47 protein-coding genes (1 of these 47 only partly in view) are annotated in these 57,671 nt (G+C 73.6%); 22 read left to right on the plus strand and 25 right to left on the minus strand.

The annotated features are described in order from the left end of the window. The first annotated feature begins 550 nt into the window (after positions 1-550). Positions 551-1,225: an SPFH domain-containing protein gene (locus tag AW271_RS05125; protein ID WP_062332432.1), complete on the plus strand. Its 675-nt coding sequence runs from the start codon at positions 551-553 to the stop codon at positions 1,223-1,225. Positions 1,226-1,322: 97 nt separating this feature from the next. Further along, the gene (locus AW271_RS05130; RefSeq protein ID WP_157553902.1) at positions 1,323-2,204 is read left to right on the plus strand and encodes a hypothetical protein; all 882 of its coding nucleotides are present in this window, start codon (positions 1,323-1,325) and stop codon (positions 2,202-2,204) included. Here the strand turns inward: AW271_RS05130 and AW271_RS05135 are convergent. From AW271_RS05135 to AW271_RS05145, 3 genes are read right to left on the minus strand one after another with little or no spacing between them, the layout of a single operon-like run. Next, entirely contained in the window at positions 2,194-2,976 is a 783-nt protein-coding gene (locus tag AW271_RS05135; protein ID WP_062332436.1) for a TIGR02452 family protein, read from the minus strand. The two genes, AW271_RS05130 and AW271_RS05135, sit on opposite strands and share 11 nt — an antisense overlap. Before the next feature lie 29 nt (positions 2,977-3,005). Further along, positions 3,006-3,863, minus strand: a complete 858-nt coding sequence (locus AW271_RS05140; protein ID WP_062333129.1) for a serine hydrolase — start codon at positions 3,861-3,863, stop codon at positions 3,006-3,008. 17 nt (positions 3,864-3,880) lie between these two features. Continuing rightward, positions 3,881-4,750: a LysR family transcriptional regulator gene (locus AW271_RS05145; protein ID WP_062332439.1), complete on the minus strand. Its 870-nt coding sequence runs from the start codon at positions 4,748-4,750 to the stop codon at positions 3,881-3,883. 83 nt (positions 4,751-4,833) lie between these two features. Between AW271_RS05145 and bla the strand changes: the two genes are divergently transcribed. Further along, positions 4,834-5,682 carry a class A beta-lactamase gene (bla, locus tag AW271_RS05150; protein ID WP_062332442.1) on the plus strand — a complete coding sequence of 283 codons (849 nt, stop codon included), beginning with the start codon at positions 4,834-4,836 and terminating at the stop codon, positions 5,680-5,682. Continuing rightward, a complete protein-coding gene (locus AW271_RS05155; RefSeq protein ID WP_169806280.1) occupies positions 5,682-7,994 on the plus strand; it encodes a transglycosylase domain-containing protein in 2,313 nt (770 codons plus the stop codon). Before bla ends, AW271_RS05155 begins: the two co-directional genes overlap by 1 nt. A gap of 78 nt (positions 7,995-8,072) precedes the next feature. On the opposite strand, the gene AW271_RS05160 is transcribed toward AW271_RS05155, so the two are convergent. Both AW271_RS05160 and AW271_RS05165 read right to left on the minus strand, forming a co-directional pair. Continuing rightward, positions 8,073-10,307: an NACHT domain-containing protein gene (locus tag AW271_RS05160; RefSeq protein WP_062332444.1), complete on the minus strand. Its 2,235-nt coding sequence runs from the start codon at positions 10,305-10,307 to the stop codon at positions 8,073-8,075. Positions 10,308-10,406: 99 nt separating this feature from the next. Further along, positions 10,407-10,769 (minus strand): winged helix-turn-helix transcriptional regulator, encoded by a 363-nt coding sequence (locus AW271_RS05165; protein WP_245652928.1) that lies wholly within the window; start codon positions 10,767-10,769, stop codon positions 10,407-10,409. A 63-nt stretch (positions 10,770-10,832) separates the two neighbouring features. Between AW271_RS05165 and AW271_RS05170 the strand changes: the two genes are divergently transcribed. After that, the gene (locus AW271_RS05170) at positions 10,833-11,426 is read left to right on the plus strand and encodes an NAD(P)-dependent oxidoreductase (protein WP_062332448.1); all 594 of its coding nucleotides are present in this window, start codon (positions 10,833-10,835) and stop codon (positions 11,424-11,426) included. Here the strand turns inward: AW271_RS05170 and AW271_RS05175 are convergent. Next, on the minus strand, positions 11,423-21,970 hold the full coding sequence (locus AW271_RS05175) for a type I polyketide synthase (protein WP_062332451.1): 10,548 nt from the start codon (positions 21,968-21,970) through the stop codon (positions 11,423-11,425). The two genes, AW271_RS05170 and AW271_RS05175, sit on opposite strands and share 4 nt — an antisense overlap. Before the next feature lie 98 nt (positions 21,971-22,068). Here AW271_RS05175 and AW271_RS05180 point away from each other — a divergent pair, with 98 nt between their 5' ends. The 3 genes from AW271_RS05180 to AW271_RS05190 all read left to right on the plus strand — a co-directional run bounded on the left by AW271_RS05180 (position 22,069) and on the right by AW271_RS05190 (position 26,119). Continuing rightward, positions 22,069-23,064, plus strand: a complete 996-nt coding sequence (locus tag AW271_RS05180) for a glycoside hydrolase family 113 protein (RefSeq protein WP_062332453.1) — start codon at positions 22,069-22,071, stop codon at positions 23,062-23,064. A gap of 13 nt (positions 23,065-23,077) precedes the next feature. Then, positions 23,078-23,659, plus strand: a complete 582-nt coding sequence (locus AW271_RS05185) for a TetR/AcrR family transcriptional regulator (protein ID WP_062332455.1) — start codon at positions 23,078-23,080, stop codon at positions 23,657-23,659. Positions 23,660-23,779: 120 nt separating this feature from the next. Continuing rightward, positions 23,780-26,119, plus strand: a complete 2,340-nt coding sequence (locus AW271_RS05190; protein ID WP_157553903.1) for an alpha/beta hydrolase — start codon at positions 23,780-23,782, stop codon at positions 26,117-26,119. Between the two features lie 91 nt (positions 26,120-26,210). Here AW271_RS05190 and AW271_RS05195 read toward each other — a convergent pair whose 3' ends face one another. The 6 genes from AW271_RS05195 to AW271_RS05220 all read right to left on the minus strand — a co-directional run bounded on the left by AW271_RS05195 (position 26,211) and on the right by AW271_RS05220 (position 31,555). Then, a complete protein-coding gene (locus AW271_RS05195) occupies positions 26,211-26,804 on the minus strand; it encodes a response regulator transcription factor (RefSeq protein WP_062332461.1) in 594 nt (197 codons plus the stop codon). Continuing rightward, positions 26,801-27,859 carry a sensor histidine kinase gene (locus AW271_RS05200; protein WP_083976079.1) on the minus strand — a complete coding sequence of 353 codons (1,059 nt, stop codon included), beginning with the start codon at positions 27,857-27,859 and terminating at the stop codon, positions 26,801-26,803. The genes AW271_RS05195 and AW271_RS05200 overlap by 4 nt, the downstream gene beginning before the upstream one ends. Beyond that, on the minus strand, positions 27,850-28,557 hold the full coding sequence (locus AW271_RS05205) for an ABC transporter permease (protein WP_062332463.1): 708 nt from the start codon (positions 28,555-28,557) through the stop codon (positions 27,850-27,852). Before AW271_RS05205 ends, AW271_RS05200 begins: the two co-directional genes overlap by 10 nt. After that, on the minus strand, positions 28,557-29,408 hold the full coding sequence (locus tag AW271_RS05210) for an ABC transporter ATP-binding protein (protein WP_062332466.1): 852 nt from the start codon (positions 29,406-29,408) through the stop codon (positions 28,557-28,559). The genes AW271_RS05205 and AW271_RS05210 overlap by 1 nt, the downstream gene beginning before the upstream one ends. A 122-nt stretch (positions 29,409-29,530) precedes the next feature. Then, positions 29,531-30,397 (minus strand): fumarylacetoacetate hydrolase family protein, encoded by an 867-nt coding sequence (locus tag AW271_RS05215; RefSeq protein WP_218007942.1) that lies wholly within the window; start codon positions 30,395-30,397, stop codon positions 29,531-29,533. A 30-nt stretch (positions 30,398-30,427) separates the two neighbouring features. Then, complete coding sequence (locus AW271_RS05220; protein ID WP_062332472.1) at positions 30,428-31,555, minus strand: erythromycin esterase family protein; 1,128 nt, start codon at positions 31,553-31,555, stop codon at positions 30,428-30,430. A 79-nt stretch (positions 31,556-31,634) separates the two neighbouring features. On the opposite strand from AW271_RS05220, the gene AW271_RS05225 reads away from it, so the two are divergent. Then, positions 31,635-32,393, plus strand: coding sequence for a TioE family transcriptional regulator (locus tag AW271_RS05225; protein ID WP_062332475.1), 759 nt, complete (start codon positions 31,635-31,637; stop codon positions 32,391-32,393). Here AW271_RS05225 and AW271_RS05230 read toward each other — a convergent pair. The 3 genes from AW271_RS05230 to AW271_RS05240 are packed head-to-tail and all read right to left on the minus strand — an operon-like array spanning position 32,301 to position 34,899. After that, complete coding sequence (locus AW271_RS05230; protein WP_083976084.1) at positions 32,301-33,107, minus strand: ABC transporter permease; 807 nt, start codon at positions 33,105-33,107, stop codon at positions 32,301-32,303. The genes AW271_RS05225 and AW271_RS05230 overlap by 93 nt on opposite strands. Then, positions 33,104-34,117, minus strand: coding sequence for an aliphatic sulfonate ABC transporter substrate-binding protein (locus tag AW271_RS05235; RefSeq protein WP_062332478.1), 1,014 nt, complete (start codon positions 34,115-34,117; stop codon positions 33,104-33,106). Before AW271_RS05235 ends, AW271_RS05230 begins: the two co-directional genes overlap by 4 nt. Beyond that, entirely contained in the window at positions 34,114-34,899 is a 786-nt protein-coding gene (locus AW271_RS05240; RefSeq protein ID WP_062332481.1) for an ABC transporter ATP-binding protein, read from the minus strand. The genes AW271_RS05235 and AW271_RS05240 overlap by 4 nt, the downstream gene beginning before the upstream one ends. 64 nt (positions 34,900-34,963) lie before the next feature. On the opposite strand from AW271_RS05240, the gene AW271_RS39470 reads away from it, so the two are divergent. From AW271_RS39470 to AW271_RS05260, 5 genes are all read left to right on the plus strand, one after another. Further along, positions 34,964-35,419: a hypothetical protein gene (locus AW271_RS39470; RefSeq protein WP_062332484.1), complete on the plus strand. Its 456-nt coding sequence runs from the start codon at positions 34,964-34,966 to the stop codon at positions 35,417-35,419. 31 nt (positions 35,420-35,450) lie between these two features. Beyond that, positions 35,451-36,041 carry a TetR/AcrR family transcriptional regulator gene (locus AW271_RS40570; protein WP_169806281.1) on the plus strand — a complete coding sequence of 197 codons (591 nt, stop codon included), beginning with the start codon at positions 35,451-35,453 and terminating at the stop codon, positions 36,039-36,041. Continuing rightward, positions 36,038-36,367 (plus strand): ketopantoate reductase family protein, encoded by a 330-nt coding sequence (locus tag AW271_RS42205; protein WP_245652929.1) that lies wholly within the window; start codon positions 36,038-36,040, stop codon positions 36,365-36,367. The genes AW271_RS40570 and AW271_RS42205 overlap by 4 nt, the downstream gene beginning before the upstream one ends. Further along, positions 36,283-36,909, plus strand: a complete 627-nt coding sequence (locus AW271_RS05255; RefSeq protein WP_245652930.1) for a ketopantoate reductase family protein — start codon at positions 36,283-36,285, stop codon at positions 36,907-36,909. The genes AW271_RS42205 and AW271_RS05255 overlap by 85 nt, the downstream gene beginning before the upstream one ends. Positions 36,910-36,987: 78 nt before the next feature. Further along, positions 36,988-38,061: a DUF5685 family protein gene (locus AW271_RS05260; RefSeq protein ID WP_063817853.1), complete on the plus strand. Its 1,074-nt coding sequence runs from the start codon at positions 36,988-36,990 to the stop codon at positions 38,059-38,061. Here the strand turns inward: AW271_RS05260 and AW271_RS05265 are convergent. The 5 genes from AW271_RS05265 to AW271_RS05285 form a co-directional block, all read right to left on the minus strand. Next, complete coding sequence (locus tag AW271_RS05265; RefSeq protein ID WP_063817886.1) at positions 38,058-38,399, minus strand: peptidase inhibitor family I36 protein; 342 nt, start codon at positions 38,397-38,399, stop codon at positions 38,058-38,060. The two genes, AW271_RS05260 and AW271_RS05265, sit on opposite strands and share 4 nt — an antisense overlap. A 107-nt stretch (positions 38,400-38,506) precedes the next feature. Further along, positions 38,507-41,302 carry a M14 family zinc carboxypeptidase gene (locus AW271_RS05270; protein WP_218007943.1) on the minus strand — a complete coding sequence of 932 codons (2,796 nt, stop codon included), beginning with the start codon at positions 41,300-41,302 and terminating at the stop codon, positions 38,507-38,509. Between the two features lie 288 nt (positions 41,303-41,590). Further along, positions 41,591-41,980: a hypothetical protein gene (locus AW271_RS05275; RefSeq protein WP_157553905.1), complete on the minus strand. Its 390-nt coding sequence runs from the start codon at positions 41,978-41,980 to the stop codon at positions 41,591-41,593. 53 nt (positions 41,981-42,033) lie between these two features. After that, positions 42,034-42,600 (minus strand): YdeI/OmpD-associated family protein, encoded by a 567-nt coding sequence (locus tag AW271_RS05280; RefSeq protein ID WP_062332499.1) that lies wholly within the window; start codon positions 42,598-42,600, stop codon positions 42,034-42,036. After that, on the minus strand, positions 42,597-42,986 hold the full coding sequence (locus AW271_RS05285) for a VOC family protein (RefSeq protein WP_062332501.1): 390 nt from the start codon (positions 42,984-42,986) through the stop codon (positions 42,597-42,599). Before AW271_RS05285 ends, AW271_RS05280 begins: the two co-directional genes overlap by 4 nt. Before the next feature lie 75 nt (positions 42,987-43,061). On the opposite strand from AW271_RS05285, the gene AW271_RS05290 reads away from it, so the two are divergent. Together AW271_RS05290 and AW271_RS05295 are read left to right on the plus strand one after the other, a co-directional pair. Continuing rightward, complete coding sequence (locus tag AW271_RS05290) at positions 43,062-43,994, plus strand: helix-turn-helix transcriptional regulator (RefSeq protein WP_062332504.1); 933 nt, start codon at positions 43,062-43,064, stop codon at positions 43,992-43,994. A 48-nt stretch (positions 43,995-44,042) separates the two neighbouring features. Further along, a complete protein-coding gene (locus AW271_RS05295) occupies positions 44,043-47,156 on the plus strand; it encodes an ATP-binding protein (RefSeq protein WP_218007944.1) in 3,114 nt (1,037 codons plus the stop codon). Here AW271_RS05295 and AW271_RS05300 read toward each other — a convergent pair. Then, positions 47,111-48,007, minus strand: a complete 897-nt coding sequence (locus AW271_RS05300; RefSeq protein WP_062332507.1) for a bile acid:sodium symporter family protein — start codon at positions 48,005-48,007, stop codon at positions 47,111-47,113. The genes AW271_RS05295 and AW271_RS05300 overlap by 46 nt on opposite strands. 116 nt (positions 48,008-48,123) lie before the next feature. Here AW271_RS05300 and AW271_RS05305 point away from each other — a divergent pair, with 116 nt between their 5' ends. Then, on the plus strand, positions 48,124-49,362 hold the full coding sequence (locus AW271_RS05305; RefSeq protein WP_218007945.1) for an MFS transporter: 1,239 nt from the start codon (positions 48,124-48,126) through the stop codon (positions 49,360-49,362). A gap of 31 nt (positions 49,363-49,393) precedes the next feature. Here the strand turns inward: AW271_RS05305 and AW271_RS05310 are convergent, their stop codons facing one another. Next, entirely contained in the window at positions 49,394-49,783 is a 390-nt protein-coding gene (locus AW271_RS05310; RefSeq protein ID WP_062332509.1) for a VOC family protein, read from the minus strand. After that, the gene (locus tag AW271_RS05315; protein WP_062332512.1) at positions 49,773-51,335 is read right to left on the minus strand and encodes an FAD-dependent monooxygenase; all 1,563 of its coding nucleotides are present in this window, start codon (positions 51,333-51,335) and stop codon (positions 49,773-49,775) included. Before AW271_RS05315 ends, AW271_RS05310 begins: the two co-directional genes overlap by 11 nt. Before the next feature lie 661 nt (positions 51,336-51,996). On the opposite strand from AW271_RS05315, the gene AW271_RS05320 reads away from it, so the two are divergent. After that, the gene (locus AW271_RS05320; RefSeq protein ID WP_062332514.1) at positions 51,997-52,896 is read left to right on the plus strand and encodes a LysR family transcriptional regulator; all 900 of its coding nucleotides are present in this window, start codon (positions 51,997-51,999) and stop codon (positions 52,894-52,896) included. Between the two features lie 57 nt (positions 52,897-52,953). On the opposite strand, the gene AW271_RS05325 is transcribed toward AW271_RS05320, so the two are convergent. Beyond that, positions 52,954-53,559, minus strand: coding sequence for a response regulator transcription factor (locus tag AW271_RS05325; RefSeq protein WP_062332517.1), 606 nt, complete (start codon positions 53,557-53,559; stop codon positions 52,954-52,956). Further along, a complete protein-coding gene (locus tag AW271_RS05330; RefSeq protein WP_062332520.1) occupies positions 53,556-54,737 on the minus strand; it encodes a sensor histidine kinase in 1,182 nt (393 codons plus the stop codon). The genes AW271_RS05325 and AW271_RS05330 overlap by 4 nt, the downstream gene beginning before the upstream one ends. A 133-nt stretch (positions 54,738-54,870) precedes the next feature. On the opposite strand from AW271_RS05330, the gene AW271_RS05335 reads away from it, so the two are divergent. The 4 genes from AW271_RS05335 to AW271_RS05350 all read left to right on the plus strand — a co-directional run. Then, the gene (locus AW271_RS05335) at positions 54,871-55,440 is read left to right on the plus strand and encodes a hypothetical protein (RefSeq protein WP_157553906.1); all 570 of its coding nucleotides are present in this window, start codon (positions 54,871-54,873) and stop codon (positions 55,438-55,440) included. A 135-nt stretch (positions 55,441-55,575) separates the two neighbouring features. Further along, positions 55,576-56,478, plus strand: coding sequence for an ABC transporter ATP-binding protein (locus tag AW271_RS05340; protein WP_062332523.1), 903 nt, complete (start codon positions 55,576-55,578; stop codon positions 56,476-56,478). Then, positions 56,475-57,212: an ABC transporter permease gene (locus AW271_RS05345; RefSeq protein WP_062332526.1), complete on the plus strand. Its 738-nt coding sequence runs from the start codon at positions 56,475-56,477 to the stop codon at positions 57,210-57,212. The genes AW271_RS05340 and AW271_RS05345 overlap by 4 nt, the downstream gene beginning before the upstream one ends. Positions 57,213-57,214: 2 nt before the next feature. After that, a protein-coding gene (locus tag AW271_RS05350) for a sensor histidine kinase (RefSeq protein ID WP_245652931.1) crosses the window boundary here: on the plus strand, positions 57,215-57,671 show its 5' portion. It continues 662 nt past the right edge of the window; 457 of the gene's 1,119 nt are visible here — the first part of the coding sequence; the start codon lies at positions 57,215-57,217; its stop codon lies beyond the right edge, outside the window.

Below are 57,671 nucleotides of genomic sequence, written 5' to 3' on the forward strand. Positions count from 1 at the left end.
TCGGCTCCTGGGTCACGGTTGACAGTGGTGTCGGATCGTATCCAGGCGCCACGCATGGCCGCGGGCCGGCCCAGGACACAAGGCCGACCGCCACGACGAACGCGGCTCCATCACGGCTTTGCTCACCTGGCTCCGCGCCTGGTTTGAGAAACAGGCGTCGCCGGGCGGCGCGTGCTGGTCGCCCTCGGATTCGAGCACGTGCCGGTGGTCGTTCCAGAGGACCGTTATTCACGCGGCGGGGCGGGCTCTGTGTTTCCCCGGCCTGCCCGCTGCCGCTGCCGGGGCCCGTGGAATCGGCTGTGGCGATGTCGCGAAACAGGCTCCTTCGTGGGAGCCGGCCTGCGTGTTCGCCGGGTGCCCTGCCTTGACCGTCGCACGTCTGTGGGATGTGGAACGCGCCGCATCAGCCGGATCGTTTGGTTTGGGTCACCCGGCGGTTCGTTAGCGATATTTCCCCATATTTGTCTATCCGCGAAGTTACCCCCACTGTCCGCAAGCGGACGGTTACCTGTTCCCACTGGGGTGTGTGAGTTCACGAAGGCGGGAGCACATGGGCCTGATCCGTGGCGAACTGATCGACATCGTCGAGTGGAAGGGCGGGCGGCCGGGGGTCGTCGCCTGGCGGTATGACCGGCCGTTCGACGAGCTGAAGAACGGCAGCAAGCTGATCGTGCGGGAATGGCAGGTCGCGCTGTTCGTCCGGGGCGGGCAGATCGTCCGGGAGTGTCATGCCGGGACGCAGACCCTGCGGACGGGCAACGTCCCCGTCACGAGCAGGCTGCGGGGGTTCCGGTACGGGTTCCGGTCGCCGGACAAGGCCGAGGTGCACTTCGTCAGCACCCGCAGGTTCAGCAATCTCAAGTGGGGGACCCGGCGGCCCGTGCAGGTGCGCGATCCCGAGAACGGGCCGCTGCTGCTCGCGGCGCACGGGAGCTTCTCGTTCCGGGTGGCCGATCCGACCGCGTTCCTCAACCAGCTCGTCGCCGGGCAGGCGCTCGTCGAGGCCGAGCAGGTCGCCGAGGCGGTCCGGGGGCCGCTGCTGCGGCGGTTGACGAACACCGTCGCGGCCTGGTCGGAGCGGCGGGCGGTGCTCGACGTGCTGAACGACGCGGCGCTGGCCGACGAGGTGGCCGCCGCCGTCAGCAGGGATCTCGCCGAGACCGGGCTGGAGATCTGCGACATCGACGTCGGGGGCCTGACCACGCCCCTGCCACCGTGGGGGTAGCACGATGCACTGCGATCTCTGTGGCGGCGTGACCGAGTACGTCCCGGGGGACGAAGGCATGCGCTGCCCGTACTGTCAGGATTTCCAGCCTCTCGTGGTGACCGGGCCGGCGGTGCGGCGGCCGGTGGAGACGCTGCGCGGGCGGTTGCCCGTGACCGTCACCGACGAGCACCGGGTGGTGTGTCCCCGGTGCGCGACCACGTCCACGCCCGCGCTCCTGTCGTCGCGGTGCCCGGCGTGTGAGACGCCGATCGTCAGGGAGCTCGGCGGCGAGGTGCGGCCCGGGGCGGTGGTGCCGTTCGCGGTCGACCGGCGGCACGCCTCGACGGCCCTCGACCGGTGGGCGGCCGCCCGGGTGTCCGACGCCGCCTCGATGCGGGCCACCTTCCTCCCCGCCTGGGTGTTCGACCTGGAGACCGTCACCCGGTACGCCGGACGGCGCGGCGACCACCATTACCAGGCCGAGACCGACGACGAGGGCCGGAGCCGCCAGGTGCGGCGTACCCGCTGGCGTCACGCGCGCGGCAGGGTCGGCCGCCGGTTCGCCGACGTCGTCGTGCCGGGGGTGGGCCACCTTCGAACTCAGAGGTTGCCGGCCGCGACGGTGCCGTTCCGGGCCGAATACCTGTCGGGGGTGGAGACGCCGCGGTACACCGTGCCGCCCGACCAGGCGCTCGACCAGGCCAAGACCTCGGTGCGGCCGCAGGTCAGGGCGGCCTGCCTGGCCGACATCGGCGGCGACGACCGGCGGCTGCACTCCGTCGTCACCACCTATCCCTCGATCGACGGCGACCTCGTCCTGCTGCCGTACTGGACCGGCACCTATCTGCTCGACGGGAAGACCTGGCGCTTCACCGTCGACGGCGCCACCGGGGAGGTGCGCGGGAGACGGCCCTACAGCGCGGCCAGACTGACCGCGCCGATCGTGGTGCTCCTGCTGGTCGTGCTCGTCGCCGGGCTGGTGCTGGTCAGCCGGTGAAGGCCGCCGCGAACGCGGCGAACGTCGGGGCGCCCGGCTGTCGGTCGAGCACGGCGAACCTGACGTGGTCGAACGGCTGCGGCCCGGCGAGGGCCGAGGCGAAGGCGGCGGCGACCATCGCGGGGTCGTTGCCGAACACCCCGCAGCCCCACGCGCCGAGCACCAGCCGCCGGTGCCCGTGCGCGGCCGCGACGTCGAGCACCCGCGCCGCCCTGGCGTCGAGCAGGCCGGCGAGTTCGCCGGGCGACGCGCTCGGCGGCTGCCCCATGGCCCGCGCGTTGGGCGCGGCCGAGGTCAGGAACGCCACCCGGTAGGGCTCGTCGAGCAGGCCGCCCCTGTCGTCGCGGAACACCGGCACGCCGGGGGAGTAGATCACCCGGTCGCTGTAGCGGAGGTCGCCCTGTTCGCGGTGGAAGGCGTAGAACGCGGGGGCGGCGGTCAGGCAGGTGTAGAGCGCCGAGGCGCGGGCCACGTCCTCCTCCTGCGCCTTCGCGCCGTTCAGGAAGCCGCCGCCGGGGTTCCTGGCCGAGGCGAAGACCAGGCAGGCCGGGTCGCCGCCGAGCTCGCGGGCCCCCTGGAGCGTGGTCTGGTTGCGCACGTCGATCAGCGGCGTTCGGTCGCCGCGCCGGTCGAGCCGCTCGCCGGGCAGGTGGAGGCGGGTGCGGGCCGGGTCGACGGTCACCTCGACCCAGCGGCCGGAGGGAAGCCGGTATCCGCCGGTCTCGACGATGTCCATGGTCTCGCGGGCGACGGCCCGCAGTCGGGTGCTCATTTGCCGCGATCGTCGCAAAGCGACCGGGGTCAGCGCGACCGGATTTCGTCCCGTAAGGCCCGCGCCACCTGAGCCATCAGCGCCTCCGCGCCGGGTTGCCGGACCGCCGCGACGCGCGACTCCGTCAGCGCCGCCACGGCGTAGACCTGGCCGCCGGCGTGCTCCACCACGCCGACCTCGTGGCGCAGGTTGAGCATCGTGCCGGTCTTGGACGACCAGGTCGTCAGGTCGGAGGTGAAGTCGGGGGCCAGGCGCTGGCGCAGCACGTTGTCGCCCATCAGCTCGCGCACCCGCCCGGCCACCCAGGGGTCGATCGCGGACGGCCGCCACAACGCCGCCAGCAGGTCGACGAAGGCGCGGGCCGACCCCGACGAGCCCCGCGTCACGTCGAGCTGGGGGACCGGGTGGCCGCGTCCGGCGGTGGCGCCCTCGATGGCCAGCACGTGGGCCAGATGACCGCCGAGCGCCTGCACCGGGCTGTCGGTCAGGTGGCGCAGCGTGTGGCGGATCGAGATGCCGCGCAACCCGTGGTCGTCCAGGAACGCGGCCACCATCGCGGGCGGGGTCAGCTCGAACAGGGCGTCGCCGGCGGTGTTGTCGCTGATCGTCATGGTCAGCAGGAGCAGGTCGTCGACGGCGATCTCGGCCGGGTGGCGGAACCTGCTGGCGCCGGTCGGGCCGGGGGAGTGGCGGGCGCCGGGGCCGACCGTCAGGCGCATGGCCCCGTCGAGCTCGCCGCGCCTGACCCGGTAGAGGGTGGCCGCCGCCAGCGGGATCTTGACCAGCGACGCGGTGGTGTACTCGTCGTCGGGGTCGATGCCGATCTCCTCGCCGGTACGCAGGTCGCGGACCAGGAAGGAGCCCCGCAGGCCGCCCTCCTCCAGCATCCGGCGCAGGTCACGGATCACGCGTCAACCCCCAGGCAGGCGGCCACCCGACGCCATCCCCGCACCCGCTCGGCGTCGTCCCCGATGGCGGAGGCCACAGCGTACCCGCGCGGGAGGCGCAGTTCGCCGACGGGCCGCCACTCCAGCCCGAGCTCGGCGGCCTGGCGCGGCGAGCAGAGCAGCAGGTCGGCCGAGACCATCACCTCGGCGGCGGCCACGACCAGCGAGGGCGCGACCGCGACCTGGGAGGGCAGCAGGCCGGCGGCGTCCCTGATCCGGAACAGGCGATCTCTGATGTGCGGGACGTCGTCCTCCGGCTGGATCCAGATCCTCGGCCGGCGGCCCGACCTGTCGGCGCGGGCGGGCCGGAGGCTCTCGACGTACACGACCGGACCCGGCGGACCCCCCACGCCGGCCAGGCCCAGGTCGACCACCCACGTCGCACCGTCTTCGGGCGTGGCGACCAGCGCCGCGCGGACCTCGCGGGAGCGCGCCAGCTCGGCCCTGATCCCGGCGGCGGCGGCGACCACGTCGAGGTGCACGCCCTCCTGCCGGGCCTCCACCGTCAGCAGGGCCAGGTCGCGGACCGCGCAGATCTCCGGCACGGCCAGCCGGAGCGGCTTGAGCCGGGCCTGGCCCGCCTCCCACTCCATGTCGTCGGCGAGCCGCACCAGGCGCTGCGCCGACGGGAGCAGGTCGCGGCCGAAGTCGGTCAGCAGCGCGCCCCGCGCGGACCGGTCGAAGAGCTTGGCGCCGAGGTGCTGTTCCAGGGCGGCGATGCGGCGGCTGGCCACCGGCTGGGGCACCTGGGAGGCGGCGGCGCCCTCGGTGAAGCTGCCGCGTTCGCTGACGTTGACGAACACTCTCCAGGCTGCGAGGAGGTCCACGACCAGGAATTATGTCATGAATGCATAATGTAGTCTTCAAGTGTCTTTGACGGTATTTACGCTGACAGAACAGACTCCTCGGCATGCTTTCCTTCGTGATGTCCCTCGCCCTGCTCTCCGGCGCCGTCACCGCGCCGCCGACCTCGGCGGTCGCGGATCTGCGCGCGCTGGAGACCTCGTTCAAAGGCCGGATCGGCCTGTACGCCATCGACACCGCCACCGGCAAGACGATCGCCTACCGCTCGGGCGAGCGTTTCCCGCTCGCCTCGACCTTCAAGGCGGTGCTCGCGGCGGCCGTGCTGGACAAGAAGCCCGACATCCTCGGCAAGCGCATCCCCATCAGGAAGAAGGACCTGGTGGACTACTCGCCGGAGGTCGAGAAGCACGTCGGGTCGCGCATGACCGTGGCCGCGCTGGCCCGTGCCGCCGTCACCAAGAGCGACAACGCCGCCGCGAACCTGCTGCTCCGGCAGGTCGGCGGGCCGAAGGGCCTGACCCGCTACTTCCGGAGCCTGGACGACCACGTGTCGCGCCTCGACCGCAACGAACCCGGTCTCAACCTCTGGCATCCCGCGGAGCTCCGCGACACCACCACCCCGGCCGCCGTCGCCCGCGACCTGAAGGACCTGACCGCGGGCGACGCCCTCGACGCGGGCGACCGCCGCACCTTCACCGGCTGGCTGGTCGCCAACGAGACCGGCGACAAGCGCATCCGGGCCGGGCTGCCCAAGAGCTGGCGGGTCGGCGACAAGACCGGGACGGGCGGCACCTACGGGACCGCCAACGACATCGCGATCATCTGGCCGAAGGGGTCGAAGAAGCCGATCATCATGGCGATCTACACCAACCGCACCGACAGGAACGCCGCCGCCGACGACTCCGTCGTCGCCAGGACCGCCACGATCGCGGCACGTGGCCTCGGGAAACTCTGATGCGCCTACGTACCATGCCCGGCCTGCTCGTCGCCGGGATCGCCGCCGGGGTGATCACCGCCGGGCTCGCGCTCCCGGCCGGCATCGCCCTCAGCGGGGTGGCCGAGACCATCGACCTCAGCCCGATGGAGCTGGCCGAACCGCCGCTGGCCGAGAAGACCACGCTCCTCGACGCCGACGGCAAGCGCATCGCCCAGTTCTACGACCAGTACCGCGAGAACGTCACCGTCGACAAGGTCGCCCCGATCATGCGCACCGCGATCGTGGCGATCGAGGACGACCGCTTCTACCAGCACGGCGCCATCGACCTCGAGGGCACCATCCGCGCCCTGGCCGCCAACCTCAGCGCGGGCGGCGTCGCCCAGGGCGGCTCCAGCATCACCCAGCAGTACGTCAAGCAGGTCCTGCTCAACAGCGCCACCACCGACGAGCAGAAGGAGGCGGCGCTCGCGCCCAGCTACGTGCGCAAGCTGAACGAGCTGCGCTACGCGTTGTCGGTCGAGGAGAAGTACACCAAGGACCAGATCCTCGAGAAGTACCTGAACATCGCCTACTTCGGCGCGGGCGCGCACGGCATCCAGGCCGCCGCCAAGCGTTTCTTCGGCGTCACGGCGGCCAAGCTGAACCTGGCCCAGTCGGCGACGCTGGCGGCGGCGGTCCGGCTGCCGACGTCCACCGACCCGGAGGGCGGCAAGAAGAACCGCGACGCGCTCATCGCCCGCCGCAACGTGGTGCTCGACCGGATGGCCGAACTCGGCAAGATCACCCCCGCCGAGGCGGCGAAGGCGAAGAAGACCAAGCTCGGCTACAAGGGCGTGCCGATCCCCGGCGGCTGCGAGACCAGCGACTACCGCTACTTCTGCCAGTACGTCGCCGCGGAGGTGCTGGCCGACAAACGATTCGGCAAGACCCGCTCCGACCGCGAACGCGCCCTCAAGCAGGGCGGCATGACGATCCGCACCACCCTGAACCCGAAGATGCAGGACGCCGCCCAGAAGGGCATCGAGGCGTTCGTCGGCCCGAAGGACGGCCCGGTGGCCGCCCAGGCGCTCGTCGAGCCGGGCAGCGGCGCGATCCGCGCGATGGCCGCCAGCCGCGACAACCTCGACTACAACGTGGTCGCCGACCGCGCCCACGGCGGGCTCGGGGGCGTCCAGGCGGGGTCGACGTTCAAGACGTTCACGCTGCTCACGGCGCTCGGCCAGGGCATGCGGCTGAGCGACGGGTTCAACGTCGGCGGGTCGTACACCGCGCCGTCGCCCTCGGCGTTCACCGACTGCGCCGGCAACGCCGTCGGCGACCCGAACCACGCCGTGACCAACGACGAGGGCTCGCCCGGCTACACCACCCTCCAGACCGGGACGTGGGGCTCGGTCAACACGTTCTTCCTGACGCTGGAGGAGCGCGTCGGCCTGTGCGAGACGGTCAAGACGGCCAAGGCGCTCGGCATCAAGCGCGCCGACGGCAAGAAGCTCCAGGAGTACGAGACCTTCACGCTCGGCATCAACGAGATGGACCCGGTCACCGTCGCCAACGCCTACGCGGCGATCGGCGCGCGCGGCAAGTACTGCACGCCGATGGCCATCACCGCGATCACCGACCGCGACGGGAAGAAGACCTCGTTCACGCCGGAGTGCAACCAGGCGATCGACGCCGAGGTGGCCGACGCGGCGGCCGACATCCTGTCGGGCGTGTTCACCAAGGGCACCATGCGGAGCGTCGGCGGCATCGGCCGCCCGGCGGCCGGCAAGACCGGCACCAACGACAACCAGTCGAGCGCCTGGTTCGCCGGCTTCACCCCCGACCTGGCCGGCGCGGTCAGCCTGGCCGACCCGCGCGGCGCGATCACCCACAAGCTGAACAACGTGACGATCGGCGGCCGCTGGTACGGCTCGGTCTTCGGCGCGACCGTGCCGGGGCCGATCTGGAAGGCGACCATGACGGCGGCCCTGGAGGGCGTTCCCGCGACGCCGTTCACGCCGATCAACCAGGAGCGGTTCGGCGTGGAGGAACGCTTCGACCCGTGGTCGGAGGGCCCCTACGACGAGGGCCCGTGGGACGAGTACGGCCAGCGTCCGCCGGACGGCTGGGACCAGACCGACCCCGGCACGACCGACCCGGGCACCGACGGTCCGGGCCGCGACAACCCGGGGACCGACGACCCCGGAAACGAGGGCCCGGGACCGAACGACCCCGGGCCGAACGACCCGGGGCCGGGTGACAACGGGCCCGGCGGCCCGGGCCCGGACAACCCGGGCGGGCCGAACCAGGGCGACACGCCGGACATGTCTCCCGGGGCGGGCCGGGGCTGATCCTGCGGCGGCCGCCACCGGATGCCGGGCGCGGGCAGAACGAGCCCGCGCCCGGCACGCCGCCGGTCACCTCGCCCTCTACCCGGGTGGTCCGGCGGCGAGGTGGTCCTGCAGGTCGGCGTGCCGGAACTGGTAGAACGGGCCGACCGCGCGCAACAGCCCGAGCCGGTGCGCGTCGTCCAGGAACGGCATCAGCGCGCGGGGCAGGCGCCCCGACCAGGCCAGCCGGCAGGTGGCGGCGGCATACGCCGGCCAGGCGTGATGATTCCCGCCCACCAGCCCGCCCACCAGCCCGAGGGAGAACGCGGGCACGAGCCCCAGCACGAGCCCGGCGACGAGTGCGGTCACCGGCCCGTCCCTGAGTCCCGCCGCGGCCCCCATCCCCCCGAACGTGATCCCGACGCCGAGGACCACCGCGTCGATGCGCACCAGGTTGAGGGCACGGTCTGCCTGCCAGCTGCTCATCGGCGCTCTTGCCCGGTCTGCCGCGGCCGGTGTCTCCACCCATCCCATGAACCCGGCCACGAGCACGAACACGACCACTGCGGCCGCACCCACCACGAGTGCGGCCAGAAGCCCGAACACGCCACCGGCCGGGAGCGCGGCCTCGAATCCGAAATCGAGTCCGGCCCGGATGCCGACGATGATCCCGACCCCGCCGCCGACCACGATCCCCGCCGCGATCCCGGCCGAGACCGCGCCCGCGAGCCGGCGGGCGAGCAGAGACCGCCGGCCGTGCAGGCGGAGGTTGGCGAACCCCGGCTCCTCCAGGGGCCATGACCCTGACAGCAGCCCGACCGCCAGCCCGCCGACGAGCCCGACGGTGATCGCGATCACGATCGTGATCTCGAACAGGGGGTCGTACACGACCACGAGCCCGGCCGCGACCACGGACGCGACCACGACGGTGACCGCGCCGGCGATCGCGAGCCTGCTCACGGCGGTGAAGGCACGGGTCCTCCGGGCCAGGTCCCACCAGGCGAAGTCGCGGGTGGGCGTGCCGTTCAGGGGGTGGGCCATGGTGCGGGCCAGGTAGGTCAGCCAACGACGGGCCTGGTGGGGGTCGTGGCGACGGTGGGGCAGGAAGGGGTCTGCCGGGTCCGCGCCGGGCGTGCGCGTGGCGATGAGGGCGGGGATGAGCCGGTCGAGCAGATGACCCTTCAACCGTGCGGTGTCGGGGAACCGCCCGGGCTCCGTCAGAGGCGCAGGGTCGGCGCGGTCGTCGATGTAGACCACCCGAAGTAGCCACAGGCCCAGCGCCGTACCGGCGATCGTGGCCAGGACACGGCCGGCGTCGTGCCCGGCGGGCGTCGCGCGCAGGACGGCGAGGACCTCCTCCCACCCGGCCGCCGGGCGCGGCGGCAGGCATCGCTCCAGGTAGGCGGCGGCCGTTTTCGGGGTCAGCGCCCGCGGCTCGATGACCATGGCCGAGGTGAGGACGTCTCCCGCCCCCTCCACGGCCCGGCTGAACTCGGCGGTCCTGCTGGTCACGATCAGCTGGTCGGTATCGGCGAGAGACTGGTTCAGCGCCACGATGACGGCCTGCCGCGCGGGCGGGGAAAGCTCGTCCAGGCCGTCGAGCACGGGCAGGACGTGCCCCCGCGTGGCGAGGGCCGCCGGCATCTCGGCGGGCAGGTCGGCGGCCCGCAGGGCGGGATAGTCGTGTTCGAGCCGTACGGCGAGCCATTGGTGCAGACGGGGGTGGTTCCGCGTGTCCCAGTCGGCCACCGACATCAACACCGGCACCGGTTCGCCGGGATGGGCGCCCCGGGTGGCGAGCAGTTCACGAATGAGCTGGATGGCCAGAGTGGTCTTGCCGGTGCCGGGGTCGCCGAGGATGACCAGGCGACGACGGCGCAGCCGGCGGAACGTCCTGGCCGCGGCGACGATGTCGTCGCTGTGCACGCTCAGTCGCCGCAGACCGGGGGTGAGGTTGGCCGGATGGTCCATGACGCCGGAGGTACGGGTCAGCCGCCATCGCACCGGGATGGGGGAGGGATCGTCCACCGATCGCATCCTCGCCTCGGTGTTCCACTGATGCTCGATCAGCCCGGCCAGCACGTCCTTGGCGTGGTCCACGTGCGCGGAGGTCACCGCCGGACGCACCGTCGAGCGCCGCCACCACAACCAGAGCGGAACCAGCAGCGTCGGAACCACGAGGATGACACCGGCCAGCTGGGCCACGTTCGCCGCGGTCTGCAACCCGTCGGTCCCGCGCAGCGCGGATCCGGTCAGCGCCAGCAGCCCGGTCACGCCCGCCAGGCCGGCCCACCAGCCCAGTGTGTGCCGCCACGAACCGCTCCTCCTCGCCATGACCGCAATCGTGATCCTCTCGATCCCGATGTGGCCCGCGCCGGAAGGAACTGTGACCAACCCGCGTCCATGGGCCGGCCTGCTCGTCGCCGGGCGTTCTCATGCGACGTCGTAGGCGTCCCGGGCCGACAGCACCTTCGGGAGGTTGGCCCGGGACCACGCGCACATCGTGTCGAGCGGCTCGACCAGGGAGTGGCCGAGCGGCGAGAGTTCGTACACGACCTTCGGCGGGATGCCCGGATGGGCGGTCCGGGTCAGCAGCCCGTCGCGCTCCATCGAGCGCAGCGACTCGGTCAGCACCTTCGGGGTGATGCCGGTCAGCGGGACCTTGAGCTCGGAGTAGCGCCGGGGGCCGTCCTGGAGGCAGCGGATGATCTTCGCGGTCCACTTGTCGCCGATCCGGACCGGCGAGGTGACGGGTGCGCACCCGGCGAACATGTCGGGGTCGAGAGGCTCTGCCACCTTCGGGAGGGTACGTGAGTATCGTTGCGGAAACCAAGGGTGCGCAGGTTAACGTCACGCCCCATGAGAATCGTGGTTTTCGGAGCGGGCGGCCGGGCGGGCCGCCGGATCGTGACCGAGGCGGGCGCCCGCGGGCACGAGGTGACCGGCGTCTCCCACCGCCCGGGCGACTGGACGGTCGGCGACGTCACCGACCCTGAATCGGTGGCCTCCCTGGTCACCGGGCACGACGCGGTCGTGATGGCGGCCAGCCGGTACGAACCGGGCTTCTTCCCCCGTTCGGCTCTCGCCTTGGCCGCCGGGATGGCCGAGGCGGGGGTGACCCGGCTGGTGGCGGTCGGCATCGGCACGACGCTGGAGACGCCGGAGGGCGTGCCGCTGTACGAGACGCCCGGCTTCCCCGAGGACGCGCGGGCCTTCACGCTGGGGCACGTCGAGGAGCTCGGCGTGTTGCGCGAGTCGGCGCTCGACTGGGTCGTGCTCGCGCCGCCGCCCGTCTTCCTCAACGACGACCCGGCGACCGGCCGGCACCGGATCGGCGCACGCCTGGCGCCGGGCGATGAGGCGTTCGGCTACGCCGACCTGGCGGCGGCGGTGGTGGACGAGGTGGAGCGGCCCACCTGCCACCGGGAGCTGGTGGCCGTCACGGCCGCCTAGACCCATTCCCCGGCGAGGTGCAGCGGCGCCGCCTCGACCCCGGCGGCGGTCATCGCCCGCAGACAGGCCAGGGCCGTGCCGGTGTCGACCAGACCGTGGACGGGTGTCAGACCCGGGATGAGGGATTCCAGGCGGCAGGAGGCGATGGTGCCGGGGAGCCAGGGCGCGGGCACGTCCACCGTGAGCCGCCGCTTGATGCCCGGCATCGACAGCAGGCCGCCGCCGACGACGGTGACGTCGCGCCGGGCGCGGGCCTTGGCGACGTCGAAGCAGTGGGGGAAGGAGTCGTCGACGAGGATCGTGCCGGGTCGTAGCCGGTCGACGTCGATGACGAGGTCGTGGCCGCTGACGGCCGCGACGATCAGGTCGGCGTCGTAGACCTCGTCCATCGCGCAGATCTCCGCGCCCGGGTGCAGGCCCTCCAGCGGGGCGGCGTCGTCGCGCAACAGCAGCCGCCCCGGCCGGTCGGCCACGGTCAGCAGCAGACCGAGCGCCGACCGGCCGATGGAGCCGAGCCCGACGAAGGCGACGGTCAGGTCGCGCGACGACCTTCCCGCCAGCGCCTTCTGGACGGTCAGGACCACCGAGACGGCCGTCGCGGCATGGCCCGTCGTGACGGGCACATCGGTCCGCCGGACCACGTCGAAGCCGTAGCCGGTCAGCGCCGGGATCATCCCGGCCAGCGACACGGTCCGCGCGCCGAGGGAGGCGGCGTGCTCGACGGCCTCGGCGGTCCGCGCGGCGAGGTCGGGCGTGCGGGCGAGCTCGTCGGCGAACAGTGGAAGGCAGACGAAGCCCGACCGGCCGAGTGGCGTGTCGAGCTCCTCGGCCAGGCGCGGGCGACCGCCGGGGAACAGGAGGGCGCGCACGTCGTCCCTGGTCAGGGTGGCGTCTGGGGCGAGCGCCTGCACGTGCTCGAAGGGAGGCAGGTAGCCGACCAGCGCGGCGTCCAGGGTCGCGTCACGGGCGCGCGGTGGCGGCTGGCTGCCCTGGGCCGGCAGTTCGGACCGCAAAAGGCGCTCGAAACGGTCCGCGTCCGCCACGGCGGTTCGCAGCACCACTCGCAGATCCCCCTCCGGCGTGGGTCGCACCGACAGGAAGGTCTGCGCGCCCACGGGGGCGATCTCCCCGTCGAGGTCCCAGGTCAGCCGCAGGTTGCGGCCCTCCATCGGGCCCAGCGCCGTGAAGTCGAGGTAGGTGAAGAAGAACTGGGCCGCCCTGATGTCCTCGGCGTTCGCCGTGCGGGCGGCCGTCACCTCCTCGGCCACCGCCCGCAGGTCACCGCCGGCAGGCCGCACCGGCACCGCGTGCGCGTAGGGGCCGAAGACCAGGTGAGCGTCGGGCGGCGCGTCGTCGCGGCCGGACACGGCCACGCCGACCATCAGGTCGTCGTGGCCCGTGAACGCGGTCAGCGCCCGGTGGTAGGCGGCCAGGACCGCGACGAACAGGGTCGTGCCCGCCGCCGCGGCGGCCCGCCGCAGCTCCGCCGCGCCGACCGTGAACGCCGTCGTGCGGGCCGGTCCCGGTGGCACCACCGGCTTCCGGTACGCCTCCCGCCCGCCCCCCGCCGGCCGCAGCCGGGCCACGTGGTCGCGGAACGTGCTGCGCGGGGGAGGCGGCTCGATCCCGTCGTAGGCCGCGAGCAGTTCACGCCCCAGCAGCGCGGCGCTGTAGCCGTCGCCGATCAGATGGTGGGCGTGCACGATGAGCACGTGTTCCGACGAGCTCAGGGTGACGAGCCGGAGCCGGAGCAGCGGCCACGCCCACGGTTCGAACACGCGGGCCCGTTCGGCCGCGATCGACGCGGCGGGGTCGGCGGCCTCCTCGAAGACCACGGGCAGGCGCAGGCTGCCGGGGAGCTCCTGCTGCCCGTCCCCGGGGAACACCGTGCGCAGCATCCCGTGCCGCGCCACGCAGGCGTCGACCGCGCGCTGGAAGCGTTCCCGGTCGACCCGCCCGTGCACGCGCAGGGTCGCCAGCCACGCCTGGCCCGACAGCAGGAACCCGCGCTGCGCGGGCGTCAGCGGGAACGGGCCGTCGGCGGCCGCCGGCACGAACGGGGCAGGTTCGGCCTCGTCGATCGCCTGAGCCAGCGCGGCGAGCGTGCCGTGCTCGTACACGACCGTCGGGCGCGGCAGGGTGGGGATGCGCTCGGCGAGCCGGGCGAACACGCGCAGGATCAGGATCGAGTCGCCGCCCAAGGCGAAGAAGTCGTCCTCCCGCGACACGCGCGGCACCTCCAGCAGGGAGCGCCACACCTCGGCGACCAGTTCCTCGGTCGGGGTCGCGGGCGGCGTGCCGTCGAGGCCGCGCCGGTCGATCTTGCCCGTGGTGGTCTGCGGGAGCGCGGTCACGATCTCGATCCGGGCCGGGATCATGTACGCCGGCAGCGTCGCCCCCAGGTGCCGGCGCAGCGCGACGGGATCGGGGTCGCCGCCGGGGCGGGGCTCGACGAAGGCGGTCAGCCGTTCGCCCGTCAGCACCACGGCGGCCCGCGCCACCTCCGGATGCGTGTGGAAGGCCGCCTCGACCTCCCCCGGCTCCACCCGGTGGCCGCGCACCTTGACCTGCGCGTCGAGCCGCCCGGCGAAGACCAGGTCGCCGTCGGCGTTCCGCCGCACGCGGTCGCCGCTCCGGTACCACCGCACGCCGTCGCGTTCGACGAACGCCGTGCCGGGGTCGTCGAGGTAGCCGGGGGTGAGCCCGGCCCCGGCGATGAGGAGTTCGCCCGAGTCGTCCACCTCGACGAAGACGCCCGCGACAGGGCGGCCGATCGGGATCGTGGTGACGTCGTCGGCGGGCCGTTCGGCGATGACGTGGCAGGTGGCGTTGATGGTCGACTCGGTCGGGCCGTAGAGGTTGGCGATCCGGGCGACGGGGCCGTACAGGTCGAACCAGCGGCGCACGTGCTCGGGCGGCAGCGCCTCGCCGCCCACGTGGATCCAGCGCAGCCGGTGCTCGACGGGCCCGAGGTCCAGCAGCCGCGCCCACAGGCTCGGCACCGAACTCCACACCGTGACGTCGCGCAGCCGCCCGGCCAGCAGCGCGGGGTCGCGCACCTCCTCCCGCGTGAACGTCACCACGGTCGCCCCGGCCAGCAGCGGGGCCAGCAGCTGCCGGACCGAGGCGTCGAAGCAGATCGACGCCGTCTGGGCCAGCCGGTCGCCCGCGTGGTAGCCGAACGTCGCCAGCGCCCAGTCGAGGTAGTTCTCTACCGACCGCCAGGTGATCGGCACCCCCTTGGGACGGCCCGTCGAACCGGAGGTGAAGATGACGTAGGCGGTCGCGTCGGGTGAGACGTCCGGGGCGTCATGGCAGCCCTCACCCGACACGTCGGTGACGACCGTCGTCACGCCACAGCGGGCGAGCTGGTCGCGGCGGCGGGCCTCCGGATGAGAGGCGTCGAGCGGCAGCCACCCCGCGCCCGCGCGCACGATGCCGACCAGGCCGACGACGGTGTCGATGCCGGGCTCGGTCATCAGCCCGATCAGGTCACCGGCCCCGCGCAGCCGGTTCGCCAGCGCGGCGGACCTGCGGTCGAGCTCGGCGTAGGTCAGCCGTTCCGTTCCGGTGTCGACGGCCACGGCGTCGGGGCCGGCGCGGAACCGCGCCCGCAACCGGGCGGCCAGCCCGGGTCTCTCGCTCGTGGACAGTTCGGCCAGGTGCTCGGCGGCCAGCCGGTCGACGGTCGCCCGGCGGAACAACCGCGACGGGAAGTTCCACGAGAACCGCAGCTCACCGGCCGACTCCCAGCAGAGCAGGCTGAGCCGGGTCGCGGCCGTCGCGGTCCCGGCGGCGGTCGCGACGGCGTCCACCGGGCAGGCCGGGTCGGTCGCGGCGGGGAACCGGGCGAAGCTGAACGACGCAGGGCTCGCCGTGCGCGGACCACCTGAGGCGGGCAGCAGCCGGGCCAGGTCGGCGGAGGTCGGCGTGGCGTGGCGTTCGGCGTCCCGCCACAGGTCCCGCAGCCGCCCGGCCAGCTCCGGCAGCGACTCGTCGGGGCGCACCTCGGCCACCAGCGGGAGCGTGTCGGCCAGCGGCCCGACCAGGCGGTCGACGCCCGGAAGGCGGATCTCACGGCGGGCCCTGGCGACGTTCACCGCGACGGCGTCGCTTCCGGTCCAGCGGGCGAGCCGGCGGACATAGGCGGCCAGCAGCAGATGGAACAACGAGACCCCGTGCGCGGCGGCCGTCGCCCGCAGGGCGGCCGACTGTTCGCGGGTCAGCGCGACCTGAACGGCGTCGAGCGGCGGCCCGTCCGGGTCGCCGTCGTAGGGAAGGCGCAGGTCGGGGGCGGTGCGCACGACCTCGGTCCAGTACGCCAGATCGCCCGCCCCCGCCGGTTCCGACGCGGCGGCGTAGTCGGCGAAGGTCGTCGGCAGCGGCGGCAGGACCGGGGCGGCCCCGCGCGACAGGGCCGTGTAGACGGTCCAGAGCTCCTCGCCGAGCACGTTCAGGCTGAAGCCGTCGGCGGCGAGGTGGCTGACGACGATGACCAGGTGGGTCCCGGTGGGGGTGCGGGCCACGACCGCCCGCAGCGGGCCCTCCCGCGTCAGGTCGAAGGGCCGGTTGCGCAGGTCGCTTTCGAGGGCGTCGAGATCGCCGGTGTCGTGCACCTCGAAGTGGAGGCCCGCGGACGGTTCGGCCGACTGCATGCCGTCGGCGTCGATCCGCAACCGCAACATCGGGTGCCGGTCGGCCAGGAACTCCAGCGCCGCCCGCAGGTGCGCGATGTCGAGGGGTCCGGTGATGGTCTGCCGCACATACCCGTATGCCGAAATTTCGGGATAAAGCCACTGTTGGGTCTGGAACGCGACCTGCGTCGGCGTGAGCGGGAACGACCCGCCGCCGTCGAGGTGGGCCGACAACTCGCGCAGTGTGCGGAACTCGAAGAACAGGGTGACCGGCAGCGGCCTGCCGAGCTCCTTCTCCAGCCGTTTGACCAGGTCGACGGCGGTGAGCGAGTCGAGCCCGAGACTGAGGAACGACTCGTCGTCGCCGAGGTCGTCCCGCCTGAGCGCACCCCCCACCAGCCGCCTGACCACCGCCCGCACGTCACCGGAGGACGGCACGAAAGCCGGTTCCGGTACGTCCGCCAGATCGGCCACCACCACCTGCGCGCCCCCCGACCCGATCGCGGCGCGCAAGGCGGCCAGGGCCGCCGACGGATCGAGCGCCCCCCGGGTCACCCCGGCGCGGGCGGCCAGGCCGACCTCCGCGAAGGCGGCGAAGTTCACCGCGATCCACGGCCCCCGCCCGGCCCGGCACAACGCGTCGAGGTAGGCGTTGGCCGCGGCATAGCCACCGATGCCCCCGGCCAGACCGGGCAGCACCGACGACACCGACGAGAACGCCACGCACACGACCGGCGTGAGCCGATGTCGGCGCAGCCCCTCGGCGAGCAGGTAGGCCCCCCGGGTCTTGGCCGCCATGCCCGCCACCAGTTCCCCGGCCGACCCGCCCCGCAGCGCGCCGGGCCGCACCTCCCCGGCGGCATGGAACAGCCCGTCGAGCCGGGCCAGCGGGGCGAGCAACGCCTCGACGTCACCCTCCCGCGACACGTCAGCGCTGAGGTAGTCGACGGTCGCGCCCCGGGAACGCAGATCCGCGAGCAGCCCGGCGGGCGGCCGGGCGGACCGCCCGGCCAGCACGATCGTGGGCCGCCCCCGATCGGCGAGGTCCCGTGCGAGCGCGGCCCCGACCCCGCCCGCCCCACCGGTGATCAGGTAGACCCCATCAGGAGGCAGCTCGCGCCCGGCCGGGCCGGCCGCCTCCGGCTCCGACCCCGTGCCACCACGCCAGGCGACCGGGCCGACTGCCGCCGGCTCCGACCGTGCGCCACCGCGCCAGGCGATCAGATCAGAACCCGAGGCCGGGACGATCGCCTCCGGCTCTCGTTCCGACCGCCTGCCCCCGCGCCACCTGACCAGCCCGGAACCCCGGGCGGAGACCTCGGTCTCGACCGCCGCCACCCGCTGCTCCACGGGCTCCCGGGAGGCCAGGTCGGCGACCCTGACCTCGGCTCCCGTCTCCTGGGCCAGGGCCGCCGCCAGACCTTCGAGCACCGCCTGCTCGGGCCGGTCGGCGTGCACGTCCTGGGTGACGACGAGCACGCGCGTCGCGTCGAGCGCGAGCAGGGCCGACGTCAGTTCGCGGTGCACGGCGTCGAGCGCGTCGGCCGACTCGGCTCGCCGGGGCGACCCGGCGACGAGGATCGTGACGTCGCCGCCGGGCAGCACGGTCACGCCGGGGGTGGTGAGCGCGTCTGCCAGTCCGTCGACGGTCACGCGTGGAGCGTCGATCGGCCGCTCGCGCCAGACCAGGCGGTGCAGCAGTCGCGACGACGGCCAGTGGCGGCGGCGCTCGAACGGATACGTCGGCAGGGCCACCCGGGTCCGGCCCCGGTCCATGGTGGTGCGGTCGATCGGGAGGCCGCGTTGCCAGAGTGCGCCCACGGTCTCCAGCAGCGCCCGTGCGCCGCCCGCGTGCCCGGCAGCCAGCGTCGCGACCGGTGTGGCCGCCGCGTCCGACACGGCGCGGACCGCGCCGCCGAGCGCGGGGGACGGGCCGAGTTCGAGGAAGGTGTCGTAGCCCTCGGCGATCAGCCGGGCGATCGTGTCGGCGAAGCGGACCGGGCGGGCGGCGTGGGAGACCAGGTAGGCCGGGTCGAATGACGGGTTCCACTCGGCGGTGACCGTGCTGAGCAGGGCGATCTCCGGCGGGCCGACGGTGAGCCGGGCCGCCGCCTCGGCGAGCGGGTCGAGTGCCGGGTCCATCAGCGGGGAGTGGAAGGCCCGCGTGACGTCGATGCGGCGGCCGCCCAGCGCCGCCACCGCGTCCACCGGACCGGCGACCACGACGCGGCCGGGCGCGTTCAGAGCCGCCACCGTCACCTCCGGCGGCAGCTCCGTGTCGTCGGGGACGACCGCCATCGCGCCGGGCGGGCAGAGGTCGTGCATCAGGCGGCCGCGTTCGGCCGCGAACGTGACGGCGTCGGCAAGGCTGAGGCGTCCCGACACGCAGGCGGCGGCGAGTTCGCCCACGCTGTGGCCGGCGACGGCGTCCGGGACCACCCCCCAGGCGCGCAGCTGGCGGGCGAGCGCGATTCCGTACATGACCAGGAGGGGCTGCACCACGTCGGTGCGGGCGATCTCGGCGGCGGGATCGGCGCACCAGTCCTTGAGGGTGCGGCCGCCGACGGGGCCGAGCAGGTCGGACGCCTCGTCGACGACCTGCCGGAACACCGGCGCGTGCGCGTAGAGGTCCGCGCCGGAGCCCTGCGCGCCCTGGCCCGGCAGCAGCAGGACCAGGCGGGGGCGCGGGCCGGCCACCCGGGCCTCGGCGGTTGACAGACGCCGGGCCAGGTCGCCGTCGGCGACGACCGCGAGGCGGTGGGGGCGGTCGTCCCGGGCTTGGGCGACGGACGCGCAGACGTCGCCCTCGTCGTGGCCGGGGAGGACGGCGGCCAGGTCGTCGGCGGCCCGGCGCAGCGCGGTGGCGCTCGCCGCCGACAGGGTGAGCAGGGTGAGCCCTTCATGAGGGGTGCGGTCGACCACGCGGGCGGGGGGCTCGGACAGGATGGCGTGCGCGTTCGTGCCGCCGAAGCCGAAGGCGTTGACCCCGGCGGTGCGCGGTTCCGGCCAATCCACGGGCTCGGCCGGGATCGTGAAGCCGTCGAGGCCCTCGGCGGGGGGAGCGGCGTGCAGCGACGGCGGCACGGTCCGGTGGCCCAGGGCCAGCACGACCTTGAGCAGGCTCGGCATCGCGGCGGCGTTGAGCAGGTGGCCCACGTTGGTCTTGACCGAGCCCAGCAGCCGGGAGCCGGTGGGGAAGGCGTGCCGCAGCGAGCGCAGCTCGATCGGGTCGCCGACCGGGGTGCCCGTCCCGTGGGCCTCGACGTAGGTGACCTCGGCCGGGTCGACGCCCGCCTCCGCGTGGGCCCGGGTGATCACCTCGCGCTGGGTGAGCGGGTTGGGCGCGAGCAGGCTCAGCGACCGGCCGTCGTTGTTGACGGCGGTGCCCCTGACGACGGCCAGGACGGGGTCGCCGGACCGTTCGGCGTCGTCGAGGCGGGCCAGCACCAGCGCCGCGCCGCCCTCGCCCGGCACGAACCCGTCGGCCGCCGCGCCGAACGCGCGGCACCGCCCCGACGGGGAGAGCGCCCGCGTCTTCCCGAGCGCCCGGTAGCCGGCGGGGGTGAGGGTGAGGTTCACGCCCGCCACCACCGCGAGGTCGCATTCGCCCTGCTGGAGGCTGCGGCGGGCCAGGTGGAGGGCGACCAGCGCCGACGAGCAGGCGGTGTCGACGGCCAGCGCCGGGCCGGTCAGGTCGAGCGTGTGGGCGACCCGGGCGGCCAGCAGGTTGGGCAGGTTCCCGGTCAGCGCCTCGGCCGGCAAGCCCGTCGCGCCGTGGGCGGCCTCCAGGATCTCCCGGTAGCCGCTCTCCCCGGCGGCGGCGAACACGCCGACCCGGCGGCCGTGGCGGCGCGGGCCCGCGTAGCCGGCCCGTTCGAGGGCCTCGTGGGCGAGTTCCAGCAGCAGCCGGGCCTGGGGGTCGGTCGCGGCGGCCTCCTCGTCGGACAGGCCGAAGAAGCGGGCGTCGAACAGCGCGGGGTCGTCGAGGAAGCCGCCGTGGCCCGGGTGGTCGAAGCGGGTGATCGGGGTGATGGCGTCGTGGCCGCCGACGAGCCGTTCCCAGAACTGCCCGGGGTCGTCGGCACCGGGGAACCGGCAGGCCAGGCCGGTGATCGCGACCGGCTGACCGGCCGCCTGCCGGGGCTCGGTGGACATGAGGGCGGGCGGGGTCAGCAGGTGCGCCGCGAGGGCGGCGACGGTGTCGTGGTCGCGGACGTCGGAGGGCCGCAACGTCACCCCGAACCGGTCTTCGACGGCCGCCAGGACCTGCATCGCCGTGAGCGACGACCCGCCCAGCGACGTGAACCGGTCGTGCGGCCCGACGTCGGCGACGCCGAGCACGTCGGCCCAGATCGCGGTGACGGCCGCCTCGACGTCGGCCCGCGACCGGGGGGCCGGGCTGAACTCCCCGGCCTCGAACCGGGCCCGGAGCACCGAACGGCGCAGCTTCCCGCTGGTCGTCCGGGCGAACGCGGTCGACGGCACCGCCACCACGGCGACGTCGTCGTGCCCGCACGCCGCCGCGACCCGCCGCCGCACCTCGCCGACGACCCCGGCCGGCGCGGGCGCCCGGACGAACACCACGACCCGCTCGCCCTCGGGCCCCGAGGAGCCGACGACCGCCACCGGGCCCGCCGCCACGCCCGCCGCGACCTCCTCCAGGTCGGCGGCGTGGAAGGTGGCCCCGTTGACGAACACGACGTCCTTGGCCCGGCCGGTCACGCACAACCGGCCCTCGTGCAGGAAGCCCAGGTCGCCGGTGTCGAGCCAGTCGCCGAAGCGGGGGCCGCCGTGGTAGCCGCGGGCGACCTGCGGCCCCCGGACCTGGATCAGCCCGACCCGGTCGTCTCCGGCGACGCGCACCTGGCAGCCGGGCACCGGCGCGCCGACGTCCAGGAGCTCGACCGCGTGCGGGCCGGGCGTGGTGAACTCCACCCGGCCCTCGGCGAGCGCCCGCCGGTCGAGCACGAGCGGTTCGGCCGTGGTTCCCGGCGGCGGCACGGTGACCGCGAGGGTCGCCTCGGCCAGGCCGTAGACCGGCTGCGGCACGTGGGGCGGCAGCCCGGTCCTGGCCAGGAAGGCCCGCCAGACGCGCGGTGAGATCGGCTCCGCGCCGACCAGCATCAGCCGCACGCTCGACAGGTCGAGCCGGGCGATCAGCTCGGCGGGCACCCGCCGCTCGACCAGCGCCAGCGCGAAGTTCGCCGCCGTCAGCACGGTCGCCCGATGGCGCGCGGCCGTCTCCAGCCACAGGGCCGGACGTTTGGCGAAGGCCAGCGGCCCCAGCTTGACCTGCTTGATCCGGGCCGCCAGCGGCGCGAGATGGGTGCCGATCAGGCCCATGTCGTGGAAGTAGGGCATCCAGCTGACCGAGACGTCGCCGGGGGTGATCGCGGCGGCGGCCCGGATCTGCGCCAGGTTCGCCTCGACGGCGGCGTGGGTGAGCTCGACGCCCTTCGGGTCTCCGGTGCTGCCCGAGGAGAACTGGAGGAAGGCCACGTCGTGCGGTGACCGTACCGGCAGATCGAGAGCCTTCTCGCCGCGCAGCAGCGCGGCGGGGGAGAGCACCCGCGCCTCCGGGACCGGCGGCTCGTCGGCCACCATCGGCGGGCGGCCGAGGAGCTCCCACACCGGCCGCACCCGGCGCGGGTCGGGGGCCAGCGGGACCGGCACGAGCCCGGCCGCGACCAGCCCCCAGAAGAGCGGCTGGAACTCCTCGCTCCGGTCGGCGATGAGCGGGATCGGGGTGCCCGGCGCGAGGCCCTCCCGCAGCAGCGCGCCCGCCGCCCGCAGGGCCTCGTCGCGTAGTTCCGCGTGCGTGACGACCCGTTCGGAGCCGTCGCCGCGCACGTGGACGACGACCTGGCCGGGCGCGTCGTCCGCCGCCCCCAGCAGCACGTCAAGCAGCATCGTTCGCCCCCGGCTCTCCGCAGATTCCGGGACATGATGACAGAGATCACTCTGATTGCGTGTTGCGCAAATAGTGCGTGGCACGCAAATATGTGAGCATGCACACCCGAGGCGTCAACTACGACACCGGCTTCGCCGACCTCCCCTCCCGTCGGGCCGGGCACAGCACCCACGAACCCTTCGACCCCGCCGAGGTCGCCCGCGACATGCGGGTCATCCGCGACGACCTGCGCTGCACGGCGGTCCGCATCACCGGGCAGTACGCCGACCGGCTGAAGACCGCCGCCACCGCCGCGGCCGACGCGGGGCTGGAGGTCTGGTTGTCCCCGTTCACCTGCGACGTCACCACCGGCGAACTGCTGGCCGTGATCGCCGACTGCGCCGCGCACGCCGAGCGGCTGCGGCAGGGCGGCGCCGAGGTGGTCATGGTCACCGGGTCGGAGGTGAGCATGATGACCGACGGCTTCCTGCCGGGCGAGACTCTGCGCGAGCGGGTGCCCCGGCTGGGCGAGGGGATCGCGCTCGTGCCGGACAAGGTGAACACGTTCCTCGCCGAGGCGGTCGCGCTGGTGCGCGAGCGGTTCGGGGGCCGGGTCACCTACTCGTCGTTGCCGTTCGAGCAGGTCGACTGGACGATCTTCGATCTCGTCGCCACCGACGCGGGCTACCGGTCGGCGGCCACCGCCGCGACCTACCGGGAGTCCGTCCGGGCCCTGGTCGCGCAGGCGCGGGAGCTGGGCAAGCCGTTCTCGGTCAACGAGTTCGGCTGCGTGACCTACCGGGGCGCGGCCGACGCGGGGGAGCGCGGCGACGCCGTGGTCGAGTGGAGCGAGCGCGGCCCGGCCGCCCGGCTGACGCGGGAGGTCGTCCGGGACGAGGAGGAGCAGGCCCGCTACCTGCGCGAGGTGCTGGCGATCCTCGACGAAGAGGGGGTCGACGCGGCGTTCTGGTACACCTTCGCGCGGTGGGACCTGCCGGGCGGCTTCGACGTCGCCAGCCCGGGGGTGGTGAAGGTGCTCGACGGCGGGGCCGGGTGGGCGCCGAAGGCGTCCTTCGCCGCCCTCGCCGACGTCTACGGGCGCATGGACGCGTGAATATGCTGCCTGCATGACCGACCTGAGGGCCCGCAACCGGCAGGCCACCCGCGCGGCGATCACCGCCGCCGCGCTGCGCCTGGCCGTCGAACAGGGCCCCAGCGGCCTGGCCCTCGTCCGGGTCAACGACATCGCCTCGGCGGCCGGGGTGTCGCCCCGGACGTACAACAACTACTTCTCCAGCAGGGAGGAGGCCATCTGCGGCGGGCAGGCCGACCGGTCGCGGGGCGCGGGCGACGCGCTCCGGGCGCGGCCCGCCGGGGAGCCGCTCGACGTGGCCGTCACCGAGGCGATGGTCGGGCTGTTCACCGATCCCGAGCCCGACCGGGCCGGGCTGCGCATGATCATGCTGACCCCCGAGCTGGAGGGCGAGGCGCTGCGCGCCTTCACGGTGGGGGAGTCCTCGCTCGCCGAGGCCATCGCCGAGCGCACCGGGGAGACCGGCCTCCGTCCCGAGGTCACGGCGGCGGCGGTGGTCGCCGCGATCAGGGTCGCCGGGCGGCACTGGCTGACCCCGGCCGCCAACCATCCGTTCGCCGACGTCATCCGGCGGGCGCTGAGCTCGGTCTTCTCACCTGATCAGACCTCGCGATGAGGTAGATCGTTTACGTCCGCGCAACGGAGGTTAATGCCGGGACAATAGTTGAAAGTTTAACTCGTGCTGTTTCGTGAGCTTTGTGTGGCTTGCGGGACGTAAATGCACGAGAGGAATGCCATGAGGCTTTCTAGGGCCACCGCGATCCTGGCGGTGGTGACGGGGCTTCTCGCCCTGCCCCTTCCCGCCGCCGCCGACACCTGGTCGGTCGTCGAGGTCGACGGCGGATACCGGGTGACGTTGACGCTGGACGAACCCCTGCCCGTCCGGAACGCCGCCCCCGAGCTGGCGGTCGACGGATTATCGCTCGGGTACGCCACCGAGAGCGCCGACGGTCACACCCTGACCCTGCTCACCGACGATCCGCGCGCCGCCGGGGCGCAGCGGGTCGAGGTCGCCTGGAACGGCGTCGCCGAGTCGGCGGCGCAGGTCAGGTCGCGGGCGGTCTACACCCCGCCGGCCGACCCGCAACCGTCGACCATCCCGGCCGACCCGGCCACGCCGGGACCGTTCCCGGTCACCGAGACCGACTACGACCTGGGCGCGCAGGCCATCGCCCTGGACGGCCTCGGCGGGCGGCTCGGCGAACTGAAGGCCCGGGTCTACGCCCCGACGGGGGCCGCCGGACGGCGTCCGCTGGTGCTGTTCCTGCACGGGCGGCACTCCGCCTGCTACGACGCCGTCACCCGGCGGACCAGCAACACCGCCTGGCCGTGCCCCGCGCCGCAGATCCCCATCGACAGCTACACCGGCTACAAGGGCCCGGCCGACGCGCTGGCCAGCCACGGGTACATCGTGGTGTCGGTCAGCGCCAACGCGGTCAACGCCTTCGACGCCAACTTCTCCGAGGACCGGGGCGCGCTGGCGCGCGGCGAGGTCGTCATGCGGCACCTCGACCTGATCAACGAGGCCGAGAAGGGCAAGGGCGACCCCCAGCTGGTCTCCCTGTTCCAGGGCCGCGTCGACCTCGACAACGTCGGCCTGATGGGCCACTCGCGCGGCGGCGAGGGCGTCGCGAAGGCGGTGCTGATGAACGCCGGCCGGGCCAAGCCCTACGGCATCCGCGCCGTGCTGCCGCTCGCGCCGACCGACTTCGCGCGGGCCACGCTGCCCGGCATCCCGACGCTGACGATCCTGCCGTACTGCGACGGCGACGTGTCCAACCAGCAGGGCCAGCACTTCTACGACGACTCCCTGTACGCCGTCCCCGGCGACACCGCCTTCCGGTCGGTCCAGATGGTCATGGGCACCGACCACAACTTCTTCAACACCGAGTGGACGCCCGGCGTCGCCACCGCCCCCGCCTCCGACGACTGGTCGAACAACAACGACCCCGTCTGCGGCAACCGCGCGCCCTCCCGCCTGTCGGCGAGTGAGCAGTACGCCGTCGGCACCGCCCTGATGGCCGGGTTCTTCCGGCTCGTCCAGGGCCAGGAGACGGCGCTGCTGCCGCTGTTCGACGGCAGCAACAAGACGGTCGCCTCCACCGGCCGCGCCGTCGTCTACTCGGTCGCCCAGGCCCCGGCCTCCAGCCGGATCGACGTCGACACCTTCGCGGGCTCGACCATCTCCACGGTCTCCGGCGCCGCTACCGGCGTGATCTGCGCGAGCATGCTCGACCGCTCCCCGCAGAGCGGCCTGCCGTCGTGCGCGACGAAGCTGACCACCTCGCAGGCGCCGTCGTGGACGCCGGCGACGTACCTGCCGAACGCCGCGGCGACCTCGCTGATGCGGTTCGCCTGGACCGACACGACCGGGAAGCTGACCGTCACGCTGCCCGAGCGGAACGTCTCCAAGGCCGAGTACCTGACCTTCCGGGTGGCCCGCGACGAGAACGTCCCGGCCGCCCAGCCGCTCGACCTCGCGCTCACCCTGGTCGACGGCCGCGACCGCAGCGTCACGGTGCCGGTCTCCTCGCTGAGCACCGCCCTGGAGGCGCTGCCCGGCCTCGCCTCGCCGCTGCCGAAGACGTGGCTGCGGGCGGTCCGTCTGCCGCTGTCGGGGCTCAGCGGCATCGACAAGAAGGACGTCAAGGAGGTGTCGCTGACCGGCGTCTCGCCGACCGGCGGCGTCTACCTGGCCGACCTGTCGTTCACCCGCTACCGCGTCGGCGAGGAGACCGTCGCCGCGCTGCCGCAGGTGTCGGTCGGCGACGTGACCGTGGCCGAGGGGAACGGGCCGGGCGTGGCGACGATCCCGGTGACCCTGTCGCGGGTCTCCGACCGGCCGGTGACCGTGTCGGTGCAGGCCCTGCAGACCGGCACCGCCCCGGTGATCACCTCGCTGGCGGCGTCGGTCACCATCCCGGCCGGGTCGACCGGCGGGACGTTCACGGTGCCGGTGGCCGGCAACACGGTCAAGGCGACGGTCGCGCAGTCGTACCAGGTCGTGGCCGGCGTCTCGGCCGGCGCGACCGTCGGCGACGGTTTCGCCCGCCTGGTCGTCACCGACGACGACTGATCGCAGCGCCTCCGCCCGGCGGTGGGAACGCCGGGCGGAGGCACTCACCAGCATCACGCACCCGCGTATAGGGCCGGTATAGGGCCAGGTCTCAGAGCCAGCCGCGCGAGCGGGCGGTGCCGACCGCCTCGGCCCGGTTGCGCGCCCCCGTCTTGCCGATGGCCGACGACAGGTAGTTGCGCACCGTGCCCTCGGTCAGGAACAGCGACCGGGCGATGTCGGCGACGCTCGCCCCGCCGTCGGCCGCGCGCAGCACGTCGCACTCCCGTACGGTCAGCGGGCTCGCCCCCACCGTCAGGGCCGTCACCGCGAGCTTCGGGTCGACCACCCGCTCGCCCGCCATCACCCGCCGGACGGCGGCGGCCAGCTCGGCGGCGGGCGCGTCCTTCACCACGAACCCGGCCACCCCGGCGTCGAGGGCGCGGCGCAGGTAGCCGGGACGGCCGAACGTCGTCACCACGACCACCCGCACGCCGGTGAGCCGCTCGGCCACCTCCAGGCCCGACAGGCCCGGCATCTCGATGTCGAGCAGCACCACGTCGGGCCGGTGCGCGGCCACCGAGGCGAGCACCTCGTCGCCCCTGGCCACCTCGGCCACCACCTCGATGTCGGGTTCGAGCCCGAGCAGCGCGGCCAGGCCGCCCCGCACGAGGTCCTGGTCGTCGGCGATGAGCACGCGGATCACGGCACCTCCACCCGCAGCCGGTAGCCGCCCTCAGGCCGGGCGCCGGCCTCCAGGGTGCCACCGGCCGCCTCGACCCGCTCGGCCAGGCCCAGCAGCCCGGTGCCGGAACCGGCCCCCGCGCCCGCCCGGCCGTCGTCGCTCACTTCAAGAGACCGGTCGCCGACGGTGATCCAGCACCGGGTGGCCCCGCTGTGCCGCAGCACGTTGGTCACCGCCTCGCGGACGACCCAGGCGAGCAGCGACTCCGAACCGGGCGGGACGGCGCCCGCGCCCGTGACGGTCAGCCCGATCCCGGCCAGGTCGAGCGCCGCCCGCGCGTTTGCCAGCTCCTCCGGCAGCGACACCGCGCGATAGCCGGCGACCGCGTCGCGCACGTCGTCGAGGGCCTGCCGGGCGGTGCGCTCGACCCCGCCCATCTCCTCGGCGGCCCGCGCCGGGTCGGTCGCGGCCAGCCGGGCGGCCAGCTGGCTGCGGATGGTGATCGAGGTCAGCGTGTGGCCGAGGATGTCGTGCAGGTCGCGGGCGAACCGCAGCCGCTCGTTCTCCACCGCGAGCCGCTCGCTCTCCGCCGTCGCCTGGCTGAGCCGCATGATCAGCTCCCGCATGTGGACGAGCGCCCGCACCGCCCCCGCCTCCAGCGCCATCACCAGCGGCACCCACCACACGAACCCCTCGCCGAACGCGACGAGCGCCGCGACGGTCACCCCCATCGTCACGACCAGCCCGGCCGCGAAGACCAGCGGGCGCAGCGTGCCCAGCACGGAGATCACCAGCACGAACGACGTGTACGCCCACGGCGCCCCCAGCAGCGGGACGAGCGCCCCCGCCGAGGCCAGCAGCACCACGACGCTGCGCGGGTCGGGCCCGCCGACGCCCATGACCCGCCACATGATCCGCCCCCAGCAGAGGGCGAACACGCAGACGAGGGCCGTGATCAGGGCGAGTTCGGCGGGCCCGCGCGTCTGGAACGCGACCCACAACGGCCAGACCAGCACGAGCAGCCAGACCTGGGAGGCCAGCCGCGCGACGGTCAGCGCCGTGCGGCTCACCTCCACGCGGCACTCCGGTAACGCCACAGCCCGAGCAGCACGAACAGCGCCGTCCACCCCGCGAGCACCAGCACCGACGTCCCGGTCGGCGCGAGCCCGTCGAGCGCCCGCCAGCCCAGCGACCCGGCCTGGTGGGCCGGGCTGTACTCCGCGAACACCTGGAGCCCTTCGGGCATGCGCGACACCGGCAACCACAACCCGCCGAGCACCGCCATCACGAAGTAGACGACCATCATGGCGATGTTCGCCGACTGGCCCTTCAGCGAGTAGCCGAACGCCACCCCGAGCGCCGCGAACGGCAGCACCCCGGCCCAGATGAGCAGCGGCAGCGCCAGCCAGGTCGCGGCGGGCAGCCGCACGCCGCCCAGCAGCGCCCCGGCGGCCAGCACGATCACCACGCTCGGCAGCACCGCCAGCATGCCGCCGGCGAGCTTGGCCGCGATGTAGCCGTGGGCGGGCAGCGGCGTGACGGCCAGCTGCCGCAACCAGCCGCCCGACCGCTCCAGCGCGATCGCCCCGCCGATGAACAACGCGCCGCCCATCGCGCCGTACGTGGCCATCGACACCATCGACACCGGCCCCGACGCCAGGTCGAGCACCTTCGTCCACAGCAGGTAGAGCAGCACCGGGAACCCGGCCAGGAAGACGAGGTTGACCGGATTGGACATCGCCCGCCGCACCTCGAAGCGCAGGAAGGACCGCATCACGCCCCCTTCCCGGTCAGGCTGACGAACGCGCTCTCCAGGTCGGCCCCCGACGTGCGCACGTTGCGCGCGTCGCCGAACCCGGCGAACAGCGCGCGGAGGGTCGCGTCGGAGTCGCCGGTCCGCAGGACGGCCGTGGCGCCCTCGACCACGACGTCGTGCACGCCGGGCAGGGCCCGCAGGCCGGGTTCGTCCATCGTATCGAGGGTGAGCCGCACCTCCGTGCCGCCGACCAGCGCCTTGATCTCCTCCACCGGCCCGTCGGCGACGACCCGGCCGCCCGCCAGCAGCACCACCCGGTCGGCGTGGTCGTCGGCCTCGGCCAGGTAGTGGGTGGCGAACACGACCGTGCGGCCGCTGACCCGCCGCCACAACGCGCGGCGCGCGTCGACGTCGAGCCCGACCGTGGGCTCGTCGAGGATCAGCAGCCGGGGGTCGCCCGCCAGCGCGAGCGCGAACCGCACGAGCTGCCGCTGGCCGCCCGACAAGCCCGCCACCCGGCGTCCGGCCAGCGCCTCCAGCTCGGGGTCGGCCAGGATCGACGGCGTCGGGTACATCCCGGCCACGGCCCCGACCAGGTCGCCGACCCGGACGTCGTCGGGCAGCCCGGCGTCCTGCAGCAGCACGCCCACCCGCCCGGCCGCCAGCGCCTCGCGGGGCGGCCGCCCGAGCAGCCGGGCCGTGCCCGAGTCGGGGGCGAGCAGCCCGAGCGCGATCGACAACAACGTGGTCTTCCCGGCCCCGTTGGGGCCGAGCAGGGCGACCTTCTCGCCCTCGCGGACGCGCAGGCTCACGCCGTCGAGCGCGGTGATCTCCCCGTAGTTCTTCGTCAGATCAGTGAGTTCCAGCATGGGCCCAGCCTCGCCCGGAGGGGCCGGCGGCCTGTAGTGCCGCCGATCAGCACGACCCGCATGACGGATGTCATACCGCCAGGAACTCGTCGATCCGCCGGTCGGGTGCACCTCTCGTCGGTTCAGAAGCCGGGCATGTTCGCCTTCCCGGCGACGACCGTGCTGGTGAGGGTGCCGACCTCGGAGATCGTGATGGTGATCTCGTCGCCCGCGCGCAGCGTGAACGGCAGCTCGGGGACCAGGCAGGTGCCGGTCGCCAGGATCACCCCGTCGGGGAAGACGTCCTCGCGGAACAGGTAGCCGACCAGGTCGTCGAGGCGGCGGTGCAGCTGGCCGGTGCTCGCCTCGCCGTGCCACGCCTCCTCGCCGTCGCGGGTGATCGTCAGTTCGATGCCGAGGGTGTACGGGTCGGGCACCTCCCACGACGGCCGGATCGCCGGGCCGGTGGCGCAGCCGCCCAGGTAGATCTTGGCCTGGGGGAGGTAGAGCGGGTTCTCGCCCTCGATGGTGCGCGAGCTCATGTCGTTGACCACGGTGTATCCGGCGATCTCGCCGTGCCGGTTGACCACCAGGCCCAGTTCCGGTTCCGGTACGTCGATCTCCGAGTCGGCCCGCACCGAGACGTGCCCGCCGTGGCCGGTCGCCCGCCAGGCCGCCGACTTGAAGAACAACTCGGGGCGGTCGGCGTCGTAGACGAGGTCGTAGACGTCGGCCGCCTTCTCGCTCTCGACCATGCGGGCCGCCTTGGACCGCTCGTAGGTCACCCCGGCCGCCCACACCTCCATACGCTCGTCGAGCGGGGGAAGGAGGCGGACCGACGACCGGTCGTGGCGGGGGCCGTCGGCGGCGGCGCAGCGGTCGCGCAGCTCCTCCACGGTCAGCCTGAGCAGCTCGCCGATCGTCCCGTCGATCTCCGTGAGGTGGACGCCGTCGTCGAGACCGATCGTGGCCTGGCCGGTGGCCGGGGCGATGAACCGCGCGATGTGCACTATCTGCTCCTTTGGGGTGGTTCTCCGGGGCTATCTTCGCAAAGACGTTCCGTCGGCGACGTGCAGGAGGGCGTCGGCCCCGTCGAGGGTGTCGGCGGCGAGCGGGAAGTAGCCCATCGGCGGCGTGGTGTCGGTGCGGGTGAGGCCCGACGGCATCGTGGTGGTCAGGCCCCACGTGGCGAACCGGCCGCCCAGGTCGTCCTCGTAGGTGCCCGCCGGCGGGTCGCCCAGGCCGAGGGCCGCGCTGCGGCCCAGGGACGACGCGATGAAGGCGTAGCGGTCCCCCCACAGGGACGCCACGATCTCCCCGGCGCCGTGCCAGGTCATCGACGTGCCGCGCATCTCCCAGGTGCTCGGGGTCTTCTTCAGGTGGAGGTTGTGCGAGAAGACGAGGGTGCGGCCCCGGCGGGTCTCGGCGTCGCGGATGGCGAAGAGGTTCTCGGCCATGATGGCGTCGCGGGTGGCCAGCAGCAGGCGGATGCGCGCGCCCTGGTCGAGCGGGATCGCCGCCTGCCGGTGGTAGCGGAGCAGGGCGATGCCCGCCGTCAGATGGGTCTTGGCCCGCGACCACGCCGCGCGCGGGCTCTCCGGGGCCCTCTCGTGGAGGCGGGCCAGCAGGTCGTCGGCGATGACCCGCGCCTTCTCGGCCTCCGGGGTCGCGCCGGGCGACCGGGCCGGGTCCATGATGGCGTCGGTGTGGTGCCAGCGTTCGTCGTCGCCCAGCAGCCCGGCCAGGTCGAGGTCGAGGCCCAGGTGGTCGCGGGCGTGTTCGAGGTAGGCGCGCGGGCTGGGGGCGGTGGTGTTCTCGGTGGGGGCGTCGAAGCCGTGGAAGGTCAGCCGGTCCTCCGGCGGGCGCGTGGCGTTGTGCTCGCGCAGCCAGGCGACCAGGGCGCGGTTGGGCGCGAAGCCGCCCCAGCCGTGGGAGAAGCCGTCGCGCATGACGTCGTCGAGCGAGCCGGGCCCGCCCTGGACGTAGTCGTCGACGGCCAGCGCCGCGACCCGGTCGATCTCCAGGGCGATCGAGCGGAAGCCGAGGCCCGTCAGCCGGTCGAACAGGTCGTTGCGCACCCAGCCGAAGGCGGGTTCGCCGTGGGTGGGCTCGCCGAGCCCCAGCAGTTCACATGACGGAGGGACGAAGTCGCCGATGTCCTGACTCATGTGCCGCAAGCGTAACATTGAGGGCTCCGTGGAAACTTTTATGGCGTTTCCACTGGACGAAAGGGCTGAAGTCTCAACCGTGCGTCCCACCGACCTCGCCCGCGAGCACGGCATCTCGACCCAGGCGGTGCGCAACTACGAACAGGCGGGCTGCCTGCCGCCCGCCGGGCGCACCCCCAGCGGCTACCGCGTCTACACCGAGGTCCACGCGGCGGCGCTGCGCGCCTTCCTGGGGCTCGTCCCGGCGTACGGGCACGCGACGGCCGTCCAGATCATGAACGCCGTGCACGGCGACCGGCTCGACGACGCGCTGGCCCTCCTCGACGCGGGCCACGCCCAGCTGATCCGCGACCGGGAGACCCTCGACGTGGTCCGCGGCGCCGTCCACCACCTGACGGAACGACCGGGCGGGCCCGGGGCCCGCAGCATCGGCGCGCTCGCGCGCCGGCTCCGGGTCACCCCGGCCACGCTGCGGAAATGGGAGGAGGCCGGGATCCTCGGCCCGGCCCGCGACCCGGCCACCGGATACCGGGTCTTCCGCGCCGAGGACGTGCGCGACGCCGAGCTCGCCCACCTGCTGCGGCGCGGCGGCTACCCGCTGGCGCGCATCGCGACGGTGGTTCGGCAGGTCCGCACGGCGGGCGGCGCCGGGTCGCTCGCCCGCGCCCTCGACGACTGGCGGCGCCGCCTCACCGGCCGGGGGCTGGCCACGCTGCACGCGGCGGCGCGGCTCAGCTCCTACCTGTCACTTGTGGGTGCGCAGCACCCGCTTCTCGACCAGCCCGAGGAGCGCGTCGCACAGCTTGCCGAGCGTGGCCAGCAGCACGATCGCCATTAGCAGGATGTCGGTCCGGCCGGTGTTCTGGCTGTCGATGAGCAGGAAGCCCAGCCCCATCGACGAGGCGATCAGCTCGGCGGCGACCAGGAACAACCAGCCCTGGGCCAGGCCGAGCCGCAGCCCCGAGAAGATCGCCGGGGCGACGCTGGGCAGCATGATGCGGCCCAGCAGCCCGCCGCCCCGCAGCCCGTAGGCGCGGCCGACCTCGACCAGATGGGCGTCGGCGTGCGCGAGCGCCGCCGAGATCGTGGTGTAGACGGGGAAGAAGCTGCCGATCGCGACCAGCGTGATCTTCGGACCCTCGCCGATGCCGAGCCAGAGCAGCAGCAGCGGCACCCAGGCCAGCGACGGCACCGCGCGCAGCGCCGCGATGCTCGGCGCGACGACCGCCCGCACGCCGGGCGACAGGCCGACGGCGGCCCCCAGGAGGAAGCCGAGCCCGGCCCCGGCGGCGAAGCCGATGAGCACCCGCTGCACGCTGATGGCGATGTGCGTCCAGAGGGACCCGTCGCCGGCCAGGTCGGCCAGCGCGTCGAGCACCGACAGCGGCGGCGGGAGCTGCGCGGCCGAATAGGCGCCTGACGAGGCGGCGACCTGCCAGGCCACGATCACCACGACGGGCAGCGACAACGCGGCGGCGACCGGCGTCCACCGCCGCCTCGGCGTCGTCGCCGGGCGCTCCCGCACCTCTTCCGCGGCGCCGGACAGCGTCACCTCTGGCCCGCCTGTTCGGCGAACTTCGGCTCGAAGAGGGTGTCGAGGGCGGTCCTGGCGTCCTGCTCGGTCTTGACCTGCTTCTCCTCGACGAGGGTCGGCAGGATGCGCTCCAGCACCGCGCGCTGGTCGGCGCCCGGCGCCGGGCCGACGGTCAGGTTGGTGCGCTCGGTCAGCACCAGCTTGGCGACCTCGGGCGACACCTTCGACTCCTTCGACAGCAGCGCGACGGCCGCGTCGGGGTTCTTCTGGATCCAGTCGCGGGCCTTCTCGTAGGCGTTGACGGTCGCCTGGACGAGATCGGGGTGCTCGGTGATGAACGCCTCGCGGGCGTTGAGGAAGCCGTAGGAGTTGAAGCCCGGGTTGCGGTAGACGAGCTTGGAGCCCGCGTCGATCTGGCTCTGCGCCATCAGCGGGTCGAGGCCCGCCCACGCGTCGACGTCGCCGCGCTCCAGGGCGGTCTTGCCGTCGGCGTGCTGGAGGTTGACGACCTCGACGTCGGTGGCCGCCAGGCCCGCCTCGTGCAGCGACTGGAGCAGGAAGAAGTAGGGGTCGGTGCCCTTGGTGGCGGCCACCCGCTTGCCCTTGAGCCCGGCCACGTCGGTGACGGGGGAGTCCTTCGCCACCACGACGGCCGCCCACTCGGGCTGGCTGAAGATGCCGACGGCCTTGATGGGCGTGCCGTTCGACCGGGCCTGGAAGGCGGCGGCGCCGGCCGTCGAGCCGAGGTCGATCACGTTGGCGCGCAGGTTCTCGTTGGCCTTGTTGGAGCCCGCCGACAACGTCCAGGTGACCTTGACGTTCTTGGCGGCCAGCTCGGTCTCCAGCCACTTCTGCTCGCGGATGACCAGGCTGGAGGGGTTGTAGTAGGCGTAGTCGAGCCGCAGTTCGGTCTGCTGCCCGCCCGCGTTCTCCGCGGCGGGCTGCCCCGTCGCGTCCTCGCCGCTCACGCAGGCGGTGGCGAGCGTCGCGGCCAGGGCGAGGGTCAGCGTGATCCGGAGTCTGCTCATCGTGCGTGGGTCTCTCTTTCCAGGGGGGTACGTCGCGGCACGCCGAGGCCTGCCAGCAGTTCGGACCTCAGCGCGGCCAGTTCCGGCTGATGATGGTCCCGGGGCCGATCTCCCGGCACGTCCAGGACGACGCTCACTCCGGTGGGAGCGCCGCCCAGGAGCACGACCCGGTCGGCCAGTTTCAACGCCTCGTCGACGTCGTGGGTGACGAGGACGACGGTCGTGCCCGACCGCCGCTGCACGTCCTCGACGAGGTCCTGCATGCGCAGCCGCGTCAGCGCGTCGAGCGCCGCGAAGGGCTCGTCGAGCAGCAGCACGCCGGGCCGCCGCGCCAGCGCGCGGGCCAGCGCCGTCCGCTGCGCCATGCCGCCCGACACCTGCCGGGGCCGGTGGTCGGCGAACCCGTGCAGCTCGACCTCGGCGAGCCACTGGCGGCTGGCGGCGTCCCGCTCGTTGCGGGGCAGCCCGCGCGGCAGCCCGAGGGCGACGTTGCCGGCGAGGGTGCGCCAGGGCAGCAGCCTCGGCTCCTGGAACACGACGGCGCAGCGGGGGTCGATCCCGGTGACGTCGTGCCCGTCGACCCGCACGCTCCCCGAGGTGGCGAGGTCGAGCCCGCCGATCATGCGCAGCAGCGTGGACTTGCCGCAGCCGGAGGCGCCGAGCAGGGCGACCACTTCGCCGGGGGCGATCTCCAGATCGATGTCGCGCAGCACGACATGGTCGCCGAATGCCCGGCCGACGCCGCGCAGCGAGACACCTGCGGGTGCGGTAGTGATCGTCACGAAACGGACTATATCCTACCAAACCGATAGACATAACGGGGTACCCGTGTGAATCATGCGGCCCATGAAGGCGGACCTGACCTCGGCGGACCCGCGCGTCCGGGCGAACGCGCTCCGGTGGCTGGCCCGCCCCGGCGACGCGGCGGACGCCGCGGCCCTCGTGGGTGATCCCGGCGAGTTCGATGATCGGGACGAATGTAGCGACCCCCCGGAGTCGGCCCGGACACCGGTCCGTCTCGTCGCCCTCGAAACACTCGCCGCGCTCACCGGTGGCGGCTATGAAGACGTGTTCGACGCGGCCCTGGACGACGCCGACCTCCGGGTCCGCGCCGCCGCGACCCTGGGCGCCTCGCCGGGGGCGCTGCTGGCCCGGCTCGCGGTCGAGGAGGACCGGGGCGTGCGCTACCGCGTCGCGGTCGCCCTGCACCCGGCCGACGTGGCGATCGCGGTCCTGGCGGAGCTGGCCACGGGAGACGACGTCGCCGCCGTGGCGGCTCGGGCCGTTCTCGGCACGGCTTGAACTGTACGAAACGGTTTCGTACAGTTGGGGCATGCCGATGGACTCCCCGCCCCGTTCCCGCATGAAGCCCGAGCGGCTCGCCGAGCTGTTCGAGGTGGTTCGCGCGTTGCTGCTGGACGCCGGCTACGAACGGCTCACCTTCGACGCCGTGGCGGTCCGGGCCCGGATGAGCAAGGCGACGTTGTACCGCCATTGGGGAGGGAGCAAGGCCGACCTGGTCATGGCCGCCCTCACCGAGCATCGCCCGGCCCTGCCCGACCACGCCGGGGCGACCTCGCTCGACCAGGTGTTCGCCGAGATGGCCCCTGCCGACGGCATGCCGACCCGCGACCTGCGCATGGGACTCATGCTGCTGCACGCGGCGGCGGCCGACCCCGGCTTCGGCGCCGCGCTGCGCGCGGAGATCATCGCGCCGGCCGTGAACACGCTGGCCGGGGTCTTCGAAGCCGCGGCCGACCGGGGCGAGATCGTGCGCGACTCGCCGCTGTTCCGGCGGCTGGCCCACGTGATCCTCGCCGACCTCGCCCTCTCGCCCCTGATCAGCGGCCGCGAGGAGAACGCGGCGTCCCGGCGCGAGCTGTTCCGGACGGTCATCCGGCCGGCGCTCACCTTCACGTCATGAGGATCCTCGTGTACGGCGCCGGGGTCGTCGGCAGCCAGTACGCCGTCCGCCTGCACGAGGCCGGGCACGACGTCTCGCTCCTGGCCCGGGGCGAGCGCCTGGCCTCCCTGCGCCGCCACGGGGTGCGGCTCGCCGAAGCCGGCAGCCCGGCCGTCCGGCGGATACCGGTGCCGGTGGTCGACCACCCGGCCGACGGATACGACCTGACGCCGTGCCGGTCCGCACCCATCAGGTCGACCCCGTGCTGGCCTCGCTCGCCGACCTCGACGGCGCCGTGCTGTTCCTGCACAACTGGGCGGCCGGGGCGCGGGCGCTGGGCGCGGTGATCGGCCACGAGCGGGTCCTGCTCGGCTTCCCCGCGGCCGGCGGCACCATGGAGGGCGACGTGGTCCGCTACCGCGCGGCCAACGTCCTGACCCGCCGGGTCGGCATGCCCATCGGCGAACCCGACGGCCGTGCCACCCCCCGGCTGGAACGGATCGTGACGGCGTTCCGCGCCGCCGGATTCAACGCCAGGGCCGAACCCCGGATGGAGGCCCGGCTCAGGACGCACGCCGCGGTCACGGTGCCCCTCGGGCTGGCGGTGCGGGCGGCGGGCGGCCCGGTCGCCCTGGCCGACGACCGGGACGCCGTCCGCGGCATGCTCCACCTCGTGCGGCGGAACCTGGCGGCCCTGCCGGCGCGCCCGGTCCCACGCGGCCTCGACGCGCTGCGGACGCTGCCGGAAGGGCTGCTCGTGGCGGTGGTGCGGCGCTTCCTGCGGAGCCCGACGGCCGTCCACAGCGGACTCAGCAACACCGCGCCCGCCGAGAGGGCCGAACTCGAGCGGCTGGCCGAGCAGATGCGGGCCGGCGCGAGGGGCCGGTAGGCGGCAGGTGGCGGTATCCAAGCGGGGTGCAAGTCGGCGCTGGCATGCTGATCCCGAATTCTCGGGAAGGATCATGGTTTGTTCGGGATTGTTCGGCCCTGCAAGCACAACCTGTGCGGCGGCCTGTTCGCCGAGTGGACGGCCCACCTGTGCGGCCTCTGCGTGGCACTCCGCGACGAGCACGGCCACGCCGCGCGGCTCGTCACCAACTACGACGGCCTGCTGGTCTCGGTGCTGACCGAGGCCCAGTCGAAGGAGACCCGGCACCGCCGCGCCGCCCCCTGCGCCCTGCGCGGGTTCAAGGGCGCCGACATCAGCGAGGCCGAGGGGGTCCGGCTGGCCGCCGCCGTGTCGCTGATCCTCGCGGCCGGCAAGCTCGCGGACCACGTCGAGGACGGCGACGGCCCGTTCGCCCGCCGGTTCGTCGCCGCGGGCGGCACCCGGCTGGCCGAGCGGTGGGCGCGGGCGGGCACGGCCACCGCCGGGGCGCTGGCGTTCGATCCGGGGCCGCTGCTGGCGGCCGTACAGGAACAGACCCGGGTGGAACGGCTGCCGGGCGGCTCCCTGCTCCAGCTGACGGCCCCGACGGAGGACGCCGTCGCGGCGGCGTTCGGGCACACGGCGGTGCTGGCCGGGAAACCCGGCAACCGGGAGACGCTGGAGGAGATGGGCCGCTACTTCGGGCGGCTGGCCCACCTGCTCGACGCCGTCGAGGACCTCGACCGCGACCGCGCGCAGGGCGCCTACAACCCGCTCGCCGCCTCCGGCACCGACCTGGCGACCGCGCGGCGGCACTGCGACGACGCGGTCGACGGCCTCCGGCTGGCGGTCGCCGACCTCGACCTCGAACGGCGCGGCCTGGTCAGGGCGCTGCTCGTCAAGGAGACGGGCCGCGCCGTCGGGCGCACCTTCGCCGAGGCGGAGGCCCCCCGCAAGGACCCCCGCCTCAAGCCCGACCCCGGCGGCCTGACCTCGTTGTTGTGCACGTCGGCCGCCTGCTGCACCTGCGGGCTCTACCGCCCGCCGTGGGACGAGGAGCGGTACAACTCATGCACCGAACGGTGCGATTGCAGCGGCTGCGACGCGTGCTCCAACTGCTGTAACGGGTGCTCGGGCTGCTGCGAGTGTTGTGACTGCTCCTGCGACTGCTAGCACTTCGGGGCGACGGCGTCGACCTTGGCGCCGAAGTCGCGGTCGTCGTACACCTTGCGGAAGTCGCCGCCGCGCACGACGCGGGTCTCCTTCTTCGACGGCACTTCGATCCAGTTGACGAAGCACCCGTCGGAGGTGGCCCGGAAGGAGCCCACGTTGTCGTGCAGCGCCGGCGGCACGTCGACGTAGCCGTCGCCCGGGTTCCAGCACCACGACGAGCCTTTGTATTCGCGGCCGCTGAACATGCAGATGTCGCCGGGCGTCGCCTGGGCGGCGGGCGCCGCGGCGGTCAGGGAGGCGAAGGCGAGCAGGCCGGCGAGGGTGGCGATACGGATCATGCTGCCGACCATAACCCCGGGTGATCGGGTGGATCCCGTAGGCGACGTACCGGAAAAGGGAAAAGCCCGGCCGGGGTGGCACCCGGCCGGGCCTCTTCTCACACGGGTCAGCCGACGACCGAGCGGAGCGGGATGCCCGTCGCGTTCAGCTCGTTGACCAGGTCACGCAGGAAGGGGTGCTCGTGGATGTCGAGGCCCTCCGGGTTCGGGATCGTCAGGTAGGACGACCCGGCCGCGCTGGCGACCGTCGCGGTGCCGGTGTACTTCGCGACCACGGCCTGGGTGCGGGCGAGGTCGGCGTCGGCCACCTGGATCTGGAACGGACGCCACTCGCCGCCGATCAGCGGGGTCTCCTCCGCCGGGGCGGCGGGGGCGGCGGCCCGGGCCGAGGCGCGCTTCTGGGCGGCCGGCGTGGCGGCGCCCTCCGGCATCAGCAGGGCGTTGGCGACCAGGTGGATGCCGTTCTCGTTGTACGCCCGGAACAGCGGGTTGTACGCGAACAGCACCGCGTGCCCGGCCCCGGTCGGCTCGTTGGTCAGCGCCACCGAGCCCTTGAGGGCGTCGGCGCCGTTGGTGGTGCCGTTCACCCACCAGGAGCCGTCGGTCGGGTAGGTCAGGACGTTGGTCCCGGTGGTCGACGGGTTGAGGATCGGGTCGCCGTTGTTGAACTGGAAGTCCTCGGCCGGGCGGCCCAGGGCGACGGCGTCCGACGTCGCGGTGTCGACCCGGAAGTGCGAGCCGATGACCTGGTAGCCGGTCGGCTTGGTCTTCTCGGTGGTGCTGGTCAGGCCGGCCGCGCGGGCCACGCGGGTGCCCTGGTTGCGCAGGCCGATGTACGTGCCGCCGTTGGCCACCCACGCCTTGAGGTTGGCCTGGCCCTGGGCGGTCAGGCCGCCGGTGGCGTTGCTGCCGTCGGGCATCAGCAGGACGCCGCGCTCGGTGAAGGCGGCGGTGTTGTTGTTGACGTCGGCGGTGGTGACCGGCTTGAGGGTCAGGCCCCACTTGGCGCCCAGGACGAAGCGGGCCTCGCCGTAGGAGCCGGAGGTGGTGCTGACGCCGGTGCCGTTGTAGAGGCCGACGTCGGGGGTCTTCAGGAGCGTGCCCGAGGGGGCCGCGCCGCTGCCAATGACGGTCACGCCGAGGGAGGTGGCGAGCGCGTCGAGGTCGTTGCGGCCGATCTCGCCGGGCGAGAAGGAGACGACGCCGGTGGAGAGGTCGCGCTGGAGCGCGACGCCCTGGCCGAGGAGCTTGAAGGTCAGCTCCGAGGCGGCGGCGGAGTCGAGCGGGTAGGAGAAGGAGCCCTTCTTCGACGCGCCCTGGGCGACGCCGCCCTCCATCCTGCGGACCAGCTGGGCCTGCGGCGACACGACGTCACCGCTGTAGACCGTGTCGACGCCCGCCAGGAGCGGGTTGCTCCAGGAGGAGACGTCGTAGAAGTACGGGAACGGCACGTACGGGTCCTCGCCGAGCGTCGCCTGGATCCAGTGCTTCTGCGGCTGGGCCATCGGGATGTAGTACGAGCCCTCCGGGATCACCTTGTCCGTCTCGGACCGGCCGCCGAAGATCTTGGCGTTGGGCACCGTGAGCGGCTTGGTGAGGCGGTAGACCTCGACGTCCATCTGACGCAGGCGCTCGACCAGCTTGCGCACGTCGCCGAGCTGACGGTCGTTCAGCAGGAAGTACGAGCGGATCTTGACGTCCGGAACGGGGAACTGAACGGTGTTGGTCGGCTGCACGACCTCGTTCGGCTCCAGCACGCCCTGCTCGCCCTCGGCGAGCGCGGTCTTCCAGATGTCCCAGTAGCTGCCGAGGATCTCGTGCTTGTTGGCGGCGGCCCAGCCCGTGGTGGCCCACTGGGTGTTGAACTGCTGCTGCACGCGGTCGGGGACGGCCGAGGAGGAGCCCTTCTCGAACGTCATGCCCGCGGCGCCGAACCCGGTGGCCGGGACGGTGTCGCCGTAGCCCATGTAGAACATGTCGTACGTGGCGTAGTTGAAGTAGCACTCGACGGTCACCGAGCCGCCGCACGCGCCGTTGAAGCCGAAGCCGGCCTTGTTGGCCTCGCCGATGCGGTTGATCCAGTCGACCGGCTGGTCGGCGATCTCGTGGTGGATCGGGTCGGCGTTCGGCGGGAAGAAGTACTGCCGCCCGCCCATCTCGTGGGCGTCGATGAAGACCTGCGGCGGGTACTTCCGCAGCAGCTCCAGCTTGGCGTCGGTCTCCTTCTGGGTGCGCGCGAACCAGTCGCGGTTCAGGTCGAAGCCGTACTCGTTCTGCCGGCGGCTGGCGTCGCGGCCGTCGGGGTTCTGCGTCGGCACGATGATCGTGAGCAGGTTGTCGTTGCGGTTCTTGACGTCGCACGACAAGCCCGACGCGAGCTCGTAGAGCGTCTGCAGCGAGGCGTCGGCGCCGCTCTTCTCGCCGCCGTGCACGTTGCCGGCCACGTAGACGATCGCGGGCACGTCCTGCGCGATCTTGGCGGCCTTGGCGTCGGTCTGGGTGCGCGGGTCCCGCAGCGACACGATGTCGTCCGCGATCTTCTTCAGCCGCGCGTCGGTGACGTTGGCCGCGTTCGACACGATCGCGTAGGGCATCTCGGTGCCCAGGACGCTGTCGGTCATGACGCCCAGCCGCACGCGGTCGGAGGCGGCCCCGACGGCGTGGGTGTAGTCGATCAGCTCCTGGCTGGTCAGGATCCGGGTCTGGCCCGTGCCCAGCGGGAAGCCGAAGAACTGCTGGGGGCTCGGGACCGACGCGATGTGGGCGGGGTCGGTGGAGCAGTCGGCCGCGGCCGACTGCGCCGAGGCGGTCGGCGTCAGGGTGAGGCCGGCCGCCACCAGCGTCGCGGCGCCCAGTGCCGCGACGTAGGGGGATTTTCTGCGCATGATCGCGCGAAACCGCATGTCGCCTCCAGGGCGGAGGGGACGGGGGTGCTCGGGAGAGGGAACCCGTCCGAGGGAGTACGAAAGCCACTGCGGACGGTAATGGAACGGTAAAAACAGGACAAGGGACAGGAAAACTCAACAAAACACTGTCAAAACCTGTGGTATCTCACATATTACCAGGTCACATAGGTCCCGCTGGTCCCTGATGTCCCTTTATAACGCCCGATAACGACTGGGCCTCGTCTTCGCAACCTCGGGAACTGCGGTTTCCCGTCACGGCTCCACCCGACCGAGGCGGGCCACCCGTCAGGACCGGATCTGATCGGCCGGAGGGGCGGTCACGGTCGTGTCGTCCCAGTCGGAGTAGACGATCTCCGTGGCGGTCCTCGCGCTCAGCCGCTGCCGCACCGGCCGCCCCGGCGCCGTCTCCTCGTCTCCCATCCGCATGTACGCGACGCCGTCGGCCCGGATGAGCCGCCCGCGCAGGCCCCCGCCCAGATCGGCGAAGACATCCTGGTCGGGGCCCTCGGTGATCATGGTGGCGCGCGCGGTCCCGTTCGTCGCCGCCCGTTCGACGTCCGGGTGCGCCCGCAGGTACGCCTCCACGTATGCGCCGATCTCGGCGGCGGTCTTCGTCTCCGGACCGCAACCCGCCACCAGCAGCGCCACCACGGCGATCACCACATATCTGGGCACGCCGGGCATGCTCGCACGGCCACGTGCAGAAACCTCCGCGCGTGACGTGGAGATCACGTGCAGAAAGGTCGCGGGACGTCCGGCGTCCGCTCGCCCTGGAGGTCGTCGAGGGCCTTCTTCAGCCGGGCCGCCCGCGCCTCCGGGGTGCGGGCCTTGAGCAGCGGCAGCACCAGCAGGTAGCGGGCAGTGCGATCGAGCCCCTCGAAGGCCGCCCGTGTGGCGGGGTCGAGCGCCGCCTCCAGGTCGGCGGGCACCGCGAACTCGCTCTGGGCCGCGTAGGCGGCGTCCCAGCGGCCGTCGGCGCGGGCCCGTTCGACCTCCGCGAGCCCCGGCGGGCGCATCCGCCCCGCCTCGGTGAGGGCCTCGACGCGGCGGACGTTCACCCGCGACCACGGGCTGCCGCGCCGCCGCCGCGAGAACCGCTGCAGGTAGCTGTGCTCGTCGTGGCCCTTGCGCTGGCTGTCGATCCAGCCGTAGCAGAGCGCCACGTCGAGCGCCTGGCCGATGGTGATCGACTCCAGCGGCGCGCCCTTCTTGGCGATGCGCAACCACACGCCCTCACCGGCGTGGTTGGCCGACAACCAGGTCTCCCACGCCGCCGCGTCCGGGAAGTGCATCATCGGCCCAGCATCTCCAGGTAGTGGGGGTTGTACATGACGCCCAGCACGTTCCCGAACGGGTCGGCGACCGCGGCCGTCACGAAGCCCTCGCCGCGGTCGGTCAGCGGCAGGTGGGGCGTCGCGCCCAGCTTCAGCAGCCGGTCGAGCGCCTCCGCCACGTCGTCGACGTGCCAGTGGGCCACCGCGCCGCCGGGGCGGGCCGGGGCGCCGTCGGGGGCGTACCGGGAGTCGGCGACGCCCAGTTCCGCCAGGTGGTCGCCGATCCGGAACTCCACGTACCCCGGCACCTCGAAGTAAGGCGCGACGCCGAGCACCTCGGTGTACCACTCCTTGGCGGCCGTCAGATCGTCGGCCCAGAACGTGATGGTGGCGAGTCCGCGCAACATGGGTCACTCCCTTTCGTCTCTCCTCGCACAGTAGGCACGATCGCGGAACGTACGGTTCCGCGATTGACTGGCACCATGCTGGAAACCTCCGTCAGGCTGCTCCGCCTGTTGTCCCTCCTCCAGTCGCGCCCCGACTGGGGCGGTCCCGAACTGGCCGCCCGGCTCGGTGTGACCGGCCGGACCGTCCGCAACGACGTCGAGCGCCTGCGGATCCTCGGGTACGAGATCCGCTCCACCCCGGGCGTGGCGGGCGGCTACCGGCTCGGCGCGGGCGCGGCCCTGCCGCCGCTGCTGCTCGACGACGAGGAGGCGGTGGCCGTCGCCGTCAGCCTGCACGCCGCCGCCGGGGGCACCGTCACCGGCATCGAGGAGACCTCGTTGCGGGCGCTGACCAAACTCCAGCGCATGTTGCCCTCCCGGCTGCGCCACCGCATCGACGCCGTCGGGGTGGCCACGGTCTCCGTCGCCCGGCGCGGCCCGACCGTCGACGCCGCCACCCTCACCCACATCGCCGCCGCCGTCCGCGACCGCGAACGCCTGCGCTTCGACTACCGGCTGCGCGACGGCACGCCGGGCGTGCGCGAGGTCGAGCCGCACCGGCTCGTCTACACCGGCCGCCGCTGGTACCTGCTGGCCTGGGACGTCGCCCGCGCCGACTGGCGCACCTTCCGCGTCGACCGGGTGCGGCCCCGGGCGCCCAACGGACCGCGCTTCACCCCGAGGGAACCCCCGGCCGACGCCGCCACCCAGGTCATGCGCGGCGTCGGCTCGGCCGCCTACCGGCACCCGGCCCGGGTGCGGCTGCACGCCCCGATGGAGCGGCTGACCGAACTGCTCACCCCGGCCGCCGGGGTGCTCACCGACGACGGCGTGCTGGAGACCGGCGGCGACTCGCTGGGCGACCTGGCGGCCTTCCTCGGCAGTCTCGGCGTCGACTTCACCGTGCTCGACCCGCCCGAACTGAAGGATCACCTCCACCGATTGGCGGGGCGATATGCCCGGGCCTGACTACACTCGGCACCCGAGTCCGTGATGCCCAGACGGGAGCCGACCGACGTGACCGGGCCAGCCCACCCCGACGGCCGAGGTCCCCTGCGCCTGCGGATCCTCGGCCCGCTCCGGCTGTGGCGCGACGGCGCCGAACTCGACGCCGGGCCCCGGCAGCAGGCGCAGCTGCTGGCCCTCCTGCTGGCCCGCGCGAACCGCCCGGTCACCACCCGCGAGCTGATCGACCTCCTGTGGGGCGACGACGCCCCCGCCAGCGCCCTCAACATCATCCAGAAGTACGTCGGCGCGCTGCGGCGCCTGCTCGAACCCGCCCTCCCCGCCCGCGCGGCCGGCGCCTACCTGCACCGGCGCGTCGACGCCTACGTCTTCGAGGCCGGGCCCGGCACGCTCGACCTCCTCGACTTCCGCGACCACCTCGCCGCCGCCCGGACCGCATCGAAGGAGCACGCACCCGACACCGCGCTCGACCACTACGCGGCGGCGCTCGGCCTCTGGCACGGCCACGCGGGCGACGGCCTGGCCCTCGAACCGGCCGCCGCGCCCGTCCTGACCGCGCTCGACGACGAGTTCCACGCCGCCTGCGTGGCGGCGGCCGGCCTCGCCGTGGCGGCGCACCGGCCCGAGCGGGTGCTCCGGGCGCTGCGGCTGGCCGCGTCGATGGCGCCGTTCCACGAGCCCGTGCACGCCGCCCTCGTCACCACCCTGGGCGCGTCCGGACGGCAGGCCGAGGCGCTGTCGGCCTTCCACGCCATCCGCGACCGGCTCGCCGAGGAGCTCGGCATCGACCCCGGCCCGGCGCTGCGGGCCGCCCAGGAGAGCGTGCTGGCGCCTCACCCGGCGGCCCCCGCCGGGCCCCGGCCCGCGGCCGGGCTGGTCGGCCGGGCCGAGGAGCTCGCGGTGTTGCGGCGGGCCGTCGAGGCGGCGTTCACCGGCGGCAGCGGGCTCGGCGTCGTCGAGGGCGAACCGGGGGCCGGGAAGACGCGGCTGCTGGAGGAGACGGCCGCCGCCGCCGTCCGGCGCGGCGCGCTCGTCGTGCGGGCCTCCTGCCTGGAGGGCGACGGCACGCCGTCGATGTGGCCGTGGGAGCAGGCGCTCACCGGGCTCCTCGACGCCCTGCCCGCCCCGGCGGGGGAGAAGTGGCGGGCGGGGGAGCTCGGCCGCGTCCTCGACGGCGGCGGCGACCAGGCCGGGCCGCCGGTCGCCGGGAGCCGGGCCCAGTTCCGGCTGTTCGAGCAGGCGGTCGGCGTCATCGGCCAGGCGGCCGCCGAACGGCCGGTGGTGCTGGTCATGGACGACCTCCAGTGGATCGACCCGGCGTCGCTCCAGATGTTCGGCCACGTGGCGGGGCGGCTGCCCGCCGGGGCCGCGATCGTCTGCGCCCTGCGCGACCGCGCCCCCGCCCCCGGCGCCGCCCTGGCGCAGGCGCTGGCCGCCGCCGGTCGGCTGCCCGGCCACCACCGGATCAGGCTCGGCCCGCTCGGCCTGACCGACGTGGCCGAACTCGTCCGCCGCGAGACCGGCCGGCCGCCCGCCCCCGACGTCGCCCGCGACATCCACGCCCGCACCGAGGGCAACCCCTTCTTCGTCCGCGAACTGGCGCGGCTGCTCAGCGACCGGGGCGCGCTGGGCGTGCCGGCGACCGTGCGCGACGTGGTCCGCGACCGGATGGCCGGCCTCGACGACGACGCCCGCGAACTGGTGCGCCTCGCGGCGGTCATCGGCCGCGACGTCGACCTCGGGCTGCTGGCCCGGGCCGCCGGGATCGGCGTCGCTGGCTGTCTCGAACGCCTCGAACCGCTGCGCGCCCTCGGCCTGCTCGAATCCGACCCGCACGACCCGTTCGCGTGGCGGTTCGCGCACGACCTGGTCCGCGAGTCGGTCACCGAGACGACGGAACACTGGCGGGGCGTCCGGCTGCACCTGCGCGTCGCCGACGCGCTGGAGCAGCACGGGGCCGACGACGAGTCCGTCATCGAGCGGCTCGCCTTCCACCTGTGGGCGGCGCGGGTGCTCGCCGACCCGGTCCGCGTCGTGGAGGCGCTGAAGCGCGCGGGCCGCCGTGCGGCCAACAAGCTCGCGTTCGCCGCCGCCGACCGCCACCTGGAGTCGGCCGCCGACCTCGCCCGCGGCGCCGGGCTCCCGGAGCTCGAACTGTCGGCCCTGTCGCTGCTGGCCATCGCCCCGCGCCGGCAGGCCGGGTTCGGCGGCACCACCTTCGACCTGCTGGAGCGCGCCGAGCTGCTGGCCCGCCGGCTCGGCCGCGAGGTCGAGGCGGCCGGGCTGCTGTTCGCCCGCCTCTTCGGGGCGTACACCTTCATGGAGTGGGACCGCGCCGCGCTGGTCCGCCGCCTCTACGAACAGGGGGAGGCGTCCGCCGATCCCGTCGTCCGCGTCTACGGCCGCCAGGCGTGGGGCCTGCACCAGTGGGACGTCGGCGAGATCGGCGAGGCCTACCGGTTCTTCCGCGCCAACGACCCCGCCCTCCTGGAGGGGGTCGTCTCCGCGCACAGCGACACCCCGATCAGGCGCGACGTGTCGGGCGAGTGGCCCGGCTGGCTGGCCGTCGTGACGGCCATGCACGGCGACGTCGGCGCGGCGCTCGCCGCGATCGACCGGTGGAACGGCCCCGACGACTCCTACGCGGTCGCGACCTGGGTCTACTACGTCTCCATCATCGCGTCGATGGCCGGCGACGCCGACGGGGTGATCCGCGCCGTCGACCGGTGGATCGCCGTGGGCACCGGCCGCGCCGCCATCCAGCAGGAGCTCTACATCCGGCTGAACTGGTGCTGGGCCCGCGCCCTCACCGGCGACGACCCCGCCGGCGTCACCGAGGAGGCCGAACGGCTGATCGCCGGCTTCACGGAGCCCCCGCGCTGGGGCGTCGCCTACCACCACGCCCTGATCGCCGAGATGTGGCTGGCCGTCGGCGACGCCGGCCGGGCGGCCGCCGCCCTCGGCCGGGCCGGCCACGCGCTGGAGACCTACGGCCAGCGCTACGCCGAGGGGCTCGTGTGGCTCCTGCGGGCCCGCCTGCTGCACGCCGAAGGCGCACCCGCCGACGCGGTGCGGGCCGCCGCGGAGGAGGCCCGCGACCGCTCGGCCGCACGCGGGAGTCACCTGTTCGCGGGCCGCGCCGAAAGATTCCTCACCGAGCTCTGAGCACGGGTGACCGCCCAGCCGAACGCGGCGGCGGTGAAGAACATGACGATCCCGTAGACCGCGCCCGGAACGGCCATCGCGGCGCTGTCCAGCATCGCCGGGCTCAGCGCGATCGTGATGGCCAGCGCGGTGTTGTGCACGCCGATCTCGAACCCGGCCGCGACGGCCGCGCCGTGGTCGACCCCGGCCAGGCGCGGCACGCCGTAGCCGACGGCCATGCTCACCACGTTGAAGGCCAGCGCGGCCAGCCCGACCGCCGCGAAGTAGCCGAGCAGGTTCTCCCGTTCGGCGTACAGGACGGCCGAGACGACCGTCGCCAGGACCACGACCGACGACAACCGGACGGGCAGGTCGAGCCGCCGCGCCGCCCGCGGCGCGAAGGCGCGCACCAGCATGCCGAGCGCGACCGGCCCGAGCACCATCACGAAGAGCTGCTGCAGCTTGCCGGCCTGCAGCCCGAGGGAGGCCCCGCCGGGCAGGAGGTGGGCGGCCGACAGGTTCACCACGACCGGCAGGGTGACCACGACCAGCACCGAGTTGACCGCGGTGAGGGTGACGTTCAGCGCGACGTCCCCGCCGAACAGGTGGCTGAACAGGTTGGCGGTGGGGCCGCCGGGCGAGGCCGCGACCACCATCAGCCCGACCGCGAGCTCGGGCGGGAGGCCGAAGGCCAGCACGAGGCCGAAGCAGACCACCGGCAGCAGCACGATCTGGCACGACAACGCGACCACGACCGCCCTGGGATGGCGGCCCACCCGGCGGAAGTCGTCGACCGTCAGCGCGAGTCCCAGCCCGAACATGACGATCCCGAGCGCGTACGGGAGGCCGGCCAAGAGGAGGGGCGAATCCATGCCCCAGTGTCGGCGGGCCGGTCTGGACGGGGAGTGAACCGCCCGTTCAGTGGGCGTCCAGTGCCGGGGGACACGATCGATCCCATGACCACGAACCGCCGATCGGGGCCGTCCCGGTGACCGTGCACGTCCGCGCCTACGAAGCCCAGTGCGCCGCGGAGGAGTCCCGGCACGCGCCCGCCGGGAGGGGCGCCGCGCGCCCGGGGCTCGCCCTGTTCGCGCTGGCGCTGGGCACCTTCGCCATCGGCGCCGGCGAGTTCGGCAGCAACGGCGTCATCCAGCTGTTCGCCGCCGACCTGGGGGTGTCGATCCCGGTCGCCACCCACGCGATCACCGCCTACGCCCTCGGGGTGGTGGTCGGCTCGCCGCTGATCACGCTGCTCGCCGCCCGCGTCAACCGGCGCACGCTGCTGCTCGGCCTGGCGGTGCTGTTCCTCGTGGGCAACGGGCTGTCGGCCCTGGCGCCGGACATCGCGCTGCTCGTCGTCTTCCGCTTCGTGGCGGGCAGCGTCCAAGGGGCGTTCTTCGGCGCCGGGGCCGTCGTGGCCGCCTACGTCTACGGGCCGGGCCGGGGCGGCAAGGCGTTCGCCACCGTCATGGGCGGGCTCACCCTCGCCACCGTCGCGGGCTCGCCGCTCGCGACGTTCATCGGGCAGCAGGCCGGGTGGCGGGTCATGTACGGGGCCGTCGTCGCCGTCGGCCTGCTGGCCGGGCTGGCGCTGGTGGCGTGGTTGCCCCGGACCGCCGACCTGCACGGCGGCCCGATCAGGAGCGAGCTGAACGGCCTGCGCCGGCGCGGCGTCTGGGTGATGGTCGCCGTGCCCTCGCTCGGCATCTCCAGCATCTTCGCCGTCTACACGTTCATCGGCCCGTTCGTCACCGACGCGGCGCGCAAGGACCCCGCGCTCATCCCGGTGGCGCTGGCCGTGTTCGGCCTCGGCATGGCGGCCGGCAACCACTTCGGCGGCCGGGCCGCCGACCGGTGGGAGCACCGCGGCCTGACCTGGGGGTACGGCGGGGTGCTCGGGCTGCTGGCGCTGATCGGGGTGGCCGGGAACGAGTGGCCCGTGCTGCTGGCGTGCCTGTTCGGCGTCGGCGCGACCATGATGTTCGCGATCCCCACCATCCAGGTCAGGCTGACCTCCTTCGCGCCCGACGCCCCGACGCTGATGGGCGCGCTCAACCTGGCCGCCCTCAACCTGGCCAACTCCTTCGGCGCGATCGGCGGCGCGATCACCCTGGCGGCCGGCTGGGGCACGCTGTCGACGGTGTGGGCCGGCTTCCTGCTCACCTCGGCGGGCCTGGCGCTCTATCTGAGCACGGTGACCGGAACCCTGCACCGGTCTCGCGGGTAGCCGCTGACGTCACAGGGAAGCGCGTTTCCGGTCACGGCGCCAGGGTGCGCAGGACGCAGAACTCGTTGCCCTCGGGGTCGGCCATGACCACCCAGCTCCGGTCGGGGCCCTGGCCCAGATCTCTTCTGACGGCGCCGAGGCCGAGCAGCCTGGTCACCTCGTCGTCGGTGCCGCCGTCGATCGGGCTGACGTCGAGGTGGAGCCGGTTCTTCCCGGTCTTGCCCTCGGGCACCCGGATGAACTGCAGGGTGGGTGGCATCTGGCCGGCCAGGACCTGCTCGACGGTCGGCACCCAGGAGCCGATCTCGACCTTGCCTTCGGTGCGGTCGATCACCGTGAAGTCCAGGACCTCGCACCAGAAGGCCGCGAGTCTCTCCGGATCACGGCAGTCGACGGTCACCTCGGTGAGCCTACTTGTCATGTCTCTTCCTGATGTTCGAGGGCGTACCGAACCATGCGGAGAGCGCCTCCCGCAGCGAGGGAGTGGCGCTGTCCGCGGCTTCGTCGATTCCGGCCGCCCAGGCGACGTGGCCGTCCGGGCGGATCAGCAGGGCGTCGGCCGGTCGGTCGTCGGTCTTGGCGGTGTGGACGTCGACCTGATGCTGCCAGTTCCGGGAGGTCTGGCGTAGTTCGGGGCGGTCGGCCAGGTCGAGCAGGACGGGCCGGGCGGGGTGCATGAGTTCGGCGACGCCGGTGACGCCCTGGCCGGTGTGCAGGGTGAGGTCGGGGGCGAAGGCGCCGGCCAGCGGGTGATGTCCGGCCCCGGGCATCGGATAGCGGATGTCGGCGCCGCCGACGAGTGCTCCCATGCGGCGCAGCGGCTGCTCGTCGGCGAGCAGTTCGGTGAAGACCTCCCGCAGCGCTTCGGCGGCCGCGTCGTGCCCGCGCCGCAGGGCCACCTGCGCCCGGGTGTGCAGCAGTGTGCGGGCGCCGGCCAGGTGGCGTTCGGTGTGGTAGGTGTCCAGCAGGCCGGCCGGGGCCGTGCCGTGGAGGTCGGCGGCCAGCTTCCAGGCCAGGTTGACCGCGTCCAGCAGGCCGGCGTTGAGCGCCACTCCGGTGGCCGGGAACAGGTGCGCCGCGTCACCGGCCAGCAGGATCCGCCCCTCGCGGTAGCGTTCGGCCTGGCGGGCCCTGAAGGTGAAGCGCGACAGCCGGGTCGCCCCGGCCAGGGGCAGGTGGGCGCCCAGCACACGGTGGACGCTGTCCTGCAGTTCGGTGAGCGTCATCGGGACGTCGTCGTCGTATTCGGTGGTCTCGTCCTCGACGGTGTAGAGGGAGACGGACCGGGCGCCGGGTGAGGAGCCGACGCCGAGCAGACCCCGGTCGGTGCGGGTGAACCCGGCGCGGACGACGCCGAAGCCGGGGACGTCGAGATCGCCGTCGCCGAGAACGGTGACCGCGTCGGGCAGGGTGACCTGGGCCAGCCGGTTGACCTCCGGATAGTCGGTGCCGGGGAACGGGATGCCGGCCCGGTCACGGACGCGGCTGCGGGCGCCGTCGCATCCCACGAGGTAGCGGGCGCTCACCCGGTAGGGGCCGTCCGGGCCGCGCACGTCGACGGTGACCGCGTCGCCGTCCTGGTTCACCCCGGTCACCTCGTGTCCGCGGCGGAGGTCGGCGCCGAGTTCGCCGGCGCGTTCGCCGAGCAGCCGCTCCAGCACGTGCTGCGGCAGCGGCAGGGCGTGCATCGGGGGGTCCGCCATCCGGGTGAAGTCCAGGTGCACCCCGCCGAACGGGAACCGGGGAGCGGGCGTCGGTCCGGTGCAGGCGGCTTGGAGACGTTCCAGCAGGCCGCGGTGGCGCAGCAGGTCCAGGATCCGGCCCCCCAGGCCGCCGGCCTTGGGGGTGTCGCGGGGCCGCGGCCGCCGTTCCAGCACCAGCGGCCGCACTCCGGCCAGGCGCAGTTCGGCGGCCAGCATGAGACCGGTCGGGCCGGCGCCCACGATGATCACGTCGGCTTCGTGCTTCGTCATCGATGACCTTTCGGGCCAGGTGGCTGAGGTGTTCTGGGGGCCGGGTCGACGGACGGGCTGCCGGAGGGACCGGCCGGCTTCGAGAGGATGCGGCGGCCTGGGCGCCGCCGATGAGCCGCTTCCTGGGAGACCAGCACGCCGACCAGGGCCGCCGGCCCCGGAATCCTCCCGGAGCCGACCTGCCGTGCCGGCACCTCACGCAGCCTGCGCGGCCCTCCCTCGGAGAAGCCGTTTCCGCCCATCGCCGTGATCCCCGTCTGCTCGTCGTCAGGATTGATCCGGTGTTCGTGCGTTCACCCTCGCGAAGGGACCTGACATCGGCGCCGTCGCGTCTCCCGCTCGTGGGCGGCGAACGCCCGCGTGTGACCAGCGGTCCATCTCGACCTGGCGTCGGCCTCGACGAAGAGGTCCTCCGCCTCCGCCAACCGCTCGGCCACGATGCGTCCGCGGCGCCGGGCGTCGTCCCGGTCGTCCACCAGCGGCCCGGAGGCGAAGCGCGGCGCCGCAGACCAGGACGTCCGTCACCATGTTCCCTCGACATCGATGTGCTCCCGTGATCAGGCGAATCCGTACGCTCCGAGGATCAAGTACGGTGAACAGCCGGAACAACGACGAACTCCGGAAGATCACCTTCAGTGGGAGTGAACGGGGCAGGTCAGGCGTGGAACTGCGGGACATCGAGATCTTCCTGACCCTCGCCGAGGAGTTGCATTTCGGCCGCACCGCCACCCGGCTGTGCCTGTCGCCGGCCCGCGTCACCCAGGTGATCCAGAAGCAGGAGCGTCAGGTCGGCGCTCCGCTGTTCGAGCGCAACAACCGCTCGGTCCGCCTGACCCCGGTCGGGCGGCAGCTCCGGGACGAGCTCCGGCCGCTTTACGCGGGGCTGCGGGAGACCGTGGCACGCGCCCAGCTCGCCGGTAAGGGCATCACCGGCACACTGCGTGTCGGCATGCTGCCGCTCAACGCCCACGACCTGCGCCCCTACTGGGACGTCTTCCGCCTCCGCCACCCACGGTGGAAACTGCGCATCCACAGCGCCCAGGTCGGCGACGCCTTTCCCGCGCTGCGCCGCGGAGACATCGACGTCTTGGTGAGCTGGCTCCCCGTCGACGAACCCGACCTCACCGTGGGGCCGGTCGTGTTCGCCGAGCAGCGCGTGCTGGCCGTCGCCACCGACCACCGGCTCGCCCCCCGCGCGTCGGTCTCGCTGGAGATGGTCTCCGACTTCCAGCACCCGCACACCGACACCGGGCCCGGCTACTGGTACGACGCCTACGCCCCGCGCTTCACCCGGCGCGGACGTCGAATCGAGCGCGGCCCCGTGATCCGGGACGCGGAAGAGGCCATGACCCTCGCCAGCATGGACGGGCTCGTCGTGCTCTTCCCCGCCCACGTCGCCCGCTACTGGGCCCGGCCGGACATCGCCTACCTGCCGGTCACCGACATGGAGCCGCTGCCGTACGCGCTGGTGTGGCGGAGCGAGGCGGAGAACGGGCCCATCCGGGCCCTGGCCGGGATCGTCCGCGACCTGGGCCCTCTCCCGGCGGCGCTCTCCCCGTGAGGTGGCCTCGACAGACCTGGCGTTCGCCCTGATGGTGGGGGCGGTCCGTGCCGCGGGTCAGATCCAGCCTTCCTCCCAGGCGCGGTGAGCGGCGGCGTGGCGGGAGCCGACGCCCAGTTTGGCCATGGCCGCCGACAGGTAGTTGCGCACCGTGCCGGGCGCGAGGTGCACCTGGGCGGCGATCTCCGCGATCGACGCCCCGGCACGGCAGGCACGCAGCACCTCCAGTTCCCGGGCGCTGAGCGGGCAGGGGCCTTCGGTCAGGGCGGATGCGGCGATGTCGGCGTCGATGTACCGCCGGCCCGCGGCGACGTCACGGATGATCTCGGCGAGCCGGGACGCCGGAGTGGTCTTCGGCACGAACCCGCTGACGCCGGCCGCCAGGGCGCGGCGCAGCACCCCCGGCCGCGCGTGCCTGGTGACCAGGACGACCCGGGCGCCGGGCAGCCCGGCCATGATCTGCGCGGCGGCGTGCAACCCGTCGGCGGGCGGCATCTCCAGGTCGAGCACCGCGATGTCGGGGCGGTGCTCGAGGGCCAGCCGTACCGCGTCGGTGGAGGTGGCGGCCTCGGCCACCACGGTGAGGTCGGGCTCCAGCACGAGCAGCGCGGCCAGGGCGCTGCACAGCAGTTCCTCGTCGTCGGCGATCAGCAGCCGGATCATCGTGCCTCCGCGTTCGCGCCGACCGGCAGGCAGGCGGTCACGACGAAGCTTCCGTGTCCGTGCTCCCAGGTCAGCTCGCCTCCGGCGGCCCGCAGCCGGTCGGCCAGGGTGCGCAGCCCGGTGCCCGACCCCGGGCCGGGCGGGCCGGTCGTGCCGTCGTTGCGCACCCGTAGCCGGGCCACTCCGTCCGTGAGGTGGTAGTCGATCTCGGCGGCGCGGGCCCGGCTGTGGCGCAGCACGTTGGTGGTGGCCTCGCGCACGACCAGCCCGAGCAGGTGCCGGTCGGCGTCGGGGAGCGGCCCGGCGGGCTCGACGTTCATCCTGACCTGGATGTCGGCCGCGGCGAGCACCCGGCCCGCGTTGGCCAGCTCCGCGTCCAGCGTCGTACGGCGGTATCCCTGCACGACGGCCCGCGTGTCCGAGAGCGCCTCGGTGGCCAGCCGCCGCACCTCCGACATCTCCGCGCTCGCGCGGGCCGGGTCGGCCGCCGCCAGCCGCGCGGCCAGTTCGCTCTTGCGCGCGATCACCTGGAGGTGGTGGCCCTGGATGTCGTGCAGGTCGGCGGCGAAGCGCAGCCGTTCCCGGGCGACCGCCAGCTCCCCGACCAGGCGGCGCGCCGTGTTCAGCCGTTCCGCGACGTCCCACGCCCACAACGAGCCGAGCGTGACCCAGGCGCTGAACGCGACCAGTCCCGGCGGGAACAACACCGCGCGCACCGGATCGTCGCCTCCCGCGACCGCGCCCGGCACGGCCGCGGCGGCCGTCGCCACGGCGATCAGCGCCCACCGGCGCGGCGACGGCAGGAACGTCGCGGCGACCGACACCGTCATCGCCGGGGCCAGCGCCCACAGCGAGTCGTCCCGTACGGCCAGCAGGACGCCGCCGAGCACGGCCGCACCGGCGGCACTCGCGGCCAGCCACGCCACGGGCGGGCGGCCGGGGCGCTCGCCGGGGTCGGACGCCAGCCGGTGGTGCAGCAGCACCGCGCAGCACCCGGCTGTCACGACGAGCGCGAGTGCGCCCGCACTCCTGGCCCAGACCGGTAGGCCCGGGGCCAGCAGGCCCGCGCCGACCACGGCGAGCAGGAAGAACGTGATGCCGCCCGTGAGGCTCCACCAGGTGTGGCGGTGGAAACTCCGGAGTGCCGCCGTCTCGCCGTCGGGCTCATGGTCGCGCACCCGGTCATTGTGGCAGCACGCCGCGTCGCGGGCCGGTTCATGACAGTTGTCATGAAATCGAGTGACAAAGCCACGCGCACACCTGCGGTTCCGGCACTACTGGCGGCCGCCCCCCAGCGGCCAGGCTGAGCCCATGGAGAGCGTGTCTCATGAACGCGGGCACCGGTTCCGCCGGTTGCTCGACCGCTGGCCCACCGCGCTGGCGCTGGCGCTTTCGGCGGCGACCTTCGGCGGCACCGAGTCGGCCGAGGGGGTGGCGTCGTTCGCGTCGATCCTCGTGCTCCTGCCGCTGTTGTATCTGGTGGTCGCCAAGCTGGAGGCGCGCCGGGCGACATGGCCGCTGCTCCTGGCCGGGATCGCCGGCGTCCTCGTGCTGCGCGGGCTGGACCTGGTCGAACCGGCCGCCGTGTTCTCCGCCCTCGCGCTGATCGTCCTGCTCTGGAGCGTCGTGGACGGGCACCTGTTCCGGTCCGGGACGCTCCGGGTGCAGGCGCTGGGCATGCTCGCCTTCGGCGCGCTCGGGCTGATCGGGCTGGCCGTGCATCCGGATCTGGCCCGCTACCTGGTGGCGGCCGGCTGGTTCTTCCACGGTGTCTGGGACTTCGTCCACCTCCGGCGGGACACAGTGGTGGCCCGGTCCTTCGCCGAATGGTGCGGCGTCATCGATGTCGTGATCGCCATCGAGTTGATCTTCAAGTGGTAGGCCGCCCTTCCGGCCGTCCATGACGGTCCAGCCTCGCACGGACCGGCGGCGGCGCGGAATCCACCGATCGGCTGATCCGGATTCCCGACCGCCGGTCGGTGCCGGGAGGGGGCCCCGCCCGAGCACTCTTGGGCCATGCCACCAGTGATCGAGGTCACCGACCTCCACAAGCGCTACGGCGACAAGGTCGCCGTCGCCGACGTCTCCTTCACCGTCGAACAGGGCGAGATCTTCGGCATCCTCGGCCCGAACGGCGCCGGGAAGACCACCACGGTCGAGTGCGTCGAGGGCCTGCGCGCCCCCGACGGCGGGACCGTCTCCGTCCTGGGCCTCGACCCGCAGCGGGACCACCTCGAGCTGACCCGCCGGCTCGGCGTCCAGTTGCAGGCCGGGATGTTGCCCGACAGCCTGCGGGTGGGGGAGGCCCTGGAGCTGTACGGCTCCTTCTACCCGGACCCCGCCGACTGGCGTGTCCTGCTCGACGACCTCGGCCTGCCCGCCAAGACCAGGTACGCCGCCCTCTCCGGCGGCCAGAAGCAGCGGTTGTCGATCGCGCTGGCCCTGATCGGCAACCCCGACATCGCCGTCCTGGACGAGCTGACCACCGGCCTCGACCCGCAGGCGCGGCGCGACACGTGGGCGCTGATCGAGGGCGTGCGGGCGCGCGGGGTGACGATCGTGCTCGTCACCCACTTCATGGAGGAGGCCGAACGCCTCTGCGACCGGGTGGCCCTGATCGACGCGGGCCGGGTCGTCCTCATCGACACCCCCGCCGGGCTGGCCGGCCGGGCCCAGGGCGAGCAGCGCCTCCAGTTCCGCCCCTCCCGCGAGCTCGACACCGCCCTGCTCACCGGCCTGCCGGGGGTCACCGGCGTCACCCGCCGCGGCGAGCTCGTCGTGGTGACCGGCGACGACACCGTGGTGAACGCCGTCATGGCCGTGCTGGCCAGGAACCAGATCACGGCCGAGCGGCTCCGCGTCGAACAGGCCGGCCTCGAAGAGGCCTTCGTCCAGCTGACCAGGAAGGACGCCAAATGAACGGCGCGACGTGGCGGCTCATCGCCGTCGAGGGCAAGCTCAGCCTCCGCGACAAGGTCGCCCCCGTCTGGGGGGTGGCGTGCCCGCTGGTGGTGCTCGTCATCCTGGGCAGCATCCCGGCGCTGCGCGAGCCCATCACCGCCGACCTGACCATCTTCGACGTGTACGTCCCGGTGCTCATCCTGTTCAACATCGCGATCCTGGCGATGACCGCGCTGCCCACCACCCTGGCGGGCTACCGGGAGAACGGCGTGCTGCGGCGGATGCGCACCACCCCCGTCGGGCCGGTGCGGGTCCTGGCCGCGCAGCTCGCCGCCAACTTCGTGATCGCGCTGGTCGCGATGGTGCTCTTCCTCCTGGTGGCCGGGCTGGGGTTCGGGGTCGACCCGCCGCGCCACCCGCTCGGGTTCGCGGTCGCCTGGTCGCTGGCCACCGCCGCGCTGCTCGCGATCGGGCTGCTGGTCACCGCGCTGGTGCCCTCGCGCGCGGCGGCCACGGCGATCGGCACGCTGCTGTTCTTCCCGATGATGTTCTTCGCCGGCCTGTGGGTGCCGATCGCGCAGATGCCGCCGCTGCTCCAGGACATCAGCGCCTACACGCCGCTCGGCGCGGGCATGGGCGCCTTCCAGGACGCCTACCTGGGCGGCTTTCCCTCGTGGCCGCCGCTGGTGATCCTGGTGGCCTACGCGGTGGTGTGCGCGGCCGTCGCGGTCCGCTGGTTCCGCTGGGAGTAGGGTTGCCGTTCTTACTGGTCACCGTCGTCCCCTACACGCTGCTCGCCGGGCTCGCCGTCCTGGTCGTGGCCGCCGGATTCCCGGTGACGGAGCTGCTCCCGGCGGCGGTGTGGATGGTCGCCCTCTACCGGTGGCGCGAGACGCCCGTGTTCTTCGCCGGGCTGCTCGTGATCACCGCCGTGATGGTGCTGCAGAACCCGCTGTACGGCCTGTTCACCCCCGTCCCCTACCTCTACGCCTTCACCGTGCTGCCCTGGCCGTGGCGGCTGGCCGGGGTGGGCCTCACGGCGGTGGTCGCCGGGGCGGCGCAGGCGTCGGCCGCGTCCGGGATGGTGGTGCTCCAGGGGGTCGTCATCGTGGTCAACGTCGTGATGATGGTGACCACCGCCTGGGTGCTGCACACCGCCGACGTCGAACGGGAGCAGCGCGTGGCCGCCATGGCGAAACTGGAGGCGGCGC

This window comes from Herbidospora sakaeratensis (assembly GCF_001570525.1).
Lineage (GTDB): Bacteria > Actinomycetota > Actinomycetes > Streptosporangiales > Streptosporangiaceae > Herbidospora > Herbidospora sakaeratensis.

What these genes read in the sequence shown, in the direction of transcription:
- AW271_RS05125 (WP_062332432.1), top strand. Translation starts at nt 551, where the DNA reads ATGGGCCTGATCCGTGGCGAACTGATCGACATCGTCGAGTGGAAGGGC.
- AW271_RS05135 (WP_062332436.1), bottom strand. Translation starts at nt 2,976, where the DNA reads ATGAGCACCCGACTGCGGGCCGTCGCCCGCGAGACCATGGACATCGTC.
- AW271_RS05140 (WP_062333129.1), bottom strand. Translation starts at nt 3,863, where the DNA reads ATGCTGGAGGAGGGCGGCCTGCGGGGCTCCTTCCTGGTCCGCGACCTG.
- bla (WP_062332442.1), top strand. Translation starts at nt 4,834, where the DNA reads ATGCTTTCCTTCGTGATGTCCCTCGCCCTGCTCTCCGGCGCCGTCACC.
- AW271_RS05155 (WP_169806280.1), top strand. Translation starts at nt 5,682, where the DNA reads ATGCGCCTACGTACCATGCCCGGCCTGCTCGTCGCCGGGATCGCCGCC.
- AW271_RS05160 (WP_062332444.1), bottom strand. Translation starts at nt 10,307, where the DNA reads ATGGCGAGGAGGAGCGGTTCGTGGCGGCACACACTGGGCTGGTGGGCC.
- AW271_RS05170 (WP_062332448.1), top strand. Translation starts at nt 10,833, where the DNA reads ATGAGAATCGTGGTTTTCGGAGCGGGCGGCCGGGCGGGCCGCCGGATC.
- AW271_RS05175 (WP_062332451.1), bottom strand. Translation starts at nt 21,970, where the DNA reads ATGCTGCTTGACGTGCTGCTGGGGGCGGCGGACGACGCGCCCGGCCAG.
- AW271_RS05180 (WP_062332453.1), top strand. Translation starts at nt 22,069, where the DNA reads ATGCACACCCGAGGCGTCAACTACGACACCGGCTTCGCCGACCTCCCC.
- AW271_RS05185 (WP_062332455.1), top strand. Translation starts at nt 23,078, where the DNA reads ATGACCGACCTGAGGGCCCGCAACCGGCAGGCCACCCGCGCGGCGATC.
- AW271_RS05190 (WP_157553903.1), top strand. Translation starts at nt 23,780, where the DNA reads ATGAGGCTTTCTAGGGCCACCGCGATCCTGGCGGTGGTGACGGGGCTT.
- AW271_RS05205 (WP_062332463.1), bottom strand. Translation starts at nt 28,557, where the DNA reads ATGCGGTCCTTCCTGCGCTTCGAGGTGCGGCGGGCGATGTCCAATCCG.
- AW271_RS05210 (WP_062332466.1), bottom strand. Translation starts at nt 29,408, where the DNA reads ATGCTGGAACTCACTGATCTGACGAAGAACTACGGGGAGATCACCGCG.
- AW271_RS05220 (WP_062332472.1), bottom strand. Translation starts at nt 31,555, where the DNA reads ATGAGTCAGGACATCGGCGACTTCGTCCCTCCGTCATGTGAACTGCTG.
- AW271_RS05235 (WP_062332478.1), bottom strand. Translation starts at nt 34,117, where the DNA reads ATGAGCAGACTCCGGATCACGCTGACCCTCGCCCTGGCCGCGACGCTC.
- AW271_RS39470 (WP_062332484.1), top strand. Translation starts at nt 34,964, where the DNA reads ATGAAGGCGGACCTGACCTCGGCGGACCCGCGCGTCCGGGCGAACGCG.
- AW271_RS40570 (WP_169806281.1), top strand. Translation starts at nt 35,451, where the DNA reads ATGCCGATGGACTCCCCGCCCCGTTCCCGCATGAAGCCCGAGCGGCTC.
- AW271_RS42205 (WP_245652929.1), top strand. Translation starts at nt 36,038, where the DNA reads ATGAGGATCCTCGTGTACGGCGCCGGGGTCGTCGGCAGCCAGTACGCC.
- AW271_RS05265 (WP_063817886.1), bottom strand. Translation starts at nt 38,399, where the DNA reads ATGATCCGTATCGCCACCCTCGCCGGCCTGCTCGCCTTCGCCTCCCTG.
- AW271_RS05270 (WP_218007943.1), bottom strand. Translation starts at nt 41,302, where the DNA reads ATGCGGTTTCGCGCGATCATGCGCAGAAAATCCCCCTACGTCGCGGCA.
- AW271_RS05280 (WP_062332499.1), bottom strand. Translation starts at nt 42,600, where the DNA reads ATGATGCACTTCCCGGACGCGGCGGCGTGGGAGACCTGGTTGTCGGCC.
- AW271_RS05285 (WP_062332501.1), bottom strand. Translation starts at nt 42,986, where the DNA reads ATGTTGCGCGGACTCGCCACCATCACGTTCTGGGCCGACGATCTGACG.
- AW271_RS05290 (WP_062332504.1), top strand. Translation starts at nt 43,062, where the DNA reads ATGCTGGAAACCTCCGTCAGGCTGCTCCGCCTGTTGTCCCTCCTCCAG.
- AW271_RS05300 (WP_062332507.1), bottom strand. Translation starts at nt 48,007, where the DNA reads ATGGATTCGCCCCTCCTCTTGGCCGGCCTCCCGTACGCGCTCGGGATC.
- AW271_RS05310 (WP_062332509.1), bottom strand. Translation starts at nt 49,783, where the DNA reads ATGACAAGTAGGCTCACCGAGGTGACCGTCGACTGCCGTGATCCGGAG.
- AW271_RS05315 (WP_062332512.1), bottom strand. Translation starts at nt 51,335, where the DNA reads ATGACGAAGCACGAAGCCGACGTGATCATCGTGGGCGCCGGCCCGACC.
- AW271_RS05325 (WP_062332517.1), bottom strand. Translation starts at nt 53,559, where the DNA reads ATGATCCGGCTGCTGATCGCCGACGACGAGGAACTGCTGTGCAGCGCC.
- AW271_RS05335 (WP_157553906.1), top strand. Translation starts at nt 54,871, where the DNA reads ATGGAGAGCGTGTCTCATGAACGCGGGCACCGGTTCCGCCGGTTGCTC.
- AW271_RS05340 (WP_062332523.1), top strand. Translation starts at nt 55,576, where the DNA reads ATGCCACCAGTGATCGAGGTCACCGACCTCCACAAGCGCTACGGCGAC.
- AW271_RS05345 (WP_062332526.1), top strand. Translation starts at nt 56,475, where the DNA reads ATGAACGGCGCGACGTGGCGGCTCATCGCCGTCGAGGGCAAGCTCAGC.